We start from the raw sequence: 57671 nt of genomic DNA, 5'->3' as shown, positions 1-57671 counted from the left end.
TATAAAATACTATAAACATTAACGGAGTTTGTCCGATATATATAATATGGGACGTTATCATAGCTTTGACGGCCGCAAGCTATGACTACACCAAATCATGGGTGAAGCAAGGATGCTAATCACCAACACATTCCAAGGAGGAATTATATCATGCGTATTAATCACAATATCGCTTCTTACAACACACAACGTCAACTGACGAATAACAACAATGCTCAAAACAAATCTTTAGAGAAATTGTCTTCTGGTTACAGAATTAACCGTGCAGCTGATGATGCTGCTGGTCTTGCAATCTCTGAGAAAATGCGTAACCAAATCCGTGGTTTGGAACAAGCTAGCAAAAATGCTTTAGATGGTATTTCATTGATCCAAACAGCTGAAGGTGCATTGAACGAAACTCACGCTATGCTACAACGTATGGGCGAATTGTTCACGCAAGCAGCAAATGAAGTGTTGACAACTACTGATGTCGGAAAAATTCAATCTGAGATTACTGCATTGACATCTCAAATTGAGGATATCTCTAAGCAAACAACTTTCAATACTAAGAACCTTCTTGGAGATGATGCTCAAACAGCGCCAATAGTCTTTCAGGTAGGTGCTAATGCTGGTGATACTATTTCTCTAGAACTTATAAAGGCTACTGTTGATGAATTGGGAATTGGTACTTTAGATCCACTTTTAAATGGTACGAATGCTGAAGCTACTGGTAACTTGACACTTGTTCAGGTAGCTATCGATAAAGTATCTGCTATCCGTTCGAATTTGGGTGCTGTACAAAACCGCCTAGAACATACAATCAATAACTTGGGAACAACTTCTGAGAATTTACAAGCAGCAGAATCCCGTATTCGTGATGTAGATATGGCGAAAGAAATGAGCGAGTCTACGAAGGTTAATATTCTTCAACAGGCTGCTACTGCGATGTTGGCTCAAGCGAACCAACAACCACAAGGCATCCTGCAATTGCTTCGTTAATCAATTGTTCAACGTAGGGGCCGGCCGGGTAATCCGGTCGGTTTTTTTAATATTAACGGAATAGGGAGCTGAGGTAGATGCGAATAGATTCGTCAGCAGAGAATTTCCCATTGCAAGATTCTATTCTGTTGAGTCAGGATGCAGGGTTGAAGACTACTCTCCGGGGACCACACTTGATTAATCTTCCCTCCATTAGTGATCAGAGACTCACGGAACTAATCGAACGTGGGAATAAAGTGCTTCAACGATTAGATACTCGCTTGCAATGGTCAGTACATCAAGGTAGCAAGGAAATGATCGTTAAAGTGATGAATACGGAAACTAATGAAGTGCTTAGAGAAATTCCACCAGAGAAATATCTTGATCTAGTTCAGAATTTGTGCGAACAAGTTGGATTGTTCCTCGATGAGAGAAAATAACAGATAGGAGGGAACGAGAATGACAATACGAATGAGTGGGATGGCCTCCGGCTTGGATACAGATACAATTATCAAGAAGCTTATGCAAACGGAGAGGGTACCTCTTGATAAATTGGTTAAGGAGAAACAAACCATCGCATGGAAGCGAGACTCGTACAGAGAAATGAATTCAACGTTAACGGCGATCCGTAATTTGACAGATAAGATGCGGTTCTCTAGTGCCTTTAACAAACAAAGTGCGAATAGTAGTGACACGAGTGTGGTAACAGCAACAGCATCCTCTAAAGCTACTAGTGGTGGATTCACCATTAGTGTCAATAGTCTGGCGTCGAGTGCCTTGGCAGTTGGGACAACCAACGCTGTTGATATCAATGCACAAGTAGCTACAACGGGATCGTTTGAAATTGTTGGACCTAAAGGTTCTACGACAATTGATGTGACTGCAGGTTCAACATATGATTCCGTCATGAAACAGGTGAATAGTGCTAATATTGGCGTGACGATGAGTTATGATAGCATCAATAGTCGATTCATGCTGAGTTCCAATGCTACTGGGAAAAGTTCATCCATTCAAATTAATGATCCAAGTGGCGTAGCCTCTTCGTTGTTTAAGTTGAGTGCACCTACCGCAGTTGCAGGAACTAATGCCTCCGTTCAAGTGAATGGTACATCCTTAGAATTCGAGAATAATGCATTTGAAATGAATGGTGTTCGGTTTGATCTGAAGGGTGTGTCCACAACCACGGCCTCTGTGTCAGTAGCTCGTGACACATCTAATATTGTTGATCAGATCACAAGTTTTGTTGAACAGTATAATAGCTTGGTTGATTCTGTGAATGATAAGACAAAAGCTGTTCCGAACCGTAGCTATACACCTTTAACAGATGAAGAGAAGGAAAGTATGTCGGAGAAGCAAATTGAATTATGGGAATCTAAGGCCAAGGTGGGAATGCTGTATCGTGATGATATTCTAACTGGAGCCCTAACTTCATTGAAAAGTGTACTTCTCAATAAAGTGAGCGGGTTGAGCAGCGGGATGGATTCATTATCTGATATTGGGATCAAGTTTAAGAGTTTCTCTAAAGGAATGACCAGCGAATTAGGTAAGTTAGAAATTGACACGGTGAAGCTGACTGAAGCAATCAATAGTGATCCTGACGGGGTTATGAATCTGTTCACGAAGACCAGTACTAAGGACCCTACTGACAAGGATTATCAGAGTGAGACTGGATATGCTGAAAGATTGTATTCAACTCTTACGACACAGATTAATAAAATTATTAAACGAATTGGTTCTGGAACAGTGTCTGATGCAGTGGATGGAAGTCAGTTAGGTAAAAGAATTGACACGATAAATGATAAGATGTCGACATTGGAATCACGGCTCATAACGATTGAAGAACGCTATTACAAACAATTTACCGCTATGGAACTTGCCATGCAGAAATTGAATAATAAAGGTTCTTGGCTTACATCACAACTGGGAAGCTAGTCAAATGTAGCCATAGTCATAAGCATCATCAACTTTAAGTTTATAGGGAGAGGTTTTACATGGTGGCATTGAATTACCAACAACAATATATCAAAACGAAAGTGGAAACAGCAAGTCCTGGTGAACTGACCCTCCTATTATATGAAGAGTTGTATCGCAAACTGAATATGGCCAAATTACATTTGAGTAAAGATCAGCTGGAAGAGATGTTAGAACGAATTCACGGAGCAAGAGCTATATTGTATGAGTTACTCGGAACTCTAAATTTTAATTACGAGATTTCGGGACAACTTCGTGATTTGTATATGTTCTACTTGTCTCAGCTAAATTCGTTTATTATCAGTAAAGATCCGGAGTTGTTGGAACAAGTTATAGATTTTGCCCGAGGATTTGCGGAGACGTGGAAGGAAGCTGTTCATATTGCGAAGAGCGGCAAAGGTAGCTGATATGGACCGTTTTCAGATCATGCAACAATTGAAGGATATCTATGAGGAAATATTGCAGGGAGAAGATGGAAGTGCTTTTCTAAAAAGAGAAGCTCAAGTCGAGAGTTTGTATCTTATTTTGCAGTCAAGTGAAGACAAAAAGTATAGTGAGTCAGAAAAGGATATGCTGAGAGTTTTGTCTAAATTGAATGAATCTATGCAATCTTTATTGAGTACAAGTATGAATCGAATGCAACAAGCCCATGTAATGTCCTCTAAAGTATCGCAACAATATGAAGCTCCCATCTTCGCGGATTCTTACTTTTATGATCGAAAATACTAAATAGGAGGATTTGTATGAAAAAGTTTAAAAAGTTTTTTATTATGCTATTAGTACTAGTTATAAGTGCCAGTCTAACACCGTTATCACCTGCTGAGGCGGCGACAGACTATGTGTCAGCTTCTACCACTGTTAATCCTGCAAATATATTAGTAGGTGGAGAAACTGAGGTTACATTAAATGTCCAAGGGACTCCTCCGATTAACGTTATTAAACCAAATGATGTAATTCTTGTCATCGATAAGTCTGGAAGTATGGCAGGCGACAAAATGACAAATGCCAAATCCGCTGCCAAAGGGTTTATTGACATGATGGATTTGTCAACACATCGTGTAGGTATCGTTGATTATAGTAGTGACGATATGATCAAATCATTTGATCTAACTGCTGATGCACAAAGTGCCAAAGCCTATGTTGATACTGTGAATTCGTCCGGAAATACTTCAACAGGAAAAGCGATTCAAAAGGCTAAGGAGTTATTAGCTAATCATCGTCCTGAAGCTCAGCCTGTTATCGTACTGCTCACTGATGGTGAGGCTAAAGGTGTAGCAGGTAAAGGTGAAGAGGGAGCCGGATTAAATGCCTACGATTACACATTGATGAAGGCTAAGCAAGCTAAAGATGCAGGAATTGTATTTTATACGATAGCACTGTTGAATGCAGATACCGTTCCAGATACAAGTGAAGCAAATATTCTGTTGAAGAATATGGCTACAACAGCCCAGCATCATCATTTTGTATTAGGTTCAGTAGGTTTGAAAGACATTTATGCAGCTATTGTTAAAGAAATAGGTTTGGCAAGTGCTTACGATGTTGTTGTCACTGAGAATGTTAATGATGGGTTCGAAATTGTCCCAGGTTCTTATGATAACAATATACCTAAGCCAACTGTGAACGGAAATACATTAACATGGAACTTCTTGGAGTTGAAAAATGACACACTGTCATTTAATTATAAAATACGTCAAAAACAAGGTGGTATAAACGGAACATATCCAGTAACCACTTCGACTTCTAACATTAGTTATAAAGATTATACAGGAGCTACCAATAGCTATATTATTCCTTCGGCTAATGTGGTAGTGAGTTATCCCGCACCGATCATTACTACAGTAACACCGAACAAGGGCATTATTACAGGAGGAGAAGAAGTTACAATTATAGGGGAGAATTTCTTACCAAACCCTCAGGTTAAATTTGGAACTACCCTCTCGAGTAATGTAACATATATTAGTAATACTGAACTGAAGGTAATTACTCCAGTTGGTACACAAGGTAATGTTACCTTGTCGGTTATTAATACCGATAATCAAACTGCGACTGCTGACTTTGCATATTATGCACAACCAGAGGTTTCAAATTTATCGCCAGTTATGGGACCACTTGCGGGTGGAACTAAATTGGTGATTACTGGTAACTACTTCTTACCAGGAGTTAAGGTGAAAGTCGGTGACCAATACTCAACAACGGTTACTTACAACACAGCAGGTTCTATATCTGCTATAACGCCTGCAGGGGCAGCACCTGGGATAGTAGATGTCAAAATTGAGAACCCAGATGGTACGGAACTTTCATTAGTAGATGCCTTTACTTATGAAGCACCTCCGACTGTGAAATTAGTATCGATTACCCCAGATCAGGGAGAAACAACTGGGGGAACAACTGTCACATTAACGGGTTCACTATTCGAATCAGCAAGTAAAGTGTATTTTAATGGTGTTGAAGCGAGTTCAGTTGTATTTAATAACGCAAGTAAATTGACTGCTGTAACTCCTGCTTGGGCGCAAGCTGAAACTGTAGATGTTAAAGTCGTTAATGCAGATGGCACAGAATCTGTATTACCACAATCCTTTTCTTTCATCACTCCACCACCACCGACAGTTACAGGAATTACTCCTAGCAACGGACCGTTGGTAGGTGAAACTACGGTATATCTAGACGGAAAGGATCTTGTGTCTGGTGCTATCATTATTGTAGGTAACGGAGTAGAAGTACCATCAAAATTTGTTGACTCTTCAAGATTGACCTTTAAGACGCCAGCATGGGCTACCCCAGAAACAGTTAGTGTGACTGTAGTAAATCCTGATAGGCAAACATTTAGACTTGCAGATGCCTTTACGTATGATGCTCCACCAGAACAACCAGCGCCAACCTTAACAGCGATAAGTCCAGCACATGGACCTTTGGGTGGTGGAACAATCCTTTATGTGGATGGTACGGGTTTTAACTCGGAGACTAAAATGTATTTTATTATCGATGGGAATGAAGTTGACTTAAATGCAACCTATGTTAACTCAACACGGTTGAAGGTGAAATCACCAGTTGGATCAACGCCTGGACCAGTAGATGCTAAAGTTCTGAATGCTGATGGTAAATCAGGCCTTCTTGTAGGTGGATTCAGTTATGATACACCACCCGTGTATCCAGACCCTGTAATTACAAGCCTTGACCCTAATCAAGGAAATAAACGCGGTGGATATACATTAAACATCTTCGGAACTGACTTCCAACAAGGTGCGACTGTAATGATTGGTTCACAACAGCTACAATTATTGTCTTATCAGAGTGCAACCAATGTAAGAGTTAAAGTTCCAGCAGTAGATGTTACAGGACCAGTAGATGTGACAATCACTAATCCAGATGGGAAGTCTTCTACACTTGTGGGTGGGTTCACTTATCTAGAAGATATACCAACTGTGAGTTTCATAACACCTAGTTCTGGACTAATGACTGGAGGAACAATTGTATATATTGATGGAACTTATTTCACTTCAGAATTAAAGGTTACAATGAATAATGTAGAAGTAAGTTACACATATGTAAATTCTACACGTATTAAACTTATAACTCCTGCTTCTTCTATTGCTGGACCTGTAGAGATAAAAATTACTAATCCAGCGGGACTGTCTGCGACAACAATATTTACTTATGAAGCTCCACCAGTAGTGCCTGCACCTATTCTTACAGGCGCATCTCCAAATTATGGTACAGCCAATGGTGGTACTATCGTGTATATTGATGGTAAGAATTTTAAATCTGGAGCAAAAATTGTATTTGCAGGAGTTGAATATGAAGCAACATTTGTGAATACTACTCGATTGAAATTCAAAACTCCAGCTGGAACAGTAGGAATCGTATCCTACTATATAATTAATCCGGATGGCCAGCAAACTGTAGCTTCGTTGAACTTTGAGTATAAGTAAGGATATATTAAGAGGGGGGGCCAACTGGCCCCTTTTTTTATAAAGACATTTACTGTGGGGAATGATTATGATAACGAATTTACCGATATCTGCTTGTATAATTGTCAAAAATGAAGAGAAGCACATTGCCAAATGTATTCAGTCACTGAAACAAGTTGTGAAGGAGATTAATGTTGTCGATACAGGATCTAATGATCGTACGATTGAAATAGTAGGTGAAGAAAAGCTGAGAGTTCATCATTATCAATGGAATGATAACTTTGCGGAAGCTAGAAACTATGCAATCCGTATTGCGACAGAACCCTATATATTGGTTATTGACGCAGATGAGACTTTGGATCAGGCTACAGTAAGGTTTCTTGAGGAGTATACAGAACGACTAACGAATGAACCAGCGACAGTTAATATACGAAGTATAATAGATGAACATAGAACTGTGAATTCAAGAATTACTCGGTTATTTCCTAATTCAGAAGATTACCGTTATAACGGTGTAATTCATGAACAGTTATATTATAGAGATAAGCCCATTGCTGTGATTCAATCAACAGAAGTTATTCTACATCATTATGGATACAATGAAATGGAGATACAAAAGAAAGAAAAGATTGAACGCAACTTAATATTGCTAAGAAAACAAATCGAATCAGACCCTAACTCGATGTATTTAAGTTTCCAAATGGGACAGACCTATTATGTGAACAAAAATTACGAGGAAGCGATTCATTACTTTGATGATACGATCCAAAGGGTATCGGAATTAGATTCATTGCCAAGGTACATGTCAACTGTATTTCTATCATACGGGTATTGTTTAATGAACCTTAGAGAATATGATTTCCTGGACAACCTAATTAGTGATGCAGTTGAATTTTACCCGGATTTTACGGATTTATATTTTTTATATGGCGTTTCATTAATTGAGAGACAAGACGTCCGCAAATTTATAGCTATTAAAGAAACGTTTGATTATTGCCTTCATCTAGGAGAAGTTAACAATCATTCATATGAAACGGTAGAGGGCGTAGGTTCATATAGAGCTTTATATAATTTGGGTGTTTATTATGAGGTAACAAATAATCTCAAATTAGCTATCGAATATTATTCTAGAAGTGCAGAATATAACTTCGATCCAGCGCTTGCAAAGATAAACCAGTATAAGGATGAGTTAAAATGAAGCATCAAACAATATCACTGTGTATGATCGTTAAGGACGAAGAAAGATCACTAGATAGATGTCTAAATAGTGTTAGAGATATAGTGGATGAGATCATTATTGTAGACACAGGTTCTACAGATCGGACCTTAGATATTGCACGACAATATACAACAAATGTCTTTCATTATGAGTGGAACAATAACTTCGCTGATGCTCGGAATTTTGCTATTCAGCATGCGACATGTGATTATATCCTTGTATTGGATGCCGATGAATATTTAGAGGATGAGAGCAAGAGTTTGATGCTCGAAGTATTGTCGAAAGAGTATTATTTCTTGAGAGTACGGAATTTAATAAAACCTGCAGTAGTCTATACACATCCATTTATCAGATTGTTCTCCAATACAATTGGATTCAGATATATTGGAGCATTGCATGAACAGATTAATACAAGAGAGTTTCCTAAGGCTAAAGGGGAAATATTACTGGTCTTTATTAATCATGATGGGTATCAAGATGACGTTATTCAAAGTAAAAGTAAGAATGAAAGGAATATGGGGATTATTCAAGACGAGTTGAAGGATAATCCTACATCATTCGGTTATTATAATCTGGGAATCCAATATAAATCCATTCATGAGTATGATAAAGCAGTGAAGGCATTTAGAAAGTCTTATAAGATGAATCCTAATACTACATTTGCCCCGAGTTTAATTATTAATTTAGCTCAGTGTTTAGTGAAATTGAGAAGCTACAATGAAGCCATAAGAGTGCTAAAGGATTCGTCAACGGTATATCCAACTTATACAGACTTATTCTATCAGCTTGGGGTGATATATTATGATATTGGTTACTTTCAGGATGCAGAATTAGTATTCATCCAATGCTTGGAACTGGGTGAAGTAACAGACGATTTACTGTCCACAGTAGAAGGTGTAGGTTCTTACTTAACACACGCGTATCTGTCGGAGATCTATTTGAAGTATAATCAACCAGAGAAGGCACGAGATCATATTATTGCAGGATTGAATCAAAATAGGATGCACCCAGCATCTTTGAGAATTTTCTTTGATTTATTCCTAAATGCTGATCCCGTAGATGTTCTGCAACATCTACAAGCTATTTATCCCTTTGAATCAGCAGATGAAGCCAATATCCTAATGCAGTTTCTATATCTTTATAGAAACCCTTTATTTATAAATCTATCCAAATTTATCACTCAAGAGTTTGATGATGATCTTTGTGCATGGATCATGCAAGTGGAAGGAAATTTGGAATCTGCGAAAGCAATTTGGTCATCTTGCACTTCGATTAAAGATGGAAATCAACGTGATATTGTATTTGTAGCTGTTGTCGGAGAAGATGTAACATTCTTCGAAAAAAGTATCGTTCATTTCAACCTGCATGAGAAAGACAAACAAATACTTAAGAAATTAATAAAAAGAGAATTGATTATAGAAGCAGACTTACATGACGATTTAAGACAATTGTATATAAACTTATGTCACGATTTATTAATGCTCCGCAAGTATGATGTGATTGAATATATGATTACTCAAGTGCAAGTACCTATGCTACGCTATGAATTGTCGAAAATGCTATTTAAATTTCAATTTAATGAGCTTGCACTGCAGGGGATATTAGAACCTGATGATAAAACGGATAAAGCTATCGTATATGAATTAACAGGAGATATATTAACTCGTATGGAGATGTATGGAGATGGATATCAATATTATTTAGAGTCTGAGCAACATCATTCTAGTTTTGAATTACTATATAAGATATATAGGATCGCAATGATCGTAGATGATAGAGATATTCAAAAAGCGTATTTGAAACGTATGAGTCTGATGAAGCCTGCATCAGAATGGGCAAGAACGAAGTTAAACGACTGCTAAAGACTAAGGATAATCCACTATCATTAGATAGAGGATTATCCGTTTTTTGTAACTTTATTTTTAGGATGAAAATACCGATATTAAGTATATAGTCTACGATTTGAAATATTTAATGTTTTCAGAATGTAACGTGAACGTGTGAAATTATACTAGATGATTATTGTGATTTAGTAATAATCACAATGACTAATGTTATTAATTAAAGAATGGAGAAAATTAGAGTATGAAACAGAGAATTCAAGATCTTATTCAAATGGGTAGTCTCGATGAGGCCAAGAGGTTAATGACAGAATTAGAACAGATGAGCCCTTTAGTTAAAGATGTTGAAACATATACGATCAAAGCATCTATAGCTGTAGCAGAAAATAATCTGCAAGAAGCTGAGGATTATTTGTTAGAAGGGCTACGTATCGATTCGGAATATGATGATTTACTGTTCAACCTTGGTTTTATTAACAAGTTACGTAATAATTTTATCCAATCTAATTATTATTTTGGAAAGGTAGCATCCTCAACTAAAGATGTTGAACTCCTAAGTTTGATAGAACAGTTCATTAATGAGAATAGACATCAGATTTCATTAGCTCAGAAGCCATTAGTTAGTATTGTAGTCCTAGCCTATAATAAATTGGATTATACCAAATTATGTATAGAAAGTATCTTAACTTATACTAAAAATATTAGCTATGAGATAATTGTAGTCAATAATGGTTCTACGGATGGAACTAGAGATTATTTTGACTCATTATCTCAGGTCAAACCCCTTCATTTGATAAAAAATGTAGGAGTGGTTAATGGATTTAATGAAGGAATGAAAGTGGCAGAGGGTAAATATACAGCCTGTGTATGTAATGACTTTATTTTTACACCTCGATGGTTAGAGAATTTATTAATATGCATAGAATCGGACGAAAAAATAGGATACGTATCTCCTGGAGCAAGTACAATAAGCAATCTACAGCAAATTAATGGAGAATATAATAATTTAGAAGAGATGCTAGAATTCGCGGAAAGCTATAATCATTCAGATCCACGTAAATGGGAAGAACGAGTAAGACTCCTTCCATGTGTATTAATGGTCAAAACAGAGCTACTTAAACAAATTGACTATTATGATCCTCAGTTTTATTATGGAGAGTTCTCTGATGATGATATTAGTTTTCGTATTCGAAGATTAGGATATAAGTTGGTTTATTGTAAGGATACGTTTACGTACCACTTTGGATCGGTCACAGTTCGTGATGACCAGATTAATAATAATTCAATGAATGTGAGTAGAGATATATTCATTAAAAAATATGGATTAGATGCATGGTCAGATGCTGTGTTTAATCCAAGAATTCTTAATGAAATCTCTATTGATTTGGGAAGTGTCAATGCTTCAATTCTAGGTGTGCATACTAAATGTGGTGGTAATCCATTACAATTGAAAAACATGCTGAAGGAAAAAGGTATAGAGAACGTTGATATTACAAGTTACTGCATTAATAAGAAGTATTTGGATGACATTGTGACCGTTTCAGACCAAGTCATTCAGGCGGAAATTGATCAAGTTGAAGTGAAACTAAATGGCAAATCCTTTGACTATATTATTTTTGAATCTGACTCAGAACATTTGAATAATAACCCTCAGAGTATAAAGCAATTGATTGCATTGTTAAGTCATGGTGGGCAATTAGCACTAAGCATTAGCTATTCTGATTTTGATGAGACTATTATGAATAAGCATATTGCTTTACTTAAATTGCAGGGGATAGCGTTTGCCTATTGCAAAGCCATAGAGTTTAGCTCAAACAAGGTTGAGTTGGAAATTATCGTTCGAAAGGATGTATAACAGATGAAAGCGGTAATTTTGGCTGGTGGATTAGGCACAAGATTGAGCGAAGAAACTGTGTTGAAACCTAAGCCTATGGTGGAAATTGGTGGAGCCCCAATGCTTTGGCACATTATGAAAATATATTCTACTTATGGAATAAACGACTTTATTATATGTTTGGGTTACAAAGGCTATCTTATAAAGGAATTTTTCGCTAATTATTATATGCATACATCAGATGTAACGTTTGATTTCAGGACGAATGAGATGAAAATACATAAAAATAATTCAGAGTCTTGGAAAGTAACTCTTGTTGATACAGGAGAGCATACATTGACCGGCGGGAGGTTGAAGAGAGTTCAACCATATGTTGGTGATGAGACGTTCTGTTTTACATATGGAGATGGATTAAGTGACGTTAATATATCAGAACTCGTGCAATTCCATAAGGAAAAGGGGCATCTTGCAACTGTAACGACAGTGCGGCCCCCTGGAAGATTCGGTGCATTTGAGTTTCAAGAAGATAAAATTATTGGTTTCCAAGAAAAACCGATGGGCGATGGTAATTGGATTAATGGTGGATTCTTTGTTCTAGAACCACAGGTATTTGATTTAATCAGTGGAGATAATACCACGTGGGAAGAAGAGCCTATGGAGCAATTAGCTAAGTCAGGAGAATTGTCGGCCTTTATGCATGAGGGGTTCTGGCAACCCATGGATACATTAAGGGAAAAGACGAAACTTGAAGAAATGTGGGAAAAGGGAAAGGCTCCTTGGAAGGTGTGGGAATAAATGAATCAAGACTTTTGGAAATCTAAAAAGGTACTCATTACAGGTCATACCGGGTTCAAAGGGAGTTGGCTCGCATTATGGCTTCAGTATTTAGGAGCGGATGTTTACGGATACAGTCTATCACCTGTGACGGAGCCCAATTTATATGGTATTGCAGATGTCTCTAAAAATATGGAATCCACATACGGTGATATATTAGATTATCAACGGTTACAATCATTTATTGGAAGAATTCAACCTGAAGTTATCTTTCATCTCGCAGCACAACCATTAGTAAGAGAGTCATATTTAGATCCGATTGCAACGTTCTCGGTTAATGTTATGGGAACGGTGCATTTATTAGAGGTAGCTAGGAATACTGAATCCGTTCAAGTTGTTATTAATGTTACGACGGATAAATGCTACGAGAACAATAATAATTCCTTGCGAGGGTTTGTTGAACATGATTCTATGGGAGGATCTGATCCCTATAGTGCTAGTAAGGGCTGCTCAGAACTTGTTACGTCAGCCTATGAAAGATCATTCTACTCTACTAGTGGTAGATTGTTATCATCTGCAAGAGCAGGTAATGTAATAGGTGGGGGAGACTGGGCAGTAGATCGTATTATTCCAGATGTCATTCGCTCGGTTATCAATAATAAGCCCTTAAATATTAGATATCCTCAAGCAATTCGACCTTGGCAGCATGTCTTAGATTGTTTGAATGGATATTTGTTACTTGCCCAAAAAATGTGGGAATCGGGAGAAGAGTACGCGGGAGCTTGGAATTTTGGCCCTGGGGAGTCCTCTAATATATCCGTTGCACAACTGATTGGTGAATGTAACAAATATCTCGGGGCACAGCTGAACGTAGAATATGAAACGAACACGCAGCCTTATGAAGCGTCATGTCTAGTCCTAAACAGCGATAAAGCTATAGAACTGTTGAAGTGGGGGATACAATTACCTATATCCCAATCTATCGAATGGACAATGGAATGGTATTCTAACTATATGAGTAATCGTGTAGATGATGTAACTTTAAAACAAATACGTCAATATGAAATTATAAAATCTTCTAGAATTTTTGCTCATTAAGGGGATATGAGAGAATGTCAACTGGAACATGCCGTTTTTGCGGTACAGAACTAAGTACTGTTTTTCTGGATTTGGGAGTTTCACCATTAGCCAATTCGTATGTGAAGTCTGAAAGCCAAATGGAGCATATGTATCCATTAAGAACTTATGTTTGCGAGCATTGCTTTTTAGTTCAGGTGGAGGATTTCGAGTCTCCAGAACATATATTTAGCGATTACGCCTATTTTAGCAGCTATTCCGATAGCTGGCTTAACCATTGCCGTAAATATGTTGAGACCATGGTAGATCGATTTAATTACACGAAGGATCAACAAGTAGTTGAAATCGCAAGCAATGATGGTTACTTATTGCAGTACTTTAAAGAAAAGGGTATTTCTGTGCTAGGAATTGAACCTGCCGCTAATGTTGCGAAAGCTGCGATCGAGAAAGGAATCGATACGACGGTGGACTTTTTCGGAACTACATTGGCAACAGCATTGAAAGAAAAGGGGAAAAGTGCAGACCTCTTACTTGGGAATAACGTACTTGCACATGTTCCAGATTTAAACGACTTTGTTGAAGGGATGAAGATTCTTTTAAAACCACAGGGTACGATAACGATGGAATTCCCTCACTTACTTCAACTAATAGAACATAATCAGTTTGATACAATATATCACGAACATTACTCTTATTTATCTCTGACAACCGTCTGTCAATTATTTAAGAGTCACAACCTTTCAATCTATGATGTTGAGCAGCTAGAGACGCACGGTGGATCTTTGCGAATTTTTGCATGTCATTCCAATAATAACGATTTACAAGTAAGTCAAACTGTTGATACATTATTAGAAAAAGAAACGTTATTTGGTATGAGTAATATTGAAATGTACAATGGATTTCATAACGATGCTGTCCAATTAAAAAGACAGATTATGAGCTTCCTGATTGATATGAAAGAAAAGGGACATACCATCGCTGGGTACGGTGCGCCAGCTAAGGGAAATACCCTGATTAATTATTGTGGTATTGATCGTGACTATTTGGATTATACGGTGGATCGAAGTCCATATAAGCAAGGAACCTTTCTGCCCGGATCAAGAATTCCAGTGTATTCTCCCGAACAGTTGAAAGAGACTAAACCCGACTATATCTTTATTCTTCCATGGAATTTGAAAGAAGAGATTATGGAGCAGACTTCGTTTATTCGGGAATGGGGCGGCAAGTGGATAGTTCCAGTACCTGAAGTGACGGTGATCGAATGAAGTTTCTAGAAACTCCGCTAAGAGGGGCATATGTAATTGATGCAGAACCGCACCATGATGAAAGAGGATTCTTTGCACGAACGTTTTGTAAGGATGAATTCATAACTCATGGATTGGTAAATGATTTTGTGCAGTGTAATGTCTCTTATAATATCCGACGAGGTACGGTAAGGGGTATGCATTACCAAGTAAGTCCTTTTGAAGAGACAAAATTGATCAGGTGTACAAGAGGGGCAATTTATGATGTTATTATTGATTTACGTCCCTTATCGAATACATATCTGAAGTGGTATGCTGTCGAATTGAATGAAAATAATGGTCGAATGCTGTATGTACCTGAGGGCTTCGCTCACGGTTTTCAAACATTAGAGGATAAGACTGAAGTTTTTTATCATATGAGTCAGATTTATAATGCTTCTTCTTCAAGAGGAGTGCATTGGAATGATCCTGTGTTTAACATTGAATGGCCTCTATCATGCGAGGTAATATCAACTAAAGATAGAGATTTTCAGGGATTTGTGATATGAAAAAGGTAATAGTTACTGGGGCTAGTGGGTTCATCGGCAATCACGTTATTGATACTCTTAAAAAAGAGGATTTTGAAATTCATGCATTGTCTAGATATGGGGCCAATGTTGAATCTGAATCAGTGATTTGGCATTCGGTTGATTTGTTTAATCAGAGAGATATTGAAAAGTGTATGCAAGAGGTTCAACCTTCCCATTTGATTCACTTAGCATGGGATGCAAGACCAGGGAAATATGTCACATCCTTAAGCAATTATCAATGGATAGAAGCAACGTTATGTTTGTTTCGAAATTTCGTATCCAATGGTGGCATAAGAGCTGTAGTGGCAGGTACATGTGCAGAGTATCAGTGGGATCATGGAGTTTTAAAAGAAGACGACGAATCTAATTCATATGATATGCCCTATTCAGCATGTAAAAATTATACGAGATCCTTGTTATTTCATTTAGCACAGCATACGGGCTTGAGCCTTGGATGGGCAAGACTATTCTTCTTATATGGGCCAATGGAGCCCGAATCTAGACTAGTACCATCTATTATTCGATCCTTACTGAAGGACGAAACGGCTAAATGTACAGAAGGAACGCAGATGAGGGATTTTTTATATGTCGAAGACGCAGCCGAGGCTATAAATGAATTATTAAAAAGTAATGAAGAGGGAATTTACAATATAGCCTCTGGACAAGCCATTCGGGTTATTGATTTAGTGAATCATATAGCTCATCAATTTGGTAAGTCACATCTTATATTGCCTGGTGCTGTGAAGGAAGGAAATCTTCAAGCTCCACTAGTACAAGGGGATATTTCCAAAATTCAATCTTTAGGTTGGAAACCTAAGGTTGACTTGTATACTGGGATGAACAAAACGATTCAATGGTGGAAGAATAGTAGTGAGAGGTTGTGATGTTCTGTAATGGAACTTTCTCTTTCTTTAAACGATTTTAAAACGTACGTATCTAGGCAGATCAATCATTTCTTCCCTGATAACATTAGGGCAGATTTCTGTGTTGAAGAACAGGCATTTGATTATGCAATACAAAGGACGGAACATTGTTTCCGTCATGTTAGTCTAGGTGCTTATAATATTAATGGCCTTCCTTATCTGAACCATTTACATTCTGATCAATATTGTGTGTTCTTATGGTTTCTATCTAACAGCGTATGGAGTATGCAAGACGATCAGCAATTGGCTAACAAATTGTTTTATTTAAACAAGTCTCTCCATGGATTTAGTTGTATGTATGATACAGAACTTCCTGATATCTTCGTGCTGTTACACACGGTGGGAACGATTTTAGGTAGAGCGAAATACTCTGATTATTTGGTAGCATTTCAGGGGAGTACAGTTGGCGCACAAAAAGGAAGATATCCTACCCTTGGTAAGGGTGTATCGTTGCTACCATATGCGTCAATTATAGGTGATTGTTCAGTAGGGAATTATGTGTCTGTTGGCAATGGTGCATCTGTTTATGAACGCAACATTCCTGATCATACGGTTGTTTTTAGAGATGATAGTGGGTCTAACACCTGTAAGATAAATAAAACTAGCGTTTCTGAGCGCTATTTTAATATGAATATATCATAAAGTTTAATAATGGATGATTAGATATCAATATATTTAAACTTTTTGTTAATTTTATGTGGGGCTTTTGGTCCTTTTGTTTAAATTTATTAAAGTGCAGGAGTGATATTGTTGAAACAAGAAGTTCTTATACCGACATATATGAAATCATTTACTTGTATTGGTTCAGCATGTGAAGACAGTTGCTGTGTTGGATGGGTCGTAACGTTGGATAAAAAGACTTACAAAAATTATAAAAGCCTTAGGCATCCAGTATTGAGTAACAAGTTGAATAAATCCATGAAGCGTGTTAAAAATGAAACGGGAAATATCAATAATTATGCTCATTTTATTATGGATAGTAAAGGTCGTTGTCCCATGTTGGAAGAGAGCGGTTTATGTGGGATTCAAGCGGAACTAGGCGAACAATTACTATCTTCGACATGTACTACCTACCCCCGAGCCATTAATAAGGTGGGTAAAACACTCGAAATGTCAGCTAAGTTGTCATGTCCTGAAATTGCTAGATTAGCGCTCTTAAATTCAGAGGGTATTGAATTTGAACATATGGAATATGATATGAATTCTGGTTTGGGAATTAGAAATAATCTAGATACATCGAGGTTGGATAATGGAGAGTATTTATTCTGGGATTTGCGTGTGTTTACTATTGAAATTATTCAAAATAGAAATCTTCACTTAAGTGATCGTATGATCTTTTTAGGCCTCTTTATAAATAGATTGCAAATTCTATTACAAGAACAACAATTCGAGCGTGTACCAGCTCTAATAGAAGAGTACAAAATTAAGATAAGCACTCCAATATTTATAAGTAGTCTTGCACAAATCCAAATCAATACTGAACTTCAAGTTCAACTTGTAGTAGGACTAATACAAGAGCGTATCAAATCTGGTGGAATTACACTTAGATATAATGAATGTTATTCAGAAATGCTAGCAGGATTTGAAGTCCAAGATCAAGTAGATCTGAAAGTATTGACACAAAAGTACAATGATAATCTTAATGAATTCTATAAACCTTTTATGAATAGCTATGGATACATCTTAGAAAATTATTTAGTTAATTATATATTCGAGAGTTTGTTCCCTAATGTAAACGAGAGTAGTAATGTATTTAGTCAATTTACAAGAATGTCAATACTGTATTCGATGTTAAGAATACATTTAGTTGGAATTTCGGGGTTCTATAATGGATTGAATCCAGATTTGGCAATTAAAGTGATTCAGTCATTTGTGCGCGGTACCGAACATAATCAAACTTATTTGAATTCAATTTCCAAACGTATCCAACAGAATGGGACTGATTCAATGGCTCATATTACTACATTGTTGAAAGAATAAGTGAATTATATTAATTCTGAGAAGCCCAGGGTCTATATTTAGTACGCCCAGCATGGGGATTAAGATTGCCCAAGTATTGAATCCCATGTTCGATCCACAATTCTCAGAACATAAGTTATGGTTTTCGCCCTAGTAGGAATGGAGACATGATGCCGTTCGAGAAGTCAAACAGAACATGAAGGATGATTCCATCGTGTAATTTTTATTAATTGACAATCTCACCCAGTAGGTGCTATATTCTTAAAAGTAAGCGCTTGCTTACTTCATTTTTCAAAACGAAGGGAATGTTTATTTATGCAAGGGAAAGTAAAATGGTTTAATGCAGAAAAAGGGTATGGCTTCTTGGAAACTGACGATGGTGGCGATGTATTCGTACATTTCTCCGCAATTCAAACAGACGGTTTCAAATCATTAGATGAAGGTCAAGCTGTTGAGTTTGATGTTGTTGATGGCGCTCGTGGACCACAAGCTGCTAACGTAATCAAATTATAATCTATTAGGCCTAAGCCGACTTAATAATAGTTGGATCAATGCTTTTTACTGAACTAATAACATTCAGACCCTGGAGATCTCCAGGGTCTTTATTTATTCCCTATCGCCACATATAATATGTCATTATTATCCAGTTTCTTTCTAGCCTATATTGGTTAAATAAGAATAACCCTTAAGGTGATTAATCTTTGTTAATATTCGAGATTAACCGTCCTATAGCTCTATCAAACGTACCTTTAACCACGCAGGGTAGCGAGGGTTAATATTGTTGGTTCACTAGATTTCTGAAGGTAGAATGTAAGAGTTTACATCGTTGATAATATTCACCGAATTACCTTTTTACTTGACGTTAACAAAGTGATATAATGGTGTTGCAAAGGAGGAGTGCCTTATGAATTACAGTATTCGAGGTCAACAAATTGAAGTGACAGATGCTTTGAAAGAGTATGTTGATAAGAAGCTCAATCGACTTGAGAAGTATTTCGATGCACCCACTACTTCAGAAGGATATGTTACTCTGAGTGTCATTCGAGGATTACACACCGTGGAGGTAACTATCCCATTGCCAGGCGTGATGCTTCGTGCAGAAGATCGTAGTGATGATATGTATTCATCCATTGATGCGGTCGTGGACAAGCTAGAACGTCAGATTCGTAAGCATAAGACGAAGCTTAATCGTAAGTTCCGTCAAGAAGGAAGTTTGAAGACGTTATTCACTGAAGGTTCAGGTGCAGCGGGTTCAATCGTAAGTGGCGAGATCGAGGACGAATTAGAAGTAGTTCGTACGAAGCGTTTCTTCCTGAAGCCTATGGATGTCGAAGAAGCTATATTGCAAATGAATATGGTTGGACATAATTTCTTTGTATTCTCTAATATTGACAGTAAGACCGTAAATGTTGTATACAAGCGTGATGATGGTAAGTACGGCCTGATTGAGCAAGATTAACTAGATGTGAATATCATATGGCTAGATATTAATGGCTACATTGACTTGAATCATTCTCTAAATATGAAAAGTTATTGAAATGGAGCTCCTATCCGTGCAACGGATAGGGCTCTTTGTGCGTATATATAGATACTATCTACAAAACGAGATAGTATAAATGGTAATAACACTTAGGAAACACATCGTTCAGAACATCCTATAATAGGTAGAGATATGAAATTAGCTGTAAATAAGAGACGCTCAGTGTTGCGGCATCTCTTGCAAACTGTTACAATTTATGCAAACACAATCATTAAGGAATCAATTTCATTATTAACCCTCGGAGTTATGAAGTTGGTTCTACCATCTGTATCAAACGAAAGGGGTTAACCATGCTAGGACTTGTCAAAAAAATCTTCGGCGACACCAACGAACGTGATGTCAAACGTCTTATGAAGACGGTCGAACTAATCAACCAAATGGAACCAGAATATGTGGCACTCTCGGATGAACAACTGAAAAGTAAGACAGAGGAATTTCGTGCTCGTCTTGAGAAAGGTGAAACCATAGATGAATTGCTTCCTGAAGCATTTGCTACTGTGCGTGAGGCGTCTAAGCGTGTGCTTAACATGCGGCACTTCGATGTACAGTTAATCGGAGGTGTTGCACTTCATGAGGGCAGAATTGCAGAGATGAAAACGGGTGAAGGTAAGACACTCGTAGGTACACTTCCTGTGTATTTGAATGCTTTGTTGGGTCAAGGTGTGCATGTTGTCACAGTTAATGATTATCTAGCACAACGGGATAGCCAACAAATGGGAATTATATATGAATTTTTAGGTATGACGGTCGGAGTTAACTTGAACGGCATGGACCATGCGGAGAAACAACAAGCTTATGCTTGTGATATTACTTATGGTACGAATAATGAGTTCGGTTTCGATTACCTACGTGATAATATGGTGCTTTACAAAGAGCAAATGGTACAACGTCCACTCTACTTCTGTATTATAGATGAAGTGGATTCAATCCTCGTTGATGAGGCTCGTACGCCTCTAATTATTTCAGGACAAGCTGAGAAATCAACGGAGCTCTATTATGCAGCAGATCGCTTCGTGAAGCGTCTGGTGGCAGAAGAAGACTATACTGTGGACATTAAGGTGAAGTCCGTTGCTCTTACTGAAAAAGGAGCAGCAAAAGCGGAGAAGGCTTTCGGTATTGAGAACCTATATGATCACGCTAATGTAACGCTGAATCATCATATTGTACAAGCTTTGAAGGCAAATGTGATTATGCGTCTGGATGTCGACTACGTTGTAGCTGAAGAAGAAGTTATGATTGTTGACGAGTTCACAGGGCGCCTAATGGCAGGTCGTCGTTATAGTGATGGATTGCATCAAGCGATCGAAGCCAAGGAAGGTTTGGAAGTACAGAACGAAAGTATGACGCTTGCTACGATTACGTTCCAGAACTATTTCCGTATGTATCGTAAGTTAGCGGGTATGACAGGTACAGCGAAGACAGAAGAAGAAGAATTTAAGAAGATCTATGGTTTGGAAGTTCTTCAAGTGCCAACGAATAAGCCCAATCAACGTCAAGATATGCCAGATATCGTGTATAAGAGCGAGAAGGGCAAATTTACAGCGGTTGTTGAGGAGATTACTGAACGGCATAAGAAGAACCAGCCTGTATTGGTAGGTACGATATCTATCGAGAATTCAGAGCTGGTGTCTGAAATGTTGAAACGCAAAGGCGTTAAGCACCGCGTTCTAAATGCTAAATACCATGCCGAAGAAGCAGAAATCGTCTCACAAGCAGGCCAAGCGGGTACGGTAACGATTGCCACGAACATGGCAGGCCGTGGTACTGATATTGTGTTGGGCGATGGCGTGTCAGAAGTTGGCGGATTGCATATTATAGGTACAGAACGTCATGAATCTCGTCGTATTGATAATCAGTTACGTGGACGTGCTGGACGTCAGGGTGATCCTGGTTCTACTCAGTTCTATTTATCACTTGGTGATGAATTAATGAAACGTTTCGGTGCTGACAATGTTCTGAATATGATGGATCGTCTTGGATTTGAGGAAGATCAACCAATCGAGAGTAAGATGATAACACGTGCTGTGGAATCCGCTCAGAAACGTGTCGAAGGAAACAACTTTGATGCGCGGAAGAACGTATTACAATATGATGACGTCATGAACCAACAGCGTGAGATCATCTACAAGCAACGTCGTGAGATTCTTGAGTCTGAGAATATTAAGCAGATCGTTATGGAAATGCTTAAAAATGTTGTAGACCGCGTAGTGGCTGCACATTGTGTGGATGATATTCCTGAGAACTGGGAGCTTCAAGAGGTAGCAGATTACGTGAATAGTAAGTTATTGGACGTTGACTCTATTACTCGTGATGACCTATGGGGCAAGGAATTAGAAGAAATCGTTGATTATATATTTAACCTTGTTGAAGCTAAATATAATGAACGTGAAGAGCGTATCGGTGCTGAATTAGTACGTGAGTTCGAGAAAGTAATCGTGCTTCGTTCTGTAGACAGTAAGTGGATGGGTCATATTGATGCCATGGATCAGCTTCGTCAAGGGATTCATTTACGCGCTTATGGCGGTACAGATCCATTACGTGAATATCAATTTGAAGGCTTCGAAATGTTTAATGAGATGACTGCGAACATTCAAGAAGAAGTCGCAACTTACATTATGAAGGCACAAATTGAAGGTAATCAAGAGCGTCAATCCGTTGTTGATGAGAAGAAAGTATCAACAAATGGTGAACCTGCCGAGAAGAACCCTGTTCATGTCGGTCAGCAGATTGGACGTAACGATCCATGTCCATGTGGTAGTGGTAAGAAATTCAAACAATGTCATGGACAACAATCTTAAGAAAAGTGAATTTACCCCAAATGATGGAGTGAAGTGCACTTAATAACTCCCTTAAGCTAAGGAGGTTCTACAGTTGAGATCATTCTCCACGGGAGATATGGTTATATGAACTGGTGCCTTCTGGTTTGAGGGAGTTTGTGATAATAAAGAACACTTAGCTGTTCTACTTGATGAAGAGGTGACGAGAACATTATGATCGATCCGAACATAAAGCATGACTTACGTGAAATGAGTACGAAACTTACTAATCTTAGGGGGTCTCTTTGACTTAGATCTTAAGCAGGAGATGATATCGAACTTTGAGGAAAAGATGTCCGCACCTGATTTCTGGGATGACAGTGACAAGGCTCAAGCATTAATAACTGAGCTAAATGGTGTGAAGTCTTCCATAGATGAATACGAGAAGCTTCAACGCGAGTTCGATGATGTCGAGATGATGGCTGAACTTGCAGATGAAGAGGAAGAAGAATCGTTATTTGCTGAGATTGCAGATTCTACGGCGAGTCTTAAGAAAAAGTTAGATGAATTCGAACTAGGGCTGCTCCTGAGCGAGCCTTACGATAAAATGAATGCCATTCTAGAGCTTCATCCTGGTGCAGGGGGGACGGAGTCGCAAGACTGGGGAGAGATGTTACTCCGAATGTATACCCGTTGGGCAGATAAACGTGGGTTCAAAGTTGAAACGATGGACTATCAAGCGGGTGATGAAGCGGGTATTAAGAGTGTTACTCTTTTAATCAAAGGCTTCAATGCTTATGGTTACCTGAAAGCGGAGAAAGGTGTTCATCGGCTAGTTCGCATTTCACCATTCGATTCTTCAGGAAGACGCCACACCTCATTCGTATCATGTGATGTGGTTCCTGAGATCACAGAGGATGCTGATGTAGAGATTCGCACAGAGGATTTGAAGATTGATACCTATCGTGCCACAGGTGCAGGCGGACAGCATATCAATACAACGGATTCTGCAGTACGAATAACGCATATTCCTTCTGGAGTGGTTGTAACAAGCCAGGCCGAACGTTCTCAGATTAAGAATAGAGCTTGGGCAATGACAGCCCTTCGTTCAAAGTTAGTAGAACGTAAGCTCGAGGAACAACGCAAAGAGTTGGCTGAAATCCGAGGGGAACAATCGGAAATTGCGTGGGGTAGCCAGATTCGCTCCTATGTATTCCATCCCTATAGTATGGTAAAGGATCACCGTACTTCCGTAGAGACGGGGAACATTGGTGCAGTAATGGATGGGGATATCAATCTATTTATCGATGGGTATTTACGTAGTCAACTTAAAGTTGTAGAAAGTGAATAATCATATTGGAATTCCTACACGCTATACGTGTAGGAATTTTTTGCGGATAAGAACAGTTTCATAAGTAACATATCAGAGTATATGGGAGTTAAAATGGAGAGGAGAACAACATAGAATGGCACAACAAACACGTGATCGGAAATTTCGGAATTTGATTCCCTTGAAGGGTCCAGTAAGGCATATGATAGACACTTTATTCATAATTATCGGGTCTTTGATTATATCCATAGGATTTAATCTGTTTTTTCTACCGAATGGGATTGCTTCAGGAGGAGTATCCGGGCTATCCGTTCTAGCCCAATCATTGTTAGGATTAGAACCTGCATTTACGCAATGGGCTTTGAATATTCCTTTATTTGTACTGGGTTTTCTGTTATTAGGTACTAACTATGGTATTCGTTCTTTATTAGGAAGCGTGGTCTTGCCTTTATTTGTATTCCTTACAAAGGACTGGCCTATTCCAACTGCGAATCCTTTACTTGCTTCTATATATGGTGGAATCTGTGTTGGACTCGGAATTGGACTTGTATTTCGTGGAAGAGGATCTACGGGAGGGCTGACGATTCTAGCTCAGGTGATTCAGAAGTTAAGCGGTCTTAGTTTCTCTTTATGCGTAGTGTTATTAGATGCCACAGTTATTATACTAGCCGCGTTTGTTATGTCTATGGAACAGGCTTTGTATGCCCTAGTTGCCCTTTATGTAACTGGAAAAGTCATAGATGCGGTAGAGTTAGGATTTAATTATACGAAGGTCGCGTATATTATCTCAGATTATACAGATGAGCTTACCCAAGTCATTCTGAATGATCTAGATCGTGGATTAACTAAACTCAATGGCCAAGGAGGATACACGGGAGATAATCGGACGGTTCTAATGGTTGTTGTAGGACAGAATGAAGTAACACGATTGAAGACGTTGGTTCAATCCGTTGACCCGGGTGCTTTTGTCATTATTAGTGATGCACATGAGGTTCTTGGAGAAGGGTTCACTAGAGCATTATAGAATGGGATGAATGAGCGGAATCTCCTGAAGAATAGTCATAAGGTATTGTATTTATATTTACTCGGACGTATAATAATACATAATTATGAATGGTATCGATCAAGTGAGGTTGGAGAGGGGAACAGGGGATAATGACAGTAGATTCTAAGGTAAGAGTGGCCATCGTTGGTTCTACAGGATACGGTGGAGTAGAATTAATTCGTTTGTTACAGGGGCATCCTCGTGTGGATATTACCTCTGTCATTTCAACTTCAAGTGCGGGAGTTCCCATTAATAAGGGCTTTCCACATTTAACGAATATTATTAATCAAGATCTGGATGATCTCGACATACAGAGTATAGCGCAGAAGGCTGACGTTGTATTTACGGCTACACCATCTGGCATTAGTACTCCGCTGGTTCCTCAGCTACTTCAGGCAGGGCTTAAGGTGATTGATTTATCGGGCGATTTCCGTATAAAAGATGGAGAAACATACGAGCAGTGGTATAAACATCCAGCAGCGGATCCACGCTACGTTGAACAGGCTGTATACGGACTGAGTGAAGTATTTGGTGAAGAAGTCGTAGGTAAGGACTTTATTTCTAATCCGGGATGTTTCCCGACAGCTACGCTACTGGGCCTTGTTCCCGCAATCGTTGCAGGGTGGATCGATCCATCGACTATTATTATTGATGCTAAATCGGGTGTATCTGGAGCGGGACGTGGAACAAACCTAACCGTACATTACGCAGAGATAAATGAGAATCTTAGAGCATATAAAGTGAATAGGCATCAGCATATTCCCGAAATAGAGCAAGTATTAAGTGAACTGACAGGTGAGAAGGTTACGATCACGTTTACGACGCATCTTACACCAATGACGCGAGGCATTATGAGTACGATGTATGCCAATGTCATAGGGGAACATAGTCAAGCTGATTTTGTTGATTTGTACCGTCAGTATTACGAGGGTCGCCCATTTGTGAGAGTTCGAGACGAAGGGGTATGGCCTGCGACGAAAGAAGTAACGGGATCTAATTTTTGTGATATGGGACTTCTCCTAGATGATCGAACAGGAAGAATTACGATTATTTCAGTGATTGATAATATCGTGAAGGGTGCTTCGGGCCAAGCGATTCAGAATTTGAACCTGATGATGGGATGGGAGGAAGATCTCGGCTTACGTTACACACCTGTGTATCCATAAGTAGAGGCAATCAACTATGGAAAAAGAGAATTTTACCGCTATAGATGGCGGTTCAATTATAACGCCGAAGGGTTTCTCCGCAGGCGGTGTCCACTGCGGATTAAAGAAGACGGAGCGCCATGATATCGGCGCAATCCTATGTGAGGTGGATGCCACAGCGGCGGCTGTGTATACCACCAGCGTGTTTCAAGCGGCTCCACTGAAAGTGAGCCGCGAGAGTCTTGTCGACGGCAAGTTGAGAGCCGTCGTAGTGAATAGCGGCAACGCCAATGCATGCACAGGCGAGCAAGGCGAGGCCGATGCATATGCTATGCGTGCAGCGATGGCGAGTCACCTTGGCGTAGCGGAGCAAGATGTGGCTGTCGCATCGACAGGCGTGATCGGTGAGCTACTCAAGATGGACTGCGTGAACGCAGGCATTGCGGCATTGCCTGCGCGACTGAGCAACAGTGTGGTGGGAGCGGAAGATTTCACACAAGCCATTCTTACCACGGACTTAGTGAAGAAAGAAGCTTGTGTATCTGTCTTAGTCGATGGCAAAGAGGTCGTTATTGCCGGAGCTGCAAAGGGATCTGGGATGATTCATCCCAATATGGCCACGATGCTAGCTTTTATGACGACAGACGCGAATATTGAACAAGTGGCACTGCAACAATTAATGCGACAAGCTACAGATCTGACGTTCAATATGATTACCGTAGATGGGGATACAAGTACAAATGACATGTTAATTACGATGGCAAGTGGACTTGCGGACCATAACACACTGAATACGTCTCATCCTGACTGGGATGCTTTTGCTGAGGCATTCACATATGTCTGTCAGAAGCTAGCCATGGCGATTGCACGTGATGGTGAAGGGGCTACTAGACTAGTTGAAGTTGTCGTTCAAGGAGCCGTAAGCGATAGTTCGGCAAGTGTCATTGCGAAGACCGTTGTAGGCTCAAGTCTAGTGAAGACTGCGATATTCGGTGCGGATGCGAACTGGGGACGGATTATTGCTGCTGTAGGGCGTGCAGGGGAACCTGTAAATCCAGAGCAAGTAGATATCCAACTAGGATCGATTACGGTGCTTAAGGCTTCACGCCCTGTTGGGTTTGATGAAGAAGAAGCGTTAGCCTATTTAAAAGGTGACACAGTACGTATATTCGTAGACTTGCATGGTGGAAGCGGGAAAGCGACTGCTTGGGGTTGCGACTTAACATATGATTATGTACGGATTAATGCAGCGTATCGAACGTAAGGTTAGATATAACTATTTTTGACGATTAGGCATTCTAGTAGATTAGCAGGTTCTACTGATTGGTAATGAGAGGGGAATTTTTGCATGGGAACGAAATTGGGAGGTCATGGGGAAGAAGGGATTCAAGTGGAGCCTATCCACAATGTTCAGATTCAAGGTAGTTTTGTGATGAAATGTGGAGGGAGTACACTTGCGGCATTGCCGGATTCTTTCTTTCATGACCTTAGACAATTACAGCAGGACGGAATACAACCTGTCATCGTTCACGGAGGTGGGCCAGCTATCTCAGATAACCTTGCGAAACTTGGCATTGAAAGTGAATTCGTTCATGGGTTGCGTAAGACAACGGAGGATGTCCTTGATGTGGTGGAAATGGTGCTATCCGGTAGCATCAATAAACAGATCGTACGTCGTATTCACAATGTGGGTGGGCGTGCATGGGGGCTCTCGGGCGTAGATGGTTTACTTATTCAAGCGAAACCCGTTGCGAACAGTGCTGAAGTAGGCTGGGTTGGCGAAGTGACCCATGTGGAAGCCACTCTCATTCAAGGTGTACAGGACATGGGCTATATTCCGGTGATTGCACCGATTGGTATTGATCTAGTAGGTCAACGCTATAACATCAATGCAGACACGGCTGCAGGCGCAGTTGCTTCGTTCTTAGGAGTTCATCGTATGATTGTTGTAACAGACGTTCCAGGAATTATGAAGACAGTGGATGGTGAGAAAGTAGTACTTCCTTCGGTTAGCATACAAGAGATTCATGACATGATCGACACAGGTGAAATATACGGCGGCATGATTCCGAAAGTTCGAGCAGCCATGAACTGCATTCATGGAGATGTTCAAGAAGTCGTTATCGTGGACGGAAGCGAACCGCAAGTTCTTAGTCGTGTTATGCAAGGGGAGATCATCGGAACTCGGATCGTCCAGATATAGAATGTAGTTTTTAAAAAGGTAATGAAGATCGAGTACCCTATAGTGCGGTCACAGTTATACAGTACTTATTTTTAAATTGTGCTTAGTTAGAAATCATATGAATAGATAGATTGGAGTGAAGATAAAGCGATGGGAAATGAAATGGATCAGCAGAAACAGGTTGGAAATACAGGAGTAGTAGAGTCTGGGGCAGTGGGAGCAAAGAGCCAAACAACGAGTTCGTTGTTTCCTACGTATGCTCGATATCCGATCAGCTTGGTTAAAGGGGAAGGCAGCTGGTTGTGGGATGATCAAGGAAATAAATATTTAGATTTCATGAGCGGGTTAGCGGTTACGAACTTAGGTCATGCTCCTAAGAAGGTAAAAGAAAGACTGAAGCAACAACTAGATGAGCTGTGGCATGTATCTAACTTGTTCCAGATTCCGAATCAGGAGAAGGCAGCTTCTCTACTGACATCCATTTCATGTGCAGATGCTGTATTCTTCTGTAACAGCGGTGCAGAGGCGAATGAAGCTGCTATTAAGCTTGCCCGTCGCTATCATCAGAAGGTCAAAGGAACAGGACGTTATGAAGTGATTACGTTCAATCAATCTTTCCATGGACGGACTTTAGCTACACTAACAGCAACGGGTCAAGATAAGGTGAAGGAAGGCTATTTGCCACTCCCAGCTGGGTTTAAGACGGTTCCATTACATGATATAGAAGCATTGAAGGCAGCTGTAACGGATCAGACGGCAGCGATTATGATCGAGATGGTTCTTGCTGAAGGTGGCGTTCATCCCGTTCAACCAGAATTCTTGAAGGCTGTTGCTGAACTATGTAAGCAAGAAGGATTGTTGCTTATCGTTGATGAGGTCCAGACGGGAATGGGACGTACGGGGAAATGGTTCGCTCATGAACATTACGGAATCGAGCCAGATATATTCACGGTTGCTAAGGGGATTGCGAGTGGATTCCCAGCAGGTGCTATGTTAGGTAAGGAATATTTGCGTGAAGCATTTACGGCAGGTAGCCATGCAACCACATTTGGAGGTACGCCGCTTGCAACAGCTGCAATCATAGCTACGATCGAGACAATGAAGGAAGATGACATTCCGGAACGTGCCGCTAAGATGAGTGAATATCTATTTGCAAAATTGGATGAAAAGTTATCGGGAAATCCTTTTGTAAAAGGAATCCGTGGATTAGGCTTACTGGTGGGTATCGAGTGCGAGGAACCCGTTGCTAGCATTGTGCTGGAAGGGCAGAAACGCGGACTCTTGTTCGTTAATGCTGGACCAAATGTTATTCGTCTATTGCCTAATTTATACGTAACCGAGCAGGAAATTGACCAAGCTGTAGCCATTGTAGCAGATCTAATTCACGATCATACTGCGGTTAAGAATATCTAATTCATTGAACCTGTAGCTCATGGGACGATAACGAATATAACTTTTTCATGCCCAATATAAGCCGTATTAGTATTAGAGGAGGGTTTACCGCATGACGCAGAGTGAGACGCAACAAACGATAGATTTAAAAGGTCGTGATTTCATCGAATTGGATGATTTCACAACAGCGGAGATTCAATATTTAATCGATTTGGCGATTGACATAAAACACAAACAGAAGAATGGAGAGGTGTACCAACCTCTCAAAGGCAAGACGATCGGACTTATTTTCGAGAAATCTTCCACACGTACGCGGGTATCTTTTGAAGTCGGAGCGTTTCAGTTAGGAGCCCATGCCCTCTTCTTAAGCAAGAATGATATCCAACTTGGTCGTGGAGAGATTATTAGTGATACGGCTCAGGTGTTATCTCGTTACTTAGATGGGATGATGATTCGGACATTTGGTCATGAGAATGTGATTGATCTGGCTCGATATGCTACTGTACCTGTTATTAATGGACTTAGCGATCTTGCGCATCCTTGCCAAGTGCTGGCCGATTATCAGACGATATATGAGCACAAAGGAACACTTCAAGGACTGAAACTCGCTTATGTAGGTGATGGTAATAATATGGCACATTCTCTTATGATTGGTGGCGCTAAACTTGGCGTTCATGTCTCTGTCGCAACACCAGAAGGGTATGAGCCAGATGAGTCTGTCGTGAAGGATTGTCTTGAAATTGCTTCTCAGACTGGCGCTCAGATCGTGGTTACACGGAGTCCACAAGAAGCAGTGCAAGATGCAGATGTGATCTATACCGATGTATGGGCTAGTATGGGATTTGAAGAAGAGCAGAAGGTGCGGGAGGCCGCATTTAAAGACTATCAAGTAGATGAGAAGTTGGCTAAGGGTGCTAAGAGTGACTATCTATTTATGCATTGTTTGCCAGCACATCGTGGTGAAGAAGTGAGTGAAGGCGTCATTGATGGAGCGAATTCTGTTATTTTTGATCAAGCAGAGAACCGCTTGCATGCACAAAAAGCATTGATGGCCGCGTTGATGGGATAAATGATTCATAGTATGATTAGTTAATGGATTGAATTAATATGCATGATAGAATTTTATATATGGATTTAGGGAAGGGATGTTATAGGTATGGCAAAAGAGAAAATAGTACTTGCTTACTCAGGCGGACTCGATACATCGATTATCCTGAAATGGCTTAAAGAAACATATGATGCGGAGATTATTGCTTTCACAGCAGATATCGGTCAGAAGGAAGAACTAGATGGCTTGGAGGAAAAGGCACTAGCTACAGGCGCATCCAAAGTATATATTGATGATTTACGTGATGAATTTGCGAATGATTTCATCTATCCGATGTTCCAATCAGGTGCATTGTATGAAGGTCAATACTTATTAGGTACGAGTATTGCTCGTCCGTTGATCGCTAAACGTATGGTGGATATCGCACGTGCTGAAGGGGCAACGATGATTGCTCACGGAGCAACGGGTAAAGGGAATGACCAAGTCCGTTTCGAGCTTGGTGTGGCTGCACTTGCGCCTGATATCAAGGTGATTGCTCCATGGCGTCTAGAAGAATTCCGTAATGATTTCCCAGGACGTGCTGAGATGATTGCTTATGCAGAGAAATATGGCATACCGGTTACGGCTTCGGCTGCGAAGTCTTATTCAATGGATCGCAATTTATTGCATATTAGCTATGAAAGTGGCGTGCTTGAAGATCCTTGGTTCGATGCAAGTACACCTGAGAATAAAGATATGTTCTTACTAAGCGCATCTCCTGAGGATGCACCAGATGAAGCGGAATATTTGGTGCTTGATTTTGAACAAGGTGACTGTGTAGCGCTGAACGGGCAGAAATTAACACCCCTTCAGGTTATGGAGCAACTGAATGAGCTTGGTGGTAAACATGGGATCGGCCGTGTAGATATGGTGGAGAACCGTTTCGTAGGGATGAAGAGTCGTGGGATCTACGAGACACCAGGTGGAACCATTCTATTCACAGCTCATCGCAAAATGGAGTCCATCACGATGGACCGTGAAGTTATGAACCTGCGTGATAGTCTGATCACTCGTTATAGTACGTTAGTATACAACGGCTTCTGGTTCGCACCAGAACGTCTTACGCTTCAAGCATTGGTAAAAGAGAGCCAGAGCAATGTAACAGGTACGGTACGTGTTAAGTTGTACAAAGGAAATATTATCGCAGCTGGCGTGAAGAGCCCAGTTAGCTTGTATAATCCAGACATCGCAACGATGGAAGCTGATCCAACACAGGCTTACGATCAAGGGGATGCAACAGGATTCATTCATCTGAATGCATTACGCTTGAAAGTAGCAGCTGGTGTACAACAGAACAAATAATTAGGGCACTAAACATAATTATCAGTAATTAGAGTAAGCAATGGATGATGTAAGAAGTAGCGAAGAGGACGGAATTGTCTTGTAGAAGCGTAAGCGTTCGCCTACAAGCTTTCAGTATGAAAGCTACATCGGAAGCATAAGCTTGCCCTCAGATTTCAACCGCTATAAGCGATATACAATCAAGAAATCGGAGGGCAACAGCGATCGTAAGGGCAATCCGTCATCGTAGCGATCGTCGTACTCGACTGTTTATCAAGTACTAGTTATAGTGGTGAGTCATAATTAGAGTTTAATTAAAGAATATTTAGAGATTAATAATAGATGTAATTAGGCAGTCATTGGCCGTTCCTTTGTCCATTCACGAGAAGGGGCGGCTCTCTGTTGTCATAAGAAGGGAGCACATATCATGAGCAAATTATGGGGAGGGCGCTTTACGAAGCAGACCAACCATTTGGTAGAAGAATATACGGCTTCCATCGGGTTCGACCAAGCACTTGCAGAAGAAGACATTCAGGGTAGCTTGGCTCATGTAACGATGCTTGGCAAATGTGGTATTGTTCCGGAGGAAGATGCAGAGACGATACGTCAGGGATTGAAGAAAGTATTAGCCAAAATACGTTCTGGTGAGGTTGTGTTCTCTGTCTCGGACGAGGACATCCATATGAATATTGAGAAGAATCTCATTGATGAGATTGGACCTGTAGGCGGAAAGCTACATACAGGACGTAGCCGTAATGATCAAGTGGCTACGGATATGCACTTGTATTTACGCAAACGTGTTGTAGCCCTAACGGCTATGTTGCAAGAACTACAGGCTGCACTGATTACCCAAGCGAAAGATAATGTCGAAACAATCGTACCAGGATATACGCATTTGCAACGAGCGCAGCCTATTCTTTTTGCCCATCATTTGATGGCTTATGTATCGATGTTCGCAAGAGACGCTGAACGTCTAATGGATAGCTACAAGCGGATTAATGTGCTTCCTCTTGGTGCAGGTGCACTTGCAGGTACGACGTTCCCAATAGATCGCCATTTCGTAGCAGAGCAACTTGGGTTTGATGGGGTGTACGAGAACAGTCTAGATGCGGTAAGTGATCGCGATTTCATCGTTGAATTCTTGGCAAATGCATCACTCATTATGACACATCTGTCACGGTTAAGTGAGGAACTGGTCCTGTGGAGTAGTACAGAGTTCAGCTTCGTTGAGCTTGATGATGCATTCTGTACAGGAAGTAGCATTATGCCACAGAAGAAGAATCCAGACGTGCCAGAGTTAGTACGTGGTAAAACAGGTCGCGTATACGGAAATCTAATGGGTTTACTTACTGTATTGAAGTCCCTACCTTTAGCTTACAACAAAGATATGCAAGAAGATAAAGAGGGTATGTTCGATACGGTGGGTACGCTTGAAGGCGCACTTCAATTGTTTGCTCCAATGATTGCGACAATGAAAGTGAACAAAGGCCGGATGCGTGAAGCGGTGAATAAGGACTTTTCAAATGCGACTGATATTGCTGACTTCCTCGTTGGAAAAGGCATGCCTTTCCGTCAAGCACATGAGGTTATCGGAAAAACCGTTCTATATTGTATTCAGAACAATAAGTACCTTTTGGATCTCACACTTGCAGAATTTCAACAGTTCTCTGAATTGTTCGATGATGCCATCTATGATGTGCTTCAACCGGAAGCGGTTGTGAACGCTCGTAATGTGTATGGTGGAACTGCAACGGTACAAGTTGTTGCTGCGATTGAACGTAGTGAGAGTGCCCTTCAGTCTGCGAAGAAGTGGGTAGAACAGCACGACGAGGAGTCGTATCTAGCTTAATTACTAATAGATATATATGACCTATAATTACCTTTAGCTCGATCTAAGCACAATAGAGATAAACGAAGAGCCTTCTATCCACGGATGTACCGTGGGTTTGAAGGTTTTTTTTAGTATGAAGAAGTGGCAAGTTGGTAAAACTGATTTACAACGTAACAATGTTATGTTACATTGAAAAAGAAGGGGAGATTATGATGGATGACGACTTAATATCTAAAAAAGAACTTCTAGAGATCACCGGAATCTCTTACGGGCAACTTTATCGTTGGAAACGGAAAAACCTAATCCCGGAGGAGTGGTTTATACGTAAGTCTTCGTATACGGGTCAGGAAACTTTTTTTCCTAGGCATAAAATCATTTCCCGCGTAGATAAGATTATTAATATGAAAGATGGCCTTTCGTTAGATGAGCTTGCAGATGTGTTCTCACCTAATGCAGGAGAGACGTCTCTTCCGGTGACAGAATTAATTGAGCGTAACATTGTGTCGGCGCTTACGTTAGAGCTATACGTTGAACTTCGAGGGCAGCAAGATGATTATACTTTCGACAATATCCTGTGCATTTACATACTAGAGAAGTTACTTCAGAGCGGTGAGTTATCGCGAGAGGATGGAGCATTACTCGTTAGTACGATGGAAGAACATTATAGTAAGTTGGCTGGACAGAACGGAGAGCTGATCCTTATACGCAAGATGGGGGTATCCGCCGTATTTCTTACCGAGTCAGCTGATCATTTGTACTTCGACAAAGGGGTGAAGTGGGTGATCCGTTTGCCACTTGCACCGAATATTGAAGAATTGAAATTGAAGATGAGTGAGAGAGGGTTAGGAGATGGAGAAGCAACAGACTAGGAATGATCTGAATATATCTGGGATGGGACGTACCGGTGGAGGTTTATATAAGAACGTTAGAATTGATGGGATGGGTAAGATTGGTGGGGACATCGATTGCTTAGAGTTCATATGTAACGGGACTGTTGGGATCGAGGGTGCGCTACGTGCAGATTCAATAAATGTTAATGGGACAGCAAAGGTAAAAGGACCCGTAACATTGAAGGCGATGGTCATAGGTGGAATGTCTACTTTTGAAGACCATGTTCAGTGCCGTTCTGTCGCCGTCAACGGAAGAGTATCTATGAATAAGAGTTTGAAGAGTGACAGCGTGGAAGTAGATGGCATACTGAAGGCGAAGCTGGATGTGCAATGTGAGGCCTTTTTGGTCAAGGGACAATTTAAGATCGATGGATTGTTGAATGCGGATCGAGTGGATATTAAGTTACATTGGCCTTGTTCAGCACAAGAGATTGGTGGAGAGCACATTGTCGTGAGGAAATGGAAGAACCTGCGATTCTGGGAACAACTTCGTCATGGGTTCTCGTCCCAACTGAAGGCACAGATCATTGAAGGCGACCATATTGATCTAGAGTATACAGAGGCGGATACCGTTCGCGGAAATGATGTGAGTATTGGTCCTGGTTGCGTAATTCGTGTAGTGGAATATAAGAATTCTTTCCATCAAGACCCTGAAGCGAAGATTGGATCTTATGTGAAAGTATAAGAGATATATGTGATAAAAGGAGGGACTTCAATGAATAAAAGTGAATCTAGCCTTGATTTAACATTGTTAAATGATTTGAGAATTACAGGCAACGGAAGCTCGAGTGGAGGCCAATATAATAAAGTCAAAATTATGGGAGATAGCCTCATTCACGGAGACGTGGAATGTACTCTTTTTAAATGTATGGGGAATACAACGGTTGAGGGATTTCTCAAATCAGAAAGTGTGAACTGCCAAGGAAATATGAAGATCCTACAAGGAATGCAAAGTGAGGAAATTTCCATTCAAGGAGAGCTTGACGTGCAAGGAGAGTTAACTGCCCAATTGTTGAAGGTGAATGGGGAGGTTCGTGTAGAAGGTAATTTAAATGTGGAAAAGATAAAGGGACAAGGGACCTTGTCTATTTCAGGTGACTGCCAGGGAGAAGAAGTGATGATCCGAGGTTCAGTGGATATTGGCAACATGTTAAACGGGGAAGTCATCGAGATCAAACTATATGGTCCTAGCCGTGCGCGTGAGATTGGCGGAGGTAAGATTACCATAACGAAAGCCATAACGATTCCTCTAATCGGTAAGTACTCTCCAGGCGCTTACGGCGCAATGCAGGCAGATAGCATTGAAGGAGATGAAATTCATTTGGAGAATACAAAGGCCTCGGTAGTACGTGGACGGAATGTGTATATTGGGGCTGGGTGCCAGATCGGCCTAGTGGAGTATAAGGATGTATATAAAATGGATAACGGAGCTGAAGTAGGACAAAATAATAACATATAGACCAATGAACGAGCGAAGGAGATGTTGAATTATGAAAGTGATCATATCCAAAATGGAAGCATTGGGAAAAGGGGTCTGGGACGATATCATCATCCTATTCGGATTGGATAAGGAGGCTGAATTTTGGCCTACAGAGGAATTCATCCTATCCGAGGAGCAAGCCAAGCAGCTCGGAATAATTCGCTAAGCGATAATCACAACACATATCCTCACAAAAATAAACGACGATCCCCATAGGAGCTGCCGTTTATTTGTCGTTTTCTACTTTGTGAGTGCTTGTTAGATTAACAGTCTCTCGAGTTTTATTTATCACAATAAGGGGCGCCCTATTGGTAACGCTGAGGATGCCTTCGAGGATGCCCTAGAAGTTGTCCATGAAGTTGCACTAGCAGCTGCTCTTGAACTTTACCTTGAAGTTACCTTAGAAGTGTTCACTCTCAAGTGTTCGCTCTCGAAGTATTCGCTCTCGAAGTATTCGCTCTCGAGGTATTCGCTCTCAAGGTATTCGCTCTCGAAGTGTTCGCTCTCGAAGTGTTCGCTCTCGAAGTGTTCGCTCTCGAAGTGTTCACTCTCAAAGTGTTCACTCTCGAAGTTGATCTTGAAGCTGATTTCGAAGTTACTTTACCATACAAAGCGCATCGCATTGTATGCATCCCTAATGCAAAGGTGTGTTGTATCCACTGGAGAGCCGATAGGCGAACGCCTTTAAAACCGGAAAATCCCCCTTCCGCACCATTCGAATCACATTTTCTGGTTTTAACAGCGGCGGAGGGGGATACAACACATCTCCAATTTTCTGGTTTTAACAGCGGCGGAGGGGGTTACAACACATCTCTTACAACGCACCGCTTACAACATGCCGCTCACACCATCTTCAATAATACTCTTCTCCTTAGGCACAATAGGAACGACGTTATCCGTCTTGTTCTCAGGGTGAACACCAATCAGTGCCTTCTGCGGAAGATAAGTGTCGCGGGAGATACGCTTTCGTTCCTTGATGACACCATCGACCTTTTTGATCTGATAGGTATCGATGATATAACCAACTTTCCCTGTCTGTAATACCTCTTGCCCTCCAACAGGGAGAGTTAAATTCTCTACATATTTGTTGGTAGGCGTAAGGGTCTCTACCGTATGCGATTCAATGTCGTATTGAACATTGGTAGGGAAAGTACCGAAGAACTTAACCGTGAGTGTCTGATCTTGCACAATAACGTGTATCAATAAATGCTCACCTGTATTGTTTCGAAAGCGAAAATTGATGGATCCTGTAGCGAAAGTGGCATCTTGTCCCTTAGGCAAGTAGCGAACAGGAAGGGAGTGGTTTCTCCGTTCTAGAATGTCCATCCCCATACGAATGGCTGCGCTGTAAATGGTACTCGACACTTGGCAGATCCCACCGCCTATCCCAGGAACAAGCTTTCCATTCAGAATGACCGGTGCCTCTTGAAATCCGTATGTATCCTCTGCTAAGGCTATAATTTTACCGTAATCAAACACATCTCCCGGTTTCAATACCATTCCATCCGTAGCTTGAGCTGCTGAATTTACATTAAACAACCTACCTTCACTACTGGAGATTAAAGATGTCGAGAATTCCATGATTTTGCGTTCGATGCCTTCTTTTTTCAAATCTAGAACGGTAATTTCGGGACTCACTAAGATGAATGGAAGCTCTAATGATAATGCATGGGTAGAGGGATGCTCTAGTGGAGTGAAATCCTTTGGAATTAAGGCTCCCATCCGAGTTGTCAGGGTGTTCCAATCTAATTGATAGGCTGATACTTCAGGGATATATACAACACGATCTTCGGATGTAATACGCCGTGTAGCATTCACGGGAGTATCCAAGTGTTTTTCTTCCCATGCCTTGTTAAATTTTGATTTCATTGGAGAGGGATTCCAGTGTGTTGAAATCGAGTAGTTTTTTTCAAAATGCCAACGATATAATACACGCTCTAACAAGTTCCCTTCCTGTAGTTTCAATATAGAATCGCGAAATGTTTCAACCTCGTACCGTACACCAGCCTCAGTAAGTGTCCATTCTTGATCAGGAATATCTAGATTCTTCATAGAGATATGCAAAGGAATCTGACCAAGTTGTTGAAGTTTTGAATCGAGTTCTTTCAAGACATCGGTAGTTTGCATCCCTCCTACAGACCAACCAGATAGTTGTACTCCTTTAGGAATTGTATCCTGACTTACATAAAGATTACATAATCCAAAGAAAATGGATCCTGATAGGACAAAAGAGATCATAATAATTAAGGAAAAATGAACTTTTTTCATAGGTGCACCTTCTCTTACTTCGTCTTAGTCATTATTCAAGCACTTTCCTATGTATATGTGAGAAAAATAGGAAAAATTCAGGTACTCAAAAGGTAACAAGTTTGTTACAATAAATATTAGTGATGAAATATCAAGATTATTAAAGGAAATATCCGGAATGTGTCGAAATAATATTGTCTGATTATGGAACTGGGAAGTGATAATGTGATTGAAATGCAAGATGTATGGAAGACCTATAAGAATGGAACTCATGCCCTACAAGGTGTCTCTGTAATGATTGATCGTAACGAGTTTGTGTATGTTGTCGGACCATCTGGTGCAGGTAAATCGACATTTATGAAGTTAATCTATAGAGAAGAAGTACCAACGAAAGGCCAACTATCTATTAATGGTTTTAATATTGGTAAGCTACATCAAAGCAAGATTCCTTATATTCGACGGAATATCGGTGTTATCTTTCAGGACTTTCGTCTTCTACCTCGTATGACGGCTTATGAGAATGTAGCCTTCGCGATGGAAGTTATAGAAACACCGAGTCGAGTAGTTAAGAAGCGTGTTATGGAAGTGTTGGATCTTGTAGGACTCAAGAATAAAGCTGGACGTACACCCGATCAGCTCTCTGGTGGGGAACAGCAACGGATCGCCATAGCAAGAGCTATCGTGAACAATCCAGCAGTCATTATAGCGGACGAGCCAACAGGAAATTTAGACCCTGAGACATCATGGGGGATTATGCAGTTACTTGATGAGATTAACTTCGGAGGTACAACGATCGTTATGGCAACTCATAATAAGGATATCGTGAACAGTATGCGCAAACGAGTCATTGCAATTGAGAAGGGAAAGATCGTTAGAGACCAATTGAGAGGGGAATATGGATATGAGTTTTAACACCTTCTTGCGGCATCTCAGAGAAGGGTGCAAAAACGTATTTCGTAATGGTTGGATGTCTATAGCTTCCATTACTTCCATTGTGGTCTCTCTTTTCGTTCTTGGTGTATTTATTTTATTAGTATTTAACGTCAATCAATTAGCAGATGAAGCGGATAGTCAGGTTCAGATCAAAGTATATTTGAATCTTGATGTAGACCAGGCCATGCGCAATAAGATTAGCACAGAGATCGGTCTCATGCCTGAGATTAGTAAAATCACATTTATATCTAAAGAACAAGGGTTGAAAGAATTTAGTGAGAGTTTAGGGGAAGATGGAAAGGCGCTACTTGAAGGATTCGACAAGGATCATAATCCGCTACCTGATACATTGTCGGTGGAAGTTACGGAGGCTACCACAGTAGCTCATGTGGCGGACAAAATTAGTGCGCTGAATACCACGATTCCAGAGACTCCAATTATGAAGGTTAAATATGGTGAAGGTGCTGTTGAGAAATTATTCAAGATTACTCGTGCCGTACGTAACATTGGATTCATATTTGTCGCGGGTCTTGCCATCATGTCCATGTTCCTCATATCGAATACGATTAGAGTTACAATTCTGGCACGTCGTCGTGAGATAGGTATTATGAAGTTGGTTGGTGCAACGAACTATTTCATCAGGTGGCCATTCGTTATAGAAGGTGCTCTTATTGGAGGAATTGGATCGTTAACCACTGTGGGGCTTCTTTTCATGGGATACCAACAACTGATAAATGCATTCAGTGGGGATGTTACCCTCGGATTAATATTGCTTCCACTATCAGATGTATGGCTATTTTTAAGCTTCCTACTGATTGCGATAGGACTACTGATTGGCATCTGGGGAAGTACCGTTTCCATTCGTAAATTTTTGAAGGTATAGCTGAGAATCACGAGCTTCTTTGATGGCCAACGTTGACGACATATATACATTGTAGAATTCAGAAAAGGATGGCGAACGTAATTTGAAAAAATTCACCCTAATCATAGCAGTTATAATGGTGGTAACATTCATATTCCATCCTATAGATGGTTATGCCAAAAAGAAAACAGTAAGTGACATTGAACATGAATTAAAGGTTCTACAGGAGCAAGCAAAGGTTGCAAGGGTGGAACAGGAAAAGGCTGCTACGCACAAGCAGGAAGCACAGCATTATAAGAATAAAACAACCGAATATTTGCAATCGGTAATGGAGCAAATCGAGACTGTTAAGAATCGGCTATCACAGATTACCAAACTTATTAATGAGACAAAGGAAAGCTTAACATTAACAGCTACAGAGCTTGATGCTGCAGAAGAACGTATCGCTGTTCGGGAAGTTATGCTTGAGTCTCGTGTAAGATTGATGTATACAGATGGGTCTATTTCTTATCTTGAGGTGTTAATGTCCTCTAGTAGCTTCACTGACTTTCTTGATCGAGCGGATTCACTAAAGATGATTGTGGATCAGGATCAAGACTTACTTGTCGAGCATAAAAAGGACAAGAATACTGTCGTTGAGAAGCAGAAGGAGTTAGAGTTACAATATGCCAAGGCTGAATCGCTCTATTCAGAAATGGAATCGCAGAATAGCATACTAAGTGAGAAGGTAGCGGAGAAGAAATTCTTAATCGCTGAGTATGATAAAGAGATTAATCAATCTGACGAGTTAACAGAAGAGCAGGAGTTGAAGCTCGTAGCTCTTGCGAGAAATCGATCAGCTTTATTACAACAGAAGAATACGTTGGTTGCTGAGGAAGCAGCACGTGCCAAAGCTGCGAAGGCAGCAGCCGCTAAAGCTGCGAAGGCAGCGGCTGCCAAAAAGAAGTCCAGTACCCGATCGACATATACAACATCTACCTTTAGCGGTAATGGTGGTCCATTACTAATGCCGGTAGGAAGTGCACGTATTTCTTCTGGTTTTGGTAGACGAACTCATCCTGTAACAGGTGAAGTTGGGAAGATGCATACCGGTGTTGACTTCGCAGTAGGACAAGGAACATCAGTTCATTCCGCAGAAGCAGGAACCGTTATTTTAGCTGAGTGGTACAGTGGTTATGGGAATGCTGTCATTGTTGACCATGGTGGTGGTATGTGGACATTATATGGACATCTTCGTAATGGCGGTACTAATGTTAAAGTTGGTGACCGTGTAAGTCGCGGTGAAAAAATTGCTGAATCTGGATCGACAGGTCAGAGTACGGGACCCCATTTACATTTTGAAGTACGTATAAACGGTAATAGGGTTGACCCAATGCCTTACCTATAATAATCTAAATCTCATGCTATTATTATAAATATTCCAACCCTTTGAAACATATACTAGGTTGGGCACAATATAGTTGGCGTTGGTCTGACATGAAAAGGGCGGTGAATACAACAATGTTAAAGAAACGTACAGCTGCATTATTGGTGGTAGTTGCTCTGATCTGTGGTAGTCTGCTGACGCTATTCCTGAGTAATGGTAATAGCTATGCAGGACAGGCTAATAATGGCGAAGGCTTACTTGCAAGTATTGCATCCAGCGAAGGTCTGAAGTCAAAAGAAGCTGAGAAGATCGGAACGGCACTTGATCTCATCCAGGGGAACTACTATAAGGATATTGATCGTAGCGCCTTGGTTGATGGAGCTATTAATGGAATGATGGAGGCATTATCTGATCCTTATTCCACTTATATGGGACAAGAGACTGCACAACAATTCGAGGAGTCAATTGAAGGCTCGTTTAGTGGAATTGGTGCGGAAGTCTCTTTGAAGGATGGAAATGTTGTCGTAGTATCACCCATTAAAGGGTCCCCAGCTGAGAAAGCAGGCATTCGGTCTCAGGATATTCTCTTGTCTGTCAATGGAGAATCTCTTGCTGGTCTTGAATTAAATGCTGCTGTTGCAAAGATTAGGGGAGTCAAAGGTTCAACAGCTAAGATCAAGGTGAAACGTAATGGTGTAACGGAATCTGTTGAGTATGCTATTGTTCGTGATGATGTGGCCTTAGAAACGGTTAACGCTCATTTAGAGGATAATGGGATAGGTGTTATTGAGATTACTCAGTTCTCCCTAAATACAGCTGAAAGATTTAGGGAAGAGCTTTCGAACTTGGAGACCAAAGGGATGAAGGGACTCGTAATCGATGTTCGTAACAATCCAGGTGGAGTACTATCCGTTGTGATTGACATCGCGCAGCAATTCGTACCTAAAGGCGAGTTAATCGTACAGGTGGAGAATAAAGAGGGTAAGCGTGAGAAGAGCTTGTCAAAGGGATCAAGTAAATCGTATCCTGTAACATTACTAATGAATAAAGGTAGTGCAAGTGCATCTGAGATATTAGCAGGAGCATTACAGGATTCAGCAGACGCGATCCTAATAGGTGAGAATTCATTTGGTAAGGGTACGGTTCAGACGAGTTTTGATAAGCAATTAGGTGATGGAAGTCTACTTAAGATTACCATTGCGAAATGGCTTACACCTAAGGGTACCTGGATACATGAGAAGGGAATAAAGCCAAATATTGCTGTATCCCAGCCAGACTACTTCTTAGTAGCTCCTATCAATAAAGAGAAGACGCTAGAATATAATTCGAATAATGAAGATGTTAAGAGTGCGCAAGTGATGTTGAAAGGACTTGGATTTAATCCAGGACGAACAGATGGATACTTCGACCAAGAAACTAAGAGTGCTGTTGAGAAATTCCAAAGTAGTCAGAAGCTTAAGACGAATGGAATCATTGATGCTAAGACAGCAGAAGCCTTGGAAAGCGAGCTCATTAAACAGATTCAAGACCCAGTCAATGATATGCAAATGAAACAAGGGATTGCAGAAGTACAGAAGGAAATAGATGCTTTGGCGTCGAAGAAGTAAGAAGGCTGAACGTTAGCCTTCTTTTTTCTTTTAGGATTTTAGAGTGTTTGGCTAGTTATCCGTTGTATGAGATATGAAGGAGTGTGACGAAATCTTGGATGTGGCTTTAGAATTATTATGGAATGTGAGTGATGGCTTAATCCAGTTGTTGACTCAGCCCTTTTATTATATTTCAATTCTATTTATAATGTTGTTTTATCGTCAGCAGGTTCTCATGGAACGGAAGTTATTTCATGTTCGATTGCATAGTTGGGGATTACAGACTTGGCGAACCATTATTGGGGGACTAGTGGGAGGGGTATGTGTCTCGCTGGTTATAGCCTTTCTAGGGATTTCCTTAACTAGAGAAGCTATTATTTGTATATGGGTTGTTACCCTAGTGTTGTTATGCTTACGTTTGAGATATTTATGTTTCGCTTATGCCATTGGCATATTAGGTGTCATACAGTTTATCGTGGGTTTCTTTCCAGAATGGCAACCTGTGTCGTCGTCTATGGGGACGATTGTGGAAACGGTGAGGGATTTAGATATACCTGCTCTTCTAGCTTTGGTAGCTGTGCTGCATTTGGCAGAGGCTATTCTCGTGAAGAAACAAGGTCCATCATTCGCCATGCCATTACTCGTTGAGAGTAAACGTGGAAAGTTAGTCGGAGGATATCAGATGCAAGCTTTTTGGCCGCTACCTCTATTTCTACTCATTCCAGCCCAGACAACAGGAAGTGTCTTACCCTGGACACCTTTATTAGGAGGCGGTGATTGGAGTGGAGGCTTCAGTCTGTTAGCGCTCCCGATCATGATTGGATTTGGAGAAATGACACAGAGTTTGTTACCGAGACAAAAGGCGAATATCACATTCAAAAGGCTACTCCAGTACAGTATCATTCTTCTTGCACTTAGTTTACTCTCTGCGTGGTGGAGTCCGCTTATGATTGTTGCAGCACTAGCCAGTTTCTTAATACATGAAGGATTGATCTGGCTCAGTCGTTTAGAAGAACAGCGACGCAGTTCAATATTTGTCCATCCCACTCAGGGGCTGCGTGTATTTTCTATCGTTCCTAATAGTCCAGCAGAGGAACTTGGTATTGTACCTGGAGAGACCTTGCTGAAAGTGAATGGCGTAACTCTCCGTACGAAGGAACAGCTTCATAGTTCCTTGCGTATGAATCCTGCTTTCTGTAAGTTGGAAGTTCAGAACTTAGCTGGAGAGAGTAAATATCTCCAACGTGCTATTTATGCAGGGGATCATCATCAGTTAGGTGTTATTCTGGCACCAGGCCAAGATGTTAGTGTGACCGCTCGCATGAGTCCTGTTAGCATTTTTCAGATTATCAGTATGAGATTAAACACTCGTAAACGTTCTTCCTTAAGAGACGATGCTCAGACAGCTGAGAAGCAGGTGACGCTTGCCATAGCGGAGATAGCAGCAACTGTGGAGCTAGAGAAAGACTCAGATTTACCCGAACCTGTTATACGATATCCATGGGATCGATAGTAGACAGGCTAGCTAGTTTCGTTCTTAATTCTTAGTTCACATCATCTTTGAGGTATAGAATAGCAATCTGAGTTCGATCTCTCAGCTGTAACTTGCTTAACACCTCTGTAATATAATTTTTTACCGTACCTTCGCTCAGGAAACATGTCTGGGCGATTTCTTTATTTGAGAGCCCTTCTGCAATATGACGGACGATACGCTGTTCCATAGGAGTCAGGCCGTATGGCTCCAACCTCAGAGCAGCGGAAGTTTCTGACGTCTGTGGGCTAGAAAAAGCAGCAGGACGAAGGAATGCCGTCAATTTACGAGCGATATCAGGATGGATCAGAATATCACCTTTGTATACTGTTTTAATACCATGAATAATGCGTTCTGGAGGAATGTTCTTGAGTAAGTAACCACTTGCGCCATTCTCTAACGCTTGAATAATATACTCGTCATCATCAAAAGTAGTCAGCATAAGTACACGTGTATGAGGAAATTGCTCCTTTACTCGTTTGGCTCCTTCCACCCCGTCACATATAGGCATACGAATATCCATAAGTACAACATCCACATGGATCCCCGATTGCATAAGTTCTACGGCATCCGCACCGTTCGCGGCACAACCTACGACCTGAATATCAACATCCATGGCCATGAATACTTTCAGACTCTCACGAATGAACTCATCATCATCTACGATCATTAATGATATCAACTAGAATGTCCCCCTTGTTCTAAATGATTTCCTTATTCTTGTATACGGGAAGTATGGTTGTGATAGTAAAGGGGTGTTCCCATTGAATATCCATACGCCCTCCTACGAGTTGAACACGTTCTTGCATCCCACTTAAGCCCATTCCTTGTTGTCTTGTATTCGTATAGGAAGGTAATGCAGTAGCACCATTGTTACTGACATACATACTTACTTCACCATTTCTGAAGGTAAGCGTGATCTCCACCGAAGAAGCGTTACCATGCCTGAGAGCGTTCGTTATCGCCTCTTTCGCATTTTTGTATAATACAATTTGAAGGCTTGGATACAGTTGAAAGGGGTCTCCTTCAATCGTAAGGGACGTATGAATCCCGGTCTCACGCCCTGTCTCTTCGAGCAATCGATCAATGGCATATTCATCCTTCAAAGAAGTCGGAGGACGCATTCTCTTCACCGTATTACGCATGTCGTCCATGCTGTCTGATAGCTGGTCTCGAATCTGAAGCATCATTTCCATCCCTTTAGAATAATTAGAAGGCATAATCTGAATGGCTGCTTCCATCATCATTTTGATTCGGATTAAGCGATGACCAATATCGTCATGAAGTTGTCTAGCGATTCGGTCACGTTCTCCTGATTGGGCAGAAGCCTCCACGTGATGACTAAATTCTACGAGGCGCTTACGTGTTTCTTCTAATTCGTAGTGTTTCTTCCGAAGTTCGTCATAGAGATGAACAGTAACCTCATGCCGGGTAACGGAAAGTTGTAATAGTCCTAATAATGCGGCAGTTAACAGGAGTATACAGTTGAAGCAGATGATCCATAGGGGTTGCTCATGTTGAAAGGTTATATTTAAAAGAATGACATGGATACTTAACATGACCAAGCTGATCAAGCGATGTGGTAATCGAATATAGACAAATAGGGAAGAAAGAGAAACAAACAACATTAAATACCCATAGGTGTGGCATAACCAGACAGAGAATAGGATTTCTAAGCAGGATAGAAGTCTTTTGGCAGAATGGTTGAGCGTGAATCGACCCATGACAACGAGGAGTAAATAAAGTAGCAACGTGAATAGGAAGATCCCATTATTGTCGTATTGATATATGTACATAGAGATACATCCGGCCGTTATGATCAAGCCGTAGCGAAGAATAGTTAGATAGGAGGACAAGATAGCAACATCCTTTATAAGTCGAAATAAGCCTAGATGGTTTTATTATAGCATAGGACCAGAATGTGGAAGGAGATGACTTTCGTCACCTACAACGTATGACCTTTAGTACCTCTCAGATCGATTGAACTTCCGTACAATGAGAACTATAAGCCGAGGATGAAGGGGAAATGATTATGGCGTTTGTGGAGATTAAGGATGTTGTTAAACGGTATGACACGAATATATCGGTAGATCATTTAAATCTAAGTATCCAGGAAGGCGAAATATTTGGTCTATTAGGGCCGAATGGGGCTGGAAAAAGTACAACGATTAACATGATGAGCGGGTTAATGAAATTAGATCATGGAAGTATTCATGTCGATGGAATATCGGTATCTGACCGACCTCTTGATGTAAAGAAACAGATTGGCCTTGTTCCTCAGGATTTAGCGGTATATGAGACGATGTCTGCGACAACGAATGTTACCTTCTTTGCCAAATTGTATGGACTTCGGGGAAAACTACTGAAGGAACGTGTAGAGGAAGCATTAGAGTTCGTCGGCCTTCAGGATCGAGCTAAGGAACTACCAGCGACTTTCTCGGGAGGAATGAAAAGAAGGTTAAATATTGCATGTGCAATTATGCATCATCCCAAGTTAATTATCATGGACGAACCTACGGTAGGTATCGATCCTCAGTCGCGGAATCATATTCTTGAATCTGTTCGGACATTAAATAAAATGGGATCGACGATTATTTATACAAGTCATTACATGGAAGAGGTAGACGCCATCTGCGATCGTGTAGCCATTATGGATCAAGGACATGTGATTGCATGTGGCACACAGCATGAGTTGCGAGAACGTTTATCAAGTGTGGAGAAGATTGTGATTCAGGCAACGCAGATTTCAGAAGCTGTGATCGACGAGTTGAAGCTTCATCCAGGAATATCAAGAGTCTCGACTAAGGAAGATGTAATGGAGTTATATGTGGAATCGTCTCAACGGGAATTACAAGATATTCTATTCATCTGTGCCAAGCACAATGTCATTATACAGTCGCTGGCATGTGAAGAACCTAATCTCGAGTCTCTTTTTCTAAATCTGACAGGTCGTAAGTTGCGCGATTAGGGGGTGAGAGTAGATGAATATGTGGATGATTGCATGGTTTGAACTAAGGAGAATGTTACAATCGCGTTCGGTGGTTCTCAATCTTTTTCTATTACCATTACTATTAATATTTATACTAGGCACAGCCCTTTCAAGCTTCTTTAGTTCAAATGATGAAACACTTGATCTTGAGCCTGTCAAGGTTGCCATTGTAGATTATGTAGGCGATAGCACAGAACTAACCTCTCAGTTACATGCCTTTCTACGCAGTCCCGAAATTGTGAAAATGATTTCGTTGAGCAATGTATCTACGACGTCCGAAGCGGAGAAGTTGTTACGATCGAAAGAAGTAGATTATGTCGTGACCGTTCCTACTGATTTCGATCAGTTAGTGATGAAGGGAGAGGAAGCGAAGCTCCAGCTGATGCTTGGAAGTGACAGAATGGCGAATAGGGTTGTAGGAACCATATTTGATAACTTCTTGGATGAAATTAATCATGCACAAGGGATTATGGCTGTCATGGAGACGCTGGATATGAGTCAAGAAGCAATACCTGCTTCATCTTCGCCTGAGGATGCTCGTTCCTATGTCACAGTAGGTAAATTAAGTGATGAGGCATCCACTTACTCAGCTTCGCAGTATTATGCAGTGGCGATGTTAATGATGTTCCTACTCTATGCGGGTAGCACGGCTAGTAGCAGTCTATATGAAGAAAAGGATAACCATACATTATATCGTTTACAGTCAATGCCCGTACCGCATATTCAAATATTAGTAGGAAAAATGATTGGAAGTAGTATTGTTGCAATGGTTCAGACGATTGTGATTATTACCGTATCCTCGACATTATATGGAACGTACTGGGGAGAACAGCCTTTGTTGTTAGCAATAACCTGTATGTTAATCATTGTTGCATCGATGACGATCGCAGCTCTTGTATCCTTCACCGCGAAGAATAGTTCAAGTGCGAATAACATTTTCCAATTTATGATTACAGTAATGACATTCTTTAGTGGGGGATTTATTCCCATTCCGATGGGTATTTTGCAGAGTATCGGAAAACTAACGGTGAATCATTGGGGGATGGAGAGTATTTTGCAAATCATGTTACATGGAAATACGTCTGAAATTATGTCGAGTATAGGCGTTCTGTCATGGATATGCGTAGCGCTATTGGGTGTTACAGCTGTTGTATATCGAAAGGTGGGGTACCATGCATAGCTTAACGATTGCTGTGAATATGGTCAGAAGAATTATTGGAACCAAGAAGGGGTTTATGATGTTTATTATTCTCCCGTGTATCGTGGTAGCCGCTACCATTGGGTTGATGGGTCAGAGTGGTGACTCGAAGGTGACGATTCCTTATGTGAATCAGGATCTCGGTCCGGTAGGGCAACATATCATTGATGAACTGTCTAGAAGTGGGGAGTATAGGCTGAAGCCTTTGCAGGGAGAAGATGAACTCCGGCACGCAGTTGTAAAAGATAAAGAGGAACTCGGAATATGGATTCCTTCAGATTTCAGCGTGCAATTGCTTCAAGGAAATACACTAGACATACAGGTATTTGAACTGATGAGTAGCGAAGTGAGCTATACGCTCAAACTGAGCTTAAATAGTCTAGTCGGAAGGTTAGAACAAACAGCAGGCATGATCCGTTCAATGAATATAGACACGGGTGAATCGCTGGAGATCTTGGGAAAAGGTTTACAAGAAATAAGTAAACACTCAATCACATCGGAGAAAACGGACTTTAATCTCTATGTTAAACCTGGTCTTCTCAATGTAACGGGATTTACACTTATGTTCATGATGGGATTGGTGTCCGGTATCGTCCGAATGATATTGGATGATCGTAGAAATAGAACATTGGCACGTATTTATACCGCTCCAGTAAGGACATACCAAATCGCACTGGGTCATATGTTAGGTAGTCTCTTTGTTGGCATTCTTCAAATTCTCACGATTCTCATATTGAGTCGATGGGTGTTGGGCTACGAGTATAATATTCCCTTCTTAACACACGTACTCATCTTAGGGTCTTTCATGTTAGTAGCCATGGGTATTGCTAGTACTGTGGCTGGGTTGGTACGAAACCCCAATAATGCAGCTATGATTAATTCAATGATCATTACGCCAACATGTATGATTGGAGGATGTTTCTGGCCATTATCCATCGTGCCTGAATACTTACAAAAGGCAGCTAATTTCGTTCCGCAGAAGTGGGTAATCGAATCAGTGGAGAGAATCGCTTCAGGTGGCCAATTGTCGGAAATCTGGTTACCCTTGGCTATTCTAGGGTTGATGGCGGCAATTCTGCTTGCGATTGGATCTGTTGTGCTACGACCGAGTGATACGGGGGTTGGTGTGTAGCGGCTTTCTTGATTATATACCGCTTCCTCATGACACAATATCCGGTTGATGATTTATTTTACCAGAAAAATGATCATTCAAGCACTGATTATGACGTTGATCTAAAGGAGTAGGACTTCTTTTAGACATAGAAAAGCTCCCATCATTATAGTAGTAGAAGTTTTTTTTCTACTGTCTACTCTGATGGGAGCTTATCAGGTTGATTACTGATCTGCATTTTCTTGTGCATCAATCTATATGTTTTGATAGGACATACGATGTTTTACTCTTTTTGCAATTGACGAAGAACAATAATTTCTACACGCCGATTATTCTGACGACCTTCGGTAGTTGTATTATCTCCAACGGGTCGTGTATCCGCATAACCTGCGTATTGGAATCCCTCGGGGCTAAGATGCCCTTTCTCTAGAAAGAAGCGTAGAATCGAAAGTGCACGTGCCCCTGATAAATCCCAGTTGTCGTGATATTTAGGTGAATAGGTGATAGGTAAGTTATCAGTATGGCCTTCAATACTAACAGTAGTTCCTAGATTCTTGAAAAGACTTGCAAGCTTGGCTAACACAGGAGCAGATTCAGGTTTGAGGTCAGCTCTACCAGCATCAAATACGAACTGATCACTCAGGGTGATTGAGATCCCTTGGGGCTCATCCGCCACAAAAATCTGATTCTGTAATTTATTGTCGGTCACATATGTAGAAATGACGGACATTAATCCTTGTAATTCAAGTTCCTGTTCTCTGAAAGCTTGTTCACGTTCGGTTAGCTTAGTTGCCGCTGCAGCTTTCTCGGGCTGCGGTATTGCCGCTGTATTGGGATTCTTATGTGTATAACTATCGGCAGTACCCGTCACCCCGGATCCTTGCTCCAGAATAGAATCACCGGCAGAGAATGTCGTTTGAAGAGATTGAATAATATCCGTATATTTACTTTTATCCAGGGTACTCATAGCATACATCATAATGAAGAAGATCAGCAGAAGCGTAATTAGATCTGAATAGGTAATGAGCCAACGATCTCGACTGCTATCTTCTGTATGTCTTCCGCGACGACGAGTTTGCACTCTAGTCTGTTGTCTCATCTAGAATCCCTCTCTTCATTGAAGGGGATGAAGGAGCAAAGCTGAAGTCCTTCGTCTTACTCGTTCCGAATGAAATCTTTTTACGGACAATTTGAGGGTGTTCTCCGTTCTGAATCGCAAGAATACCTTGAAGAAGAAGCTCCATATTCTGAATTTCATCAGCACTTCGCGATTTAATTTTGGATGCAATGGGCAAAAAGATAAGGTTAGCACTCGCTACACCGTAAAGTGTGGCGATAAAAGCAACGGCAATGGACGGACCTAATCCTGTCGGATCAGAAAGACTGCCAAGTACATGAATAAGTCCCATGACTGTACCGATAATCCCCATCGTAGGCGCGTAACCACCGGCGGAATCGAATATTTTGGCATATCCTTCGTGCTTTAATTCAGCCCGATCCATTTCAATTTCTAAAATCTGTTTGACAAGTACAGGATCTGTTCCATCTACCACCATCTGCATACCTTCGCTAAGGAATGCATTAGAATGATCTTGTGACATACGTTCAAGAGCCAATACACCACTGCGGCGTGAAGTATTTGCCATATCAACAAGATCTTCAACTAATTGGTCCATATCATTCTCTTGTCGAACGAATGCATAACGAATCGCTTGAGGAAGAGTCTTCAATCTTGCAGCTGGAAAACTAATGACAACAGCTGCAATGGTCCCACCGAATACGATGAGTGCTGCTGTCTGTTGAAATAATCCTGTAAATGCCCCCCCTTCCAATAAGAAGCCTCCGACTAATGCGGCAAGGCCTGCTATTAAGCCAAATATTGTAACGATATCCATTGTTGTTAACCACTCCAATCTCATTGTTTGGATTTGCATTCCTATCTGATCCGAGTATAATAAATGGGAACAGATATTCTTATAAAGTTGAATATTACTTATTATAATATATATCGGGAAAACTCGACATAAACTTTAACTATTTTAGATGAAAAAGGTGGTATTGTGCAATGAGTGATATTGTGATTAGTAACAAGCAGTTTGAGCTTGAATCGGAATACTCTCCGCAAGGCGATCAGCCGACTGCCATTGAGGAGTTGGTAACGGGGATTAAGAATGGTCAGAAAGAGCAAACATTGTTGGGTGCAACGGGTACCGGCAAGACGTTTACTATTGCTCAAATGATCTCTAAGGTCAATCGCCCTACGCTTGTAATTGCACATAATAAGACGTTGGCCGCACAACTTGCAGCAGAGTTTAAGGAGTTTTTCCCTAATAATTCGGTGGATTACTTTGTCAGTTATTACGACTACTTTCAACCTGAAGCCTATATTCCTTCAACAGATACCTATATTGAGAAGGATTCAAGCATAAATGAAGAAATTGATAAACTTCGTCACTCGGCGACAAGTTCATTGTTTGAACGTCGCGATGTTATTATCGTAGCGAGTGTCTCGTGTATCTACGGTTTAGGATCACCACGTGAATATTCAGATTTGTTACTCTCTTTACGTGTTGGGATGGAGAAATCTCGCAATGAGATTCTGAGTCGACTTGTCGATATTCAATATCAACGTAATGATCTCAACTTTGTGCGTGGTACGTTTCGTGTCCGCGGTGATGTAATAGAAATATTTCCTGCTTCCAAAGGAGAACAGGCCGTTCGCGTTGAATTATTCGGCGATGAAGTGGAGAGAATTACTGAAATTGATGTGTTAACAGGTGAGCTTGTGGGAGAAAGAGATCATATTGCAATATTCCCAGCATCTCACTTCGTGACAAAAGAAGAAACGATGAAGATTGCCTTAATTAATATTGAACGAGAGCTCGAAGAGCGATTGGAAGTACTGAAGTCCCAAGGAAAGTTATTAGAGGCTCAAAGGTTAGAGCAACGCACAAGATATGATATTGAGATGATGAATGAAGTTGGATTCTGTTCTGGGATTGAGAACTACTCAGGACCGCTAACATTCCGTGAACCAGGAGCAACCCCCTATACATTAATGGACTACTTTCCAGATGATATGCTAGTCGTTATTGATGAGTCACATGTAACATTGCCTCAAATTCGAGGAATGTATAATGGTGACCGTGCGCGAAAGACCATGCTTGTAGAACATGGCTTTCGGTTACCCTCTGCACTAGACAATCGTCCATTAAGATTCGAGGAGTTCGAAGAGAAGGTTAACCAGATCGTCTATGTATCAGCTACACCAGGTCCGTACGAGCTCGAGCATTGTGAGACGATGGTACAGCAGATTATTCGTCCAACAGGTCTTCTAGATCCCATTATCGAAGTTCGACCTACGAAGGGTCAGATTGATAACCTTATCGAAGAGATCAGACTTCGGATAGAACGGGATGAACGAGTGCTTGTTACTACACTAACGAAGAAGATGTCAGAGGATCTAACAGATTATTTGAAGGAAATTGGCATCAAGGTTAGGTACCTACATTCCGATATTAAGACGTTAGAACGGTTGGCAATCCTTCGTGACTTACGTCTCGGTACGTTTCATGTATTAGTGGGTATTAACTTACTTAGAGAGGGTCTTGATTTACCCGAGGTATCTCTTGTTGCTATTCTGGATGCCGATAAAGAAGGATTCCTTCGATCAGAGCGCTCCCTTATCCAGACTAGTGGACGAGCGGCACGTAACTCAGAGGGTTATGTCATTATGTATGGTGATAAGATTACAGATTCTATGCGCAAGGCCATTGATGAAACGGCTCGTCGACGTACGATTCAGATTGCATACAACGAAGAGCATGGAATAACGCCACAGACGATTCAGAAGAAGATTCGCGATGTCATTGAAGCTACGAAGGTTGCTGAATCCAAAGCTGATTATCTCACAGGAAATGTCTCGAAGATGTCGAAGAGAGATCGTCTGTCCGTGATAGAGCGGCTTGAGGTAGAGATGAAGGAAGCAGCCAAGAACCTACAATTCGAAAGAGCGGCAGAGTTACGTGATGCCTTATTAGAGTTAAAAGCTGATTAAAAATAAATAAGTGATACGCGATCGAGGATGAATCGCTCTCTACACAAGTGTGAAAGATGATAAGGAGCTGATAACCGTTGGCAAGTGAAAATATTATTATTAAGGGCGCTAGAGCCCACAATCTGAAAAATATTGATATCACCATTCCGAGAAATCGCTTTGTGGTGTTAACAGGGCTGAGTGGCTCCGGTAAATCCTCTTTGGCATTCGATACGATTTATGCTGAAGGCCAACGGCGTTACGTGGAGTCTCTCTCAGCCTACGCACGTCAATTTCTAGGCCAGATGGAGAAACCTGATGTGGATTCCATTGAAGGGTTGTCACCAGCGATTTCCATTGATCAGAAGACTACAAGTCGCAATCCTCGCTCCACCGTGGGAACCGTGACTGAGATTTATGATTATTTGCGCTTATTATTTGCTCGAGTAGGTCATCCTCATTGCCCAACACACGGTATTGAGATTACATCACAGACGATAGAACAAATGGTTGACCGAATTATGCAATATCCAGAGAAGACGAGACTACAGTTGTTAGCGCCCATCATATCCGGACGCAAAGGTGAACACAAGTCATTGTTTGCAGATATTAGCAAGCAGGGTTTTGTTCGGGTACGGGTTAATGGCGAACTTAGAGACCTCTCTGAAGATATTGAACTTGAGAAGAATAAGAAACATACGATAGAAATCGTTGTAGACCGTATTGTCGTCAAGGACGATGTAGAAGCAAGACTTGCAGATTCCATTGAGACAGCTTTGAAGCTTTCGGGAGGACAATTATTAGTTGATGTCATGGGGGAAGAAGAACTGCGATTCAGTTCAAATTTCGCTTGTCCTATTTGTGGATTCAGTATGGAAGAATTATCACCAAGGATGTTCTCTTTCAATAGTCCATTTGGAGCTTGCCCCGAATGTGATGGTTTAGGTGTCAAAATGATTGTCGATCAAGATTTACTTATACCAGATATGAGTAAATCGATTGAGGATGGTGCATTCGTAGCGTGGACAGGAAGCACATCGAATTATTATCCTCAGTTCTTGAAATCGGTATGTGAACATTTCAAGATTCCGCAGAATGTGCCTGTAAGTGAGCTCAAGCCAGAAGAGATGGACAAGTTATTGCATGGTACAGGAGATCAGAAGATTCGTTTTAAATATGAGAATGATTTCGGGCAGCGTAAGGAAGCGCTAGTCGTCTTTGAAGGAGTTATTCCGAATCTTGAACGTCGATATCGTGATACTGCCTCGGAAGGGATTCGTGAATTCATTGAGGGATTCATGAGTGCTAAGCCGTGTGAGGTATGTAAAGGTCATCGACTGAAGAAAGAAATTTTGGCTGTGACGGTAGACAGTCATAACATAGCAGACGTGACGAGTCTTTCCATCGGGGAGGCCATGAATTTATTTAATAGTTTGGTGCTAAGTGAGAAGGAGACCATGATTGCGAATATGATCTTGAAGGAGATCGATAGCAGACTTGGGTTCCTGGTGAATGTAGGATTAGACTATCTATCCTTAAGTCGTGCAGCAGGGACGTTATCAGGTGGGGAAGCGCAGCGTATACGGCTAGCCACTCAGATTGGATCCAGCTTAATGGGAGTTCTTTATATACTAGATGAACCAAGTATTGGTCTCCATCAACGTGATAACGATCGATTAATAGCGACACTTCAGCACATGAGAGATTTGGGGAATACGCTAATTGTTGTTGAACATGATGAAGATACGATGATGGCTGCGGATCATATTATTGACATTGGTCCAGGGGCTGGGATTCATGGTGGACAAGTAATAGCCCAAGGTACACCACAAGAAATTATGGATCATCCTGACTCTTTAACGGGCCAATATCTTAGTGGACGTAAGTTCATTCCTGTAAATAGGAACCGGCGCAAGCCTGAAGATCGTTGGTTAGAGATTAAGGGTGCTAAAGAGAATAATCTTAAGAACCTTAACGTGAAGATTCCATTAGGTGTATTTAGTGCAGTAACTGGTGTGTCTGGTTCAGGGAAGTCGACATTGATTAACGAAATTCTGTATAAGAAGCTTGCTCGTGAACTAAACGGAGCTGTCAAAGCACGCCCTGGTAAGCATAAGGAAATTCTAGGATTAGAACATTTGGATAAGGTTATTGATATTGATCAATCACCTATCGGGCGTACGCCAAGGTCTAACCCAGCTACCTATACGGGTGTATTTGATGACATTAGAGATATTTACTCTCAGACCAACGAAGCTAAGATACGTGGTTATAAGAAGGGTCGATTCAGCTTTAATGTGAAGGGTGGCCGTTGCGAAGCATGTCGTGGGGATGGAATTATTAAGATTGAGATGCATTTCCTGCCGGATGTTTACGTTCCTTGTGAAGTATGTAAAGGCAAGCGATATAACCGAGAAACGTTAGAAGTTAAATATAAAAACAAAAGTATTGCAGAAGTATTAGATATGACGATTGAAGATGCTACTGAATTCTTTAAGAACATCCCACGTATTCACCGTAAGCTGCAGACGATCCTTGATGTGGGACTGGGTTATGTCAAAATGGGACAGCCAGCAACGACACTTTCAGGTGGTGAAGCTCAACGTGTGAAGCTTGCATCAGAACTGTACCGTCGAAGTACAGGTAAGACATTGTATATTCTTGATGAACCTACCACGGGTCTTCATGTTGATGATATAGATCGACTATTGACTGTGCTACATCGTCTTGTTGATTCTGGAGAAACAGTCCTCGTTATTGAACATAACTTGGATGTCATAAAGACAGCAGATTATCTAATTGATCTAGGTCCAGAAGGCGGTAGTGGAGGTGGAACCATTATAGCTACAGGTACACCAGAACAGATTGTGAAAGTAGAACAATCTTACACGGGCAAGTATTTGAAACCGGTCCTTGAACGTGATACGGAACGAAGTAAAAATATAGAAGTATTTAGTTAACTTTTGCTTATGAAGGGTGTCATGAGATTCAGATAGATAAGAGAATAGACCGAACCTCTAGCTAGAGGTTCGGTCTATTCTTTCTGAAATATAAGGAACAAATAAGGTATGACCAGCGCACCAGATCTAATTGCATCTATATTCCGATGCCGTTAACCCTCTCTTGGTATTAGAGCATTAGAAAGCTAAGTTCAATACAGAAATTTCCGTGGAGGATATGGTGCTGCAATGGGTATTGCAATGGTTACGTGTGCAAACAGGTTACCTGCATTTGTAACATCCAGATGATGAACCGTTAATAATATTAATTAAAGTAGACTCCGAAGTTCATACTTGATGATAAGAAAGACGAGTTGGATGAAGTGGAGGGTGAGCTTGATGGAGTATTGATGCAATATAAGGTGAGCTTGATAGATGCGGAAGACGAATAACAGGAAATTCTCCTGTTAATGTAACTAGTGATGCCCTCGGGAGGTAGGTTAGATGGAATTATGTAGCTAGAATAAAAAGTGGACACCTGTTAAGAGAAACTGGATAATTTACTTAACAAAGAAAGAGGTGTCCTTTTATGAGGGAACAACGACAACGGTTTAATGAGGAATTCAAAAAACAGACGG

Annotated in this window: 48 protein-coding genes; 43 read left to right on the top strand and 5 right to left on the bottom strand. The window is 40.8% G+C overall.

The window, feature by feature from the left end; all coding sequences use genetic code 11:
- Positions 1–150: 150 nt before the first annotated feature.
- From AC1D69_RS22245 to AC1D69_RS22085, 33 genes are all read left to right on the top strand, one after another.
- The gene (locus tag AC1D69_RS22245; RefSeq protein ID WP_495458318.1) at positions 151–978 is read left to right on the top strand and encodes a flagellin N-terminal helical domain-containing protein; all 828 of its coding nucleotides are present in this window, start codon (positions 151–153) and stop codon (positions 976–978) included.
- 77 nt (positions 979–1055) lie between these two features.
- Positions 1056–1397, top strand: coding sequence for a flagellar protein FlaG (locus AC1D69_RS22240; RefSeq protein ID WP_495458317.1), 342 nt, complete (start codon positions 1056–1058; stop codon positions 1395–1397).
- A 19-nt stretch (positions 1398–1416) separates the two neighbouring features.
- Positions 1417–2889, top strand: coding sequence for a flagellar filament capping protein FliD (gene fliD / locus AC1D69_RS22235; protein ID WP_495458316.1), 1473 nt, complete (start codon positions 1417–1419; stop codon positions 2887–2889).
- Between the two features lie 59 nt (positions 2890–2948).
- The gene (gene fliS, locus AC1D69_RS22230) at positions 2949–3335 is read left to right on the top strand and encodes a flagellar export chaperone FliS (protein ID WP_495458315.1); all 387 of its coding nucleotides are present in this window, start codon (positions 2949–2951) and stop codon (positions 3333–3335) included.
- Positions 3310–3657, top strand: a complete 348-nt coding sequence (locus AC1D69_RS22225; RefSeq protein WP_495458314.1) for a hypothetical protein — start codon at positions 3310–3312, stop codon at positions 3655–3657. Before fliS ends, AC1D69_RS22225 begins: the two co-directional genes overlap by 26 nt.
- A gap of 14 nt (positions 3658–3671) precedes the next feature.
- Entirely contained in the window at positions 3672–6857 is a 3186-nt protein-coding gene (locus AC1D69_RS22220; RefSeq protein ID WP_495458313.1) for an IPT/TIG domain-containing protein, read from the top strand.
- A 67-nt stretch (positions 6858–6924) separates the two neighbouring features.
- Positions 6925–8034, top strand: coding sequence for a glycosyltransferase (locus tag AC1D69_RS22215; protein ID WP_495458312.1), 1110 nt, complete (start codon positions 6925–6927; stop codon positions 8032–8034).
- Entirely contained in the window at positions 8031–9917 is a 1887-nt protein-coding gene (locus AC1D69_RS22210) for a glycosyltransferase (protein ID WP_495458311.1), read from the top strand. Before AC1D69_RS22215 ends, AC1D69_RS22210 begins: the two co-directional genes overlap by 4 nt.
- Positions 9918–10140: 223 nt before the next feature.
- Positions 10141–11751, top strand: coding sequence for a glycosyltransferase (locus tag AC1D69_RS22205; protein ID WP_495458310.1), 1611 nt, complete (start codon positions 10141–10143; stop codon positions 11749–11751).
- A 3-nt stretch (positions 11752–11754) separates the two neighbouring features.
- On the top strand, positions 11755–12525 hold the full coding sequence (gene rfbF, locus AC1D69_RS22200) for a glucose-1-phosphate cytidylyltransferase (protein WP_495458309.1): 771 nt from the start codon (positions 11755–11757) through the stop codon (positions 12523–12525).
- Entirely contained in the window at positions 12526–13602 is a 1077-nt protein-coding gene (rfbG, locus tag AC1D69_RS22195) for a CDP-glucose 4,6-dehydratase (RefSeq protein WP_495458308.1), read from the top strand.
- A gap of 14 nt (positions 13603–13616) precedes the next feature.
- Entirely contained in the window at positions 13617–14846 is a 1230-nt protein-coding gene (locus AC1D69_RS22190; protein WP_495458307.1) for a methyltransferase domain-containing protein, read from the top strand.
- Positions 14843–15373, top strand: a complete 531-nt coding sequence (rfbC, locus tag AC1D69_RS22185) for a dTDP-4-dehydrorhamnose 3,5-epimerase (RefSeq protein ID WP_495458306.1) — start codon at positions 14843–14845, stop codon at positions 15371–15373. The genes AC1D69_RS22190 and rfbC overlap by 4 nt, the downstream gene beginning before the upstream one ends.
- A complete protein-coding gene (locus AC1D69_RS22180) occupies positions 15370–16278 on the top strand; it encodes an NAD-dependent epimerase/dehydratase family protein (protein WP_495458305.1) in 909 nt (302 codons plus the stop codon). Before rfbC ends, AC1D69_RS22180 begins: the two co-directional genes overlap by 4 nt.
- A 9-nt stretch (positions 16279–16287) precedes the next feature.
- Positions 16288–16959, top strand: a complete 672-nt coding sequence (locus tag AC1D69_RS22175; RefSeq protein WP_495458304.1) for an LbetaH domain-containing protein — start codon at positions 16288–16290, stop codon at positions 16957–16959.
- 108 nt (positions 16960–17067) lie between these two features.
- Positions 17068–18297, top strand: a complete 1230-nt coding sequence (gene fliB, locus AC1D69_RS22170; RefSeq protein WP_495458303.1) for a flagellin lysine-N-methylase — start codon at positions 17068–17070, stop codon at positions 18295–18297.
- 294 nt (positions 18298–18591) lie between these two features.
- Positions 18592–18789, top strand: coding sequence for a cold shock domain-containing protein (locus AC1D69_RS22165; protein ID WP_495458302.1), 198 nt, complete (start codon positions 18592–18594; stop codon positions 18787–18789).
- A 391-nt stretch (positions 18790–19180) separates the two neighbouring features.
- Positions 19181–19735, top strand: a complete 555-nt coding sequence (hpf, locus tag AC1D69_RS22160; protein ID WP_495458301.1) for a ribosome hibernation-promoting factor, HPF/YfiA family — start codon at positions 19181–19183, stop codon at positions 19733–19735.
- A 371-nt stretch (positions 19736–20106) separates the two neighbouring features.
- Complete coding sequence (gene secA / locus AC1D69_RS22155) at positions 20107–22614, top strand: preprotein translocase subunit SecA (RefSeq protein ID WP_495458300.1); 2508 nt, start codon at positions 20107–20109, stop codon at positions 22612–22614.
- Positions 22615–22806: 192 nt separating this feature from the next.
- A protein-coding gene (gene prfB / locus AC1D69_RS22150) for a peptide chain release factor 2 (RefSeq protein ID WP_495458299.1) occupies positions 22807–23923 on the top strand; the annotation gives its coding sequence in 2 pieces (ribosomal slippage) (positions 22807–22878 and positions 22880–23923; 1116 coding nt in all).
- A 115-nt stretch (positions 23924–24038) separates the two neighbouring features.
- Entirely contained in the window at positions 24039–24926 is an 888-nt protein-coding gene (locus AC1D69_RS22145) for a YitT family protein (protein ID WP_495458298.1), read from the top strand.
- Between the two features lie 131 nt (positions 24927–25057).
- Positions 25058–26113, top strand: coding sequence for an N-acetyl-gamma-glutamyl-phosphate reductase (argC, locus tag AC1D69_RS22140; protein ID WP_495458297.1), 1056 nt, complete (start codon positions 25058–25060; stop codon positions 26111–26113).
- Positions 26114–26129: 16 nt separating this feature from the next.
- Entirely contained in the window at positions 26130–27356 is a 1227-nt protein-coding gene (gene argJ / locus AC1D69_RS22135) for a bifunctional glutamate N-acetyltransferase/amino-acid acetyltransferase ArgJ (protein ID WP_495458296.1), read from the top strand.
- Positions 27357–27524: 168 nt separating this feature from the next.
- Positions 27525–28295 (top strand): acetylglutamate kinase, encoded by a 771-nt coding sequence (gene argB, locus AC1D69_RS22130; protein ID WP_495458335.1) that lies wholly within the window; start codon positions 27525–27527, stop codon positions 28293–28295.
- A 129-nt stretch (positions 28296–28424) separates the two neighbouring features.
- The gene (gene argD / locus AC1D69_RS22125) at positions 28425–29687 is read left to right on the top strand and encodes an acetylornithine transaminase (RefSeq protein ID WP_495458295.1); all 1263 of its coding nucleotides are present in this window, start codon (positions 28425–28427) and stop codon (positions 29685–29687) included.
- A gap of 91 nt (positions 29688–29778) precedes the next feature.
- On the top strand, positions 29779–30735 hold the full coding sequence (gene argF, locus AC1D69_RS22120; protein ID WP_495458294.1) for an ornithine carbamoyltransferase: 957 nt from the start codon (positions 29779–29781) through the stop codon (positions 30733–30735).
- Between the two features lie 87 nt (positions 30736–30822).
- Positions 30823–32055, top strand: coding sequence for an argininosuccinate synthase (locus tag AC1D69_RS22115; RefSeq protein WP_495458293.1), 1233 nt, complete (start codon positions 30823–30825; stop codon positions 32053–32055).
- Positions 32056–32461: 406 nt separating this feature from the next.
- On the top strand, positions 32462–33883 hold the full coding sequence (gene argH / locus AC1D69_RS22110; RefSeq protein ID WP_495458292.1) for an argininosuccinate lyase: 1422 nt from the start codon (positions 32462–32464) through the stop codon (positions 33881–33883).
- A gap of 191 nt (positions 33884–34074) precedes the next feature.
- Complete coding sequence (locus AC1D69_RS22105) at positions 34075–34734, top strand: YhbD family protein (RefSeq protein WP_495458291.1); 660 nt, start codon at positions 34075–34077, stop codon at positions 34732–34734.
- The gene (locus AC1D69_RS22100) at positions 34715–35440 is read left to right on the top strand and encodes a polymer-forming cytoskeletal protein (RefSeq protein ID WP_495458290.1); all 726 of its coding nucleotides are present in this window, start codon (positions 34715–34717) and stop codon (positions 35438–35440) included. Before AC1D69_RS22105 ends, AC1D69_RS22100 begins: the two co-directional genes overlap by 20 nt.
- Positions 35441–35470: 30 nt before the next feature.
- Positions 35471–36214 carry a hypothetical protein gene (locus AC1D69_RS22095; RefSeq protein WP_495458289.1) on the top strand — a complete coding sequence of 248 codons (744 nt, stop codon included), beginning with the start codon at positions 35471–35473 and terminating at the stop codon, positions 36212–36214.
- A 31-nt stretch (positions 36215–36245) separates the two neighbouring features.
- Positions 36246–36401 (top strand): hypothetical protein, encoded by a 156-nt coding sequence (locus tag AC1D69_RS22090; protein ID WP_495458288.1) that lies wholly within the window; start codon positions 36246–36248, stop codon positions 36399–36401.
- A gap of 240 nt (positions 36402–36641) precedes the next feature.
- Positions 36642–36923, top strand: a complete 282-nt coding sequence (locus tag AC1D69_RS22085) for a pentapeptide repeat-containing protein (protein WP_495458287.1) — start codon at positions 36642–36644, stop codon at positions 36921–36923.
- A 140-nt stretch (positions 36924–37063) separates the two neighbouring features.
- On the opposite strand, the gene AC1D69_RS22080 is transcribed toward AC1D69_RS22085, so the two are convergent.
- A complete protein-coding gene (locus AC1D69_RS22080) occupies positions 37064–38503 on the bottom strand; it encodes a VanW family protein (RefSeq protein ID WP_495458286.1) in 1440 nt (479 codons plus the stop codon).
- A gap of 204 nt (positions 38504–38707) precedes the next feature.
- Here AC1D69_RS22080 and ftsE point away from each other — a divergent pair, with 204 nt between their 5' ends.
- From ftsE to AC1D69_RS22055, 5 genes are all read left to right on the top strand, one after another.
- Positions 38708–39394 carry a cell division ATP-binding protein FtsE gene (ftsE, locus tag AC1D69_RS22075; protein ID WP_495458334.1) on the top strand — a complete coding sequence of 229 codons (687 nt, stop codon included), beginning with the start codon at positions 38708–38710 and terminating at the stop codon, positions 39392–39394.
- A complete protein-coding gene (ftsX, locus tag AC1D69_RS22070; protein WP_495458285.1) occupies positions 39384–40298 on the top strand; it encodes a permease-like cell division protein FtsX in 915 nt (304 codons plus the stop codon). The genes ftsE and ftsX overlap by 11 nt, the downstream gene beginning before the upstream one ends.
- 82 nt (positions 40299–40380) lie before the next feature.
- Complete coding sequence (locus AC1D69_RS22065) at positions 40381–41664, top strand: murein hydrolase activator EnvC family protein (RefSeq protein WP_495458284.1); 1284 nt, start codon at positions 40381–40383, stop codon at positions 41662–41664.
- Positions 41665–41777: 113 nt separating this feature from the next.
- Positions 41778–43250 (top strand): S41 family peptidase, encoded by a 1473-nt coding sequence (locus AC1D69_RS22060; RefSeq protein WP_495458283.1) that lies wholly within the window; start codon positions 41778–41780, stop codon positions 43248–43250.
- A 94-nt stretch (positions 43251–43344) separates the two neighbouring features.
- A complete protein-coding gene (locus AC1D69_RS22055) occupies positions 43345–44742 on the top strand; it encodes a PDZ domain-containing protein (RefSeq protein WP_495458282.1) in 1398 nt (465 codons plus the stop codon).
- Positions 44743–44773: 31 nt separating this feature from the next.
- On the opposite strand, the gene AC1D69_RS22050 is transcribed toward AC1D69_RS22055, so the two are convergent.
- Positions 44774–45442 (bottom strand): response regulator, encoded by a 669-nt coding sequence (locus AC1D69_RS22050; RefSeq protein WP_495458281.1) that lies wholly within the window; start codon positions 45440–45442, stop codon positions 44774–44776.
- A 19-nt stretch (positions 45443–45461) separates the two neighbouring features.
- Complete coding sequence (locus AC1D69_RS22045) at positions 45462–46556, bottom strand: sensor histidine kinase (protein WP_495458280.1); 1095 nt, start codon at positions 46554–46556, stop codon at positions 45462–45464.
- Positions 46557–46792: 236 nt separating this feature from the next.
- On the opposite strand from AC1D69_RS22045, the gene AC1D69_RS22040 reads away from it, so the two are divergent.
- The 3 genes from AC1D69_RS22040 to AC1D69_RS22030 are packed head-to-tail and all read left to right on the top strand — an operon-like array spanning position 46793 to position 50079.
- Positions 46793–47728 (top strand): ABC transporter ATP-binding protein, encoded by a 936-nt coding sequence (locus AC1D69_RS22040; protein ID WP_495458333.1) that lies wholly within the window; start codon positions 46793–46795, stop codon positions 47726–47728.
- A 13-nt stretch (positions 47729–47741) separates the two neighbouring features.
- Positions 47742–48929: an ABC transporter permease gene (locus tag AC1D69_RS22035; RefSeq protein WP_495458279.1), complete on the top strand. Its 1188-nt coding sequence runs from the start codon at positions 47742–47744 to the stop codon at positions 48927–48929.
- Positions 48922–50079, top strand: a complete 1158-nt coding sequence (locus AC1D69_RS22030; protein WP_495458278.1) for an ABC transporter permease — start codon at positions 48922–48924, stop codon at positions 50077–50079. Before AC1D69_RS22035 ends, AC1D69_RS22030 begins: the two co-directional genes overlap by 8 nt.
- A 262-nt stretch (positions 50080–50341) precedes the next feature.
- Here AC1D69_RS22030 and AC1D69_RS22025 read toward each other — a convergent pair whose 3' ends face one another.
- Positions 50342–51157, bottom strand: coding sequence for a flagellar motor protein MotB (locus AC1D69_RS22025; protein WP_495458277.1), 816 nt, complete (start codon positions 51155–51157; stop codon positions 50342–50344).
- The gene (locus tag AC1D69_RS22020; protein ID WP_495458276.1) at positions 51141–51953 is read right to left on the bottom strand and encodes a flagellar motor protein; all 813 of its coding nucleotides are present in this window, start codon (positions 51951–51953) and stop codon (positions 51141–51143) included. Before AC1D69_RS22020 ends, AC1D69_RS22025 begins: the two co-directional genes overlap by 17 nt.
- A gap of 170 nt (positions 51954–52123) precedes the next feature.
- Here AC1D69_RS22020 and uvrB point away from each other — a divergent pair, with 170 nt between their 5' ends.
- Together uvrB and uvrA are read left to right on the top strand one after the other, a co-directional pair.
- Entirely contained in the window at positions 52124–54115 is a 1992-nt protein-coding gene (gene uvrB / locus AC1D69_RS22015; RefSeq protein WP_495458275.1) for an excinuclease ABC subunit UvrB, read from the top strand.
- Between the two features lie 77 nt (positions 54116–54192).
- On the top strand, positions 54193–57054 hold the full coding sequence (gene uvrA, locus AC1D69_RS22010) for an excinuclease ABC subunit UvrA (protein WP_495458274.1): 2862 nt from the start codon (positions 54193–54195) through the stop codon (positions 57052–57054).
- Positions 57055–57671 lie beyond the last annotated feature (617 nt).

This window comes from Paenibacillus sp. Y301 (assembly GCF_059445505.1).
This window is presented reverse-complemented; position numbering and strand designations above follow the sequence as displayed.

Excerpts from the sequence above, each read along its gene's own strand:
- AC1D69_RS22245 (WP_495458318.1), top strand. The coding sequence starts at position 151 with ATGCGTATTAATCACAATATCGCTTCTTACAACACACAACGTCAACTG.
- AC1D69_RS22240 (WP_495458317.1), top strand. The coding sequence starts at position 1,056 with ATGCGAATAGATTCGTCAGCAGAGAATTTCCCATTGCAAGATTCTATT.
- fliD (WP_495458316.1), top strand. The coding sequence starts at position 1,417 with ATGACAATACGAATGAGTGGGATGGCCTCCGGCTTGGATACAGATACA.
- fliS (WP_495458315.1), top strand. The coding sequence starts at position 2,949 with ATGGTGGCATTGAATTACCAACAACAATATATCAAAACGAAAGTGGAA.
- AC1D69_RS22220 (WP_495458313.1), top strand. The coding sequence starts at position 3,672 with ATGAAAAAGTTTAAAAAGTTTTTTATTATGCTATTAGTACTAGTTATA.
- AC1D69_RS22215 (WP_495458312.1), top strand. The coding sequence starts at position 6,925 with ATGATAACGAATTTACCGATATCTGCTTGTATAATTGTCAAAAATGAA.
- AC1D69_RS22210 (WP_495458311.1), top strand. The coding sequence starts at position 8,031 with ATGAAGCATCAAACAATATCACTGTGTATGATCGTTAAGGACGAAGAA.
- AC1D69_RS22205 (WP_495458310.1), top strand. The coding sequence starts at position 10,141 with ATGAAACAGAGAATTCAAGATCTTATTCAAATGGGTAGTCTCGATGAG.
- rfbF (WP_495458309.1), top strand. The coding sequence starts at position 11,755 with ATGAAAGCGGTAATTTTGGCTGGTGGATTAGGCACAAGATTGAGCGAA.
- rfbG (WP_495458308.1), top strand. The coding sequence starts at position 12,526 with ATGAATCAAGACTTTTGGAAATCTAAAAAGGTACTCATTACAGGTCAT.
- AC1D69_RS22190 (WP_495458307.1), top strand. The coding sequence starts at position 13,617 with ATGTCAACTGGAACATGCCGTTTTTGCGGTACAGAACTAAGTACTGTT.
- rfbC (WP_495458306.1), top strand. The coding sequence starts at position 14,843 with ATGAAGTTTCTAGAAACTCCGCTAAGAGGGGCATATGTAATTGATGCA.
- AC1D69_RS22180 (WP_495458305.1), top strand. The coding sequence starts at position 15,370 with ATGAAAAAGGTAATAGTTACTGGGGCTAGTGGGTTCATCGGCAATCAC.
- AC1D69_RS22175 (WP_495458304.1), top strand. The coding sequence starts at position 16,288 with ATGGAACTTTCTCTTTCTTTAAACGATTTTAAAACGTACGTATCTAGG.
- AC1D69_RS22165 (WP_495458302.1), top strand. The coding sequence starts at position 18,592 with ATGCAAGGGAAAGTAAAATGGTTTAATGCAGAAAAAGGGTATGGCTTC.
- hpf (WP_495458301.1), top strand. The coding sequence starts at position 19,181 with ATGAATTACAGTATTCGAGGTCAACAAATTGAAGTGACAGATGCTTTG.
- secA (WP_495458300.1), top strand. The coding sequence starts at position 20,107 with ATGCTAGGACTTGTCAAAAAAATCTTCGGCGACACCAACGAACGTGAT.
- AC1D69_RS22145 (WP_495458298.1), top strand. The coding sequence starts at position 24,039 with ATGGCACAACAAACACGTGATCGGAAATTTCGGAATTTGATTCCCTTG.
- argC (WP_495458297.1), top strand. The coding sequence starts at position 25,058 with ATGACAGTAGATTCTAAGGTAAGAGTGGCCATCGTTGGTTCTACAGGA.
- argJ (WP_495458296.1), top strand. The coding sequence starts at position 26,130 with ATGGAAAAAGAGAATTTTACCGCTATAGATGGCGGTTCAATTATAACG.
- argB (WP_495458335.1), top strand. The coding sequence starts at position 27,525 with ATGAAATGTGGAGGGAGTACACTTGCGGCATTGCCGGATTCTTTCTTT.
- argD (WP_495458295.1), top strand. The coding sequence starts at position 28,425 with ATGGGAAATGAAATGGATCAGCAGAAACAGGTTGGAAATACAGGAGTA.
- argF (WP_495458294.1), top strand. The coding sequence starts at position 29,779 with ATGACGCAGAGTGAGACGCAACAAACGATAGATTTAAAAGGTCGTGAT.
- AC1D69_RS22115 (WP_495458293.1), top strand. The coding sequence starts at position 30,823 with ATGGCAAAAGAGAAAATAGTACTTGCTTACTCAGGCGGACTCGATACA.
- argH (WP_495458292.1), top strand. The coding sequence starts at position 32,462 with ATGAGCAAATTATGGGGAGGGCGCTTTACGAAGCAGACCAACCATTTG.
- AC1D69_RS22105 (WP_495458291.1), top strand. The coding sequence starts at position 34,075 with ATGATGGATGACGACTTAATATCTAAAAAAGAACTTCTAGAGATCACC.
- AC1D69_RS22100 (WP_495458290.1), top strand. The coding sequence starts at position 34,715 with ATGGAGAAGCAACAGACTAGGAATGATCTGAATATATCTGGGATGGGA.
- AC1D69_RS22095 (WP_495458289.1), top strand. The coding sequence starts at position 35,471 with ATGAATAAAAGTGAATCTAGCCTTGATTTAACATTGTTAAATGATTTG.
- AC1D69_RS22090 (WP_495458288.1), top strand. The coding sequence starts at position 36,246 with ATGAAAGTGATCATATCCAAAATGGAAGCATTGGGAAAAGGGGTCTGG.
- AC1D69_RS22080 (WP_495458286.1), bottom strand. The coding sequence starts at position 38,503 with ATGAAAAAAGTTCATTTTTCCTTAATTATTATGATCTCTTTTGTCCTA.
- ftsX (WP_495458285.1), top strand. The coding sequence starts at position 39,384 with ATGAGTTTTAACACCTTCTTGCGGCATCTCAGAGAAGGGTGCAAAAAC.
- AC1D69_RS22060 (WP_495458283.1), top strand. The coding sequence starts at position 41,778 with ATGTTAAAGAAACGTACAGCTGCATTATTGGTGGTAGTTGCTCTGATC.
- AC1D69_RS22045 (WP_495458280.1), bottom strand. The coding sequence starts at position 46,556 with ATGTACATATATCAATACGACAATAATGGGATCTTCCTATTCACGTTG.
- AC1D69_RS22040 (WP_495458333.1), top strand. The coding sequence starts at position 46,793 with ATGGCGTTTGTGGAGATTAAGGATGTTGTTAAACGGTATGACACGAAT.
- AC1D69_RS22035 (WP_495458279.1), top strand. The coding sequence starts at position 47,742 with ATGAATATGTGGATGATTGCATGGTTTGAACTAAGGAGAATGTTACAA.
- AC1D69_RS22030 (WP_495458278.1), top strand. The coding sequence starts at position 48,922 with ATGCATAGCTTAACGATTGCTGTGAATATGGTCAGAAGAATTATTGGA.
- AC1D69_RS22025 (WP_495458277.1), bottom strand. The coding sequence starts at position 51,157 with ATGAGACAACAGACTAGAGTGCAAACTCGTCGTCGCGGAAGACATACA.
- AC1D69_RS22020 (WP_495458276.1), bottom strand. The coding sequence starts at position 51,953 with ATGGATATCGTTACAATATTTGGCTTAATAGCAGGCCTTGCCGCATTA.
- uvrB (WP_495458275.1), top strand. The coding sequence starts at position 52,124 with ATGAGTGATATTGTGATTAGTAACAAGCAGTTTGAGCTTGAATCGGAA.